The following is a 57,671-nucleotide window of genomic DNA, read 5'->3' as shown; positions in this document are numbered from 1 at the left end:
TGAGGTACGCGGGAATCCACTCCAAACCAGTCCTTCTGAGGCGCCCGCCAGAGCGGAAGGTGCCTTAGAAGGACTGGTAAGACCAAGTGGCAAGGCGACACAAGTTACATACACCTTTGTCCTCAATATCGATGGTAGATGACTACCTCTCACTATCCGACTGTAGGCAATGTGAGGTGTCGGCCGATGGTTGGGCATCAGTCCGTCTTGCGGGCGGGGTACTGATGAATCGGTATCCAGAGCCTCTGAGCCACACGAACTACGTGCCTGGCAAGAAGTAGGACTCATTCATATTCGGGTCAGGAGTCTCCTTGGGGTCGAACAGGGTGATCATGCTCCCGGACCGTGCACGAGCTTCGGCAACTTTCTCTCGGGCAGCGTTGACGCGATCGCATTGTTGGGCCGAAAGATAAAATGACAGCGATGATACGTGGCGGTCACGTTTACTTGCCTCTTCAAAGTCAACTTCTCCCTCAGCTGCGTCTTCAAGACTGACCACCGCCAACTCGACAGCAGAACGGTCGACTCTGCGGGCGAGGCGTGGCAGGAGGTTGATCATTCCATCCTCACTAACAATTACAATGATGCATTCGCCTTCACCAGTGGAGTGATGATAGCGAACGGCGGAGTTATAGCGGGCCCCGCGTGAGGCATCCCCGGTGCCCGTCACCGCTTTGCCATCCAAGATCACCCCTACTGCATGGCAACGCCCGTCTGGTGCCACAAGTATGGCTCCATCTATAGCGGTTAGTGAGGACAAAGCGTCCGCTTCTAGACGACACGGCTCTATGGCTAAAGCTTGCGGCGCTAGTCTTGTTGCTTCTTCCTCAGCTCTACGATGAACCACTAGCATCGTGCCGTGCTGTTGTTCAGCAGCTGCAAGAGTCAGGTCCCACAGTGCTTGAGCATCCCCTGCTTTGCCGAAAACACGCTCCACGGTGTCGCGGAACTTGTCTTGCGAAAGCCGCTCTTGTGGAAGTTTCGCAATGCCGTAGTCGAGACGGAGCAGCGGTAGCTCATCGTGTGAAAGCTCCCAGGAACCGCGTCCGACGACTTTGACTGAATAGAGGGTTTCGTCTTCCCTGCTGTAATCACTTGACGCACGACCCAGCCCATAGGCTTCTACCCCATCGCTGAGAAGGTGAAGGTTCACTCCGGTCATCTCGAGCGCCTTTCTAAAGGACCGAGTGTCCTTAAGGACGACTGGGACTGAAAAGCTAACCTCAGCGGTAACGTGAGGATGTCCCTTCTTCGCGAGAATTATTGTCCCCACACCTGTCCTTCCCTCATATGGTTGGGCGGCAACAGCCTCCATAGCCTGAGTGAAGTCGGCACCAGACCATTGGCCATGAGCCGCGACGAGGCGGTTAACGAAGTCTCGAGTGGCATGTCTGATCACGTCCGGCGCATCACCCGTAAGGCTAAAGGCTCCAGGAGCCTCTTTTTGGTTCAACGCTTTGGTGGCTGCTGATAGTACTTCCTTCATTACGGCCTCTTGCAGGGAGGGCAGCGTCGGAGTGCGGTGAAAGAAGTGCTCTTTGCTGAGCTGTGGATACCCATTCCATCGGTTTCGGAGAACGCTAACGGTGGGATAGACGCGATACTCGCCGACAATCCCGGGGTATCCTACGAAAAAGAGCCGTTCTGGCTCAGGATCAGAGCCCCTCAAGGCCGTACTGATCGCTTTGATGCGGCACGATTCAGTTAGTTTACGGATGAACCCCTCGTGGGAGTCCTTATCTGAAATGAGAATGTCCCGTTCGGGATTAATCTCGTATAGCCGTTCGGCCTCTGACAAAACGCCTTCCAACGTCTCAGGTAAATAGGGCCCGTTTTCCGGCTCGATGCAAATCGGCCAAGGATCTTCTCCGGACTCTCGAAATCCAATTAAAAGCGCCTCCGGCGCCGCCTGCACCCCGACTGCTGAAAGCGCGTCCGTAGCAAGACCATCTAGCGAGATCCTAAAATGCGGCTGAAATCCCCACATAAATTGTTTGATGCTCTGGTTCATGTTCTGACCTTTCGATATGGGTAACTGTGGTGCGTCCGGGCGGAACGTCAGTAGGTGTGACAACTTCAATTCCCCAATGAGTACCACGCCGATAACCTGATCACGGCCAGGGGTTGTCTCGTCGTGTTGTGAGTTCGTCCACCTGAGCAGTCGGAGACGGCCGGCAGTGCTAGGAGTCCGACGACAGATAGGGACTCATCGTCCTCTAGGCTAGTTGAGGGTCATCGCTCTTACTCGATATCTCGTTCAGGGCTGTCCGTAGTCAGCAGCGGCCCGCAGAATCCGCTGCTGTTAGAGGAAAGTGCTCCCCAAATGTCTCAGGCCGATTGAACACGAAGGACTATGTGGCAGATGAAAAGCTTTGATACCCGAACGTACAGTGTCTCGGACTTCGCCGAATGGCAGACGTCAGGCCTCCTCTTGCTGTCTCCCGAATTTCAACGCCGTGCCGTTTGGACGACTAAGGCCAAGTCTTATCTGATCGATACGATTCTGCGCGGAAAGCCAATGCCGAAGGTCCTGATAACGCAGCGGCTCATAGACGGGAAAAACCTCCGTACGGTGGTCGACGGCCAGCAGCGGCTACGTGCCATCCTCGAGTTCATGGGTGATGACTTCGCCGTCATGCGCACCCACAATCACGAATTTGGCGGAATGCGTTTCTCGGACCTATCGCAGGAAGTGCGAGATGACTTCTGGCAGTATGAAATCGGCGTCGATGTTCTCTTCAACACTGAGCTAAGCGAGCTTCTTGACATCTTCGCGCGGCTAAATACGTACTCTGTCCAGCTGAACAGCACGGAGCTTCTCAATGCCACATATCTTGGAGCGTTTAAGACTACGGTGCATCAGCTTGGACATAGCTATGCTGAATATTGGCGTGAGGCAGGTGTGCTTACGGATGCGCAAATAGCTCGAATGGCAGAAGTTGAATTGACGGCAGATCTACTAGGCGCCCTGCTTGTGGGAATCTCCTCCCGTAAGCAGATTCCCACCTTTTACCGAAGCTTTGATGACTCAGAGGATGAAGTAGAAGAAGCAGCTATCCTTTTCCATAAGGTCATGTCCCTGTTCGGTCAGGTGTACGAGGCAAGCGACCTACGAGGAACAAACTTCCGCAGGGTTCACTTGTTCTATTCCGCGTTTCTGGCCATCGCCGCCCTTACCTACGGTAGGCCAGACATACCAGGGACCTTGAAGTTGAACTCCATACATCCATCTAGGGTACGTGTAGTGCTAGACGACATGTCCGCTCAATTTGATGCCTTCACGAAGGAGAAAACACCGGTCCCTCCAGAGTGGGAACGGTTTATTCAAGGGGCGCGGCGAGCTACAACTGACCAGCCTGTTCGTGAGGAGCGTTCCCGCTTCATAGCTGAACGGATTGTGAAGGGCTGAAATGCCGGTCGGGGAACATCTGGATTTGCTTAGCAGCGAGATTGACGCATGCAATGCGCTCCGCCTCCATGCGCTGAGTGGAGTGATGGACGCTGCGAGTCGGTCGCTGGTGTACGAGAGTATTCTCATGCGAGCATTCCGCTCCCATGAGAACTTTTTGGAGAACGTATTTCTTTCCTATCTGCTGGGGGAAAGCACTGAATCTGGTGATGCCGTCCAGACTTTCGTTTCGCCGCGGGATGCAGTGCATGCACGACGTATGCTCTCCACTTCAGCCAACGCCCGATTCTTGGACTGGTCCGAGGTCGACACAGTCCGCGACCGGTGCTCAGTTTTCTTTGAATCCGACAGTCCTATTTACGTCGCATCCATCGGCTTAGCAGCAGAGTTATCTTGGCTGAAGAAGGTTCGAAACCATGCAGCCCACAACAGCATCGAAAGCGGGGTTCAATACTCAAACGTCCTTCGACATGTGTTGCTCACTGTGCCCACCCCAATACCCCCTCCGGGCGACTTCCTTCAACTGACTCCCCGGTCCGGCCCAATGCGCAATCGCGAAGTACTGGCGTTCTTTTTGGCTGCTATTCAAGAATTTGCCAACACTGCCTCGGGATCAGCGCCCTCAGGGACTGGATCAATCGGAACTGGTTCGGAATCATGAGGCCTTCTTTGTCCTCAGCAACACGAACTCAGTTCCCCACCAACGAGAGAGCCGGGGAGGCCTCAGGGGCAAACATCCGACGGCGCGGTTGGTTCACGTTAGCGGTCAACCAGCCGTCGTAGTACAGGACAAAGAGGGCAACGTTCCAGTCCCCCAAACGTGACCCGTTCAGGCGCCCCGCTTTGCGCTTAATATTGAACCCGTTCCCCTCCCATCCGCCCACGGAGTTCCTGAACGCTACGAACCCGTCATTTGTCGACGGCAGGAAGGGCACGATGCCGAAGGGCCGGGATCTGTCGCTCGAGGCCGACTTCCAAGGCCTTGGAGGGTGCAACGAAATCCGCACGGACACCCGCCCGACGTCCTTGCAGACATCCACGATGCCTACTTGGTGGCGTCGCCGCGCGGGTGTTCTCGTTGCTGGATGAGGACGAAGAGCCCTTTTGAGCCAGCCCCTTCTGCGGGTTCTGTACGCATCCCCTGGGGATGGGAAGGCATATCCGGGGTGAGCTTCACAATTCTTCCTGGACGCGATCCCCGTCAGTGAACTGGAAGACATACGTCAGGCTGCTGAAAGGGATGAAAGCCGCTTTCAGGGTGGTAAGAATTTGTCCGTTTTCCGGAAGGCGGTTATGTTCCGAGGCGCGGGGGAAAAATCCAGCGGCCAGCGGCCTCTTAGCATTTGGATTATGCATCACATGGATGGCCTGAGCAAAGTCTTCCTCTGGCGCGCCTTGAGTGCCCACTTCGTAGCTGAAGAGCATCGGCTCTGTGCTGTTCGGATCATGATTAGCGCAACTTCCTCGTCGCCATATCCGAGTCGTGGAATCGCCTAGCCCTTCTTGCTTGCCGATGCGGTTGAATTGAGGAACCGAAGAACCATTGGCAAAAATAATGGCACTAACTTCAGCCCATTCGGGATCATCGAATATTCCGCTAGGGATGCTCTTACCATTCCATAGATGCTCGCCGATCTTGGCTGGTGTAATTGGGAGCTGTCCCTCTTGGTCAACTTGTGGCACGGCAGACTGGCCGTACAGGTATTCAACCGCCAGGCCAAAGCTGTGAAATAGCGAACTCCCGGAGTGGAAGGCTTCCACTGCGATGACGAAAGGTTTTCCTTTCACACTGTCTAGTTCCCAGTACCGCTGTCCTGCGGCGTTGGTCTTTTGCCACTTTTTTCTTAGGGCCTTGCCTAGTTGGTGGACGAACTCATCACGGGCGGCGGCCAGGTCTTCTGGGATCACATCTGTGAAGCCGGGTGCCTTGGCGGAGCGATCGACTTGGCCAGTCGGTTGGCTAGTAACTGCTTCAACCGCCACGATCGACTGCCCATTCGATACGAGGTAGTCAATGGCTCCTTTAGTTGGCAGGAGGTCAAGTTTTGCCTCATCGAAATACGCAAACAAAGAAAGTTCCCAAACGCGGGAGCTAAAACCAATGGACTGAAAATCCTTGATAAAGTTCTTGTCCTCATCCACGTATCGGGCGAAAACTTGATCCATCAGTTCCCGGGCTCCGGATGCGCCCCTATAATCTCGCAAGGACAGAAAGAGCGGATGGGCTTTATCCTCGGGTACTTTCATGTTGAACAAGCTCACAATTCGATCTCCTTTTTATCGATATTCTTCAAAATGCTGTTAGTAGGATCTCATCCGTTTGGCCGTTGAGAACAAACGGATGATGTCAGCAGAAATTGTGCTCTGACCTTCGTCAACTCCAAACAACGTTAGACGTAAACGAACCCACATCCGGACCTGCGGCGCCGAAAAAGTCAACCGTGAGTTCGGTGGGGGTCAAAGCAGAGGGCTGACAAATTTCTATTCTGGCCGGCGCCGAAGGGGAGGGGGCAGGTCCTAGCCAAGGAGGCCTGCCAGGGTTTGCAGCCCAGGAGGGGACGAGGCCTAACCGGCTTGCATCACTCCATAGTCAAAATGTGGGACCTTCACAGCCGGCGATAACCACCGCGAGGACGGCGACTAGGACGGCATGGTCGTACGCGCTTGCGATCAGGAACGCCGAACCAAGTCGGGATTCGGGCCTGTTCTCGTTTGTCAAATTGTCTAAATAGAAGCCGAGAAGCGAAAAACAACTGGCGATTTCGCCCAATCAAAGCATATTCCTGCGCGGTGGGTGAGTGAGGCTTTTGCGGATCTGGCTCAAGCAACCTCTGTAGATCGAAGCGACATTGCCAGAGATGGAGTTGGAGCTGTGTCTCCAGAACTCGATGTCGGCGACTTGCGTAACTACTAGGGCGTCCGTTTTCACGTCCAGCATCACCCGATGACGATGTTGCGCTTTTGAAACCACGTCCCGAAAATTGCGAACGGTAAGCACGAAGCTGTTCGAAGACTCCTTATGAAGCGGTGGACATGATCCGTGTCGTGCCTGACGAAGAGTAGTTAACCTCCGGTAAGTCCTCGCTGGCTATCATCCTGCTGATCGACCTGACTGGGTGGCCGTGTACCGCCTGGCGCGCTCAAGGGAAGGGTTGCCAAAAGACCTTGAAAGTGTTGGGTCGCAGCTCGCCCAGGCGTTTGAATCCAATTCATCCAACAGGGAGCCGCCGTTGCGCTGACTTCGGAACGAGTTTCTTTCGAGAATTGAGTTAGGGGATTGCAGAGCAACTTGACGGTGATGTGTCTCGAGGCTGTATCCGTCACCGCTGCCAATCGCCCCGCTGCATACTCTAACTCCGAGGAGCTTGGCCCGGGATCTCTGTCCAGCAACGACTGAACGAGCCCTGGTATCCGCCAAGGAGAATGGTCCTAACCGCAGTATTCTTGGCCGCGGTCTTCGCAGGTGGGCCTCATGAAAGTCCTTGGAAAGCCCACCCGCCGTCGTAGTACACGGACACACAGCGCAACGTTTCAGCCCCCACACGTAACCTGTTTAGATGCCTCGTTTTGCGCTTGATATTGAGTCCGTGCCCCGCCCTGTCCGTGCACAGGAGCTTCTGGACGCTGTGAACCACCGGGTCGTCATTGCCGACGGCGCGATGGGCACCATGCTGCAGGGCCGGGACCTGTCGCTTGAGGACGACTTCCAGGGGCTCGAAGGCTGCAACGAGATCCTCAATGACACGCGGCCGGACGTCCTCGCCGACATCCACGACGCCTACTTCGCCACCGGCATCGACGCCGTCGAAACCAACACCTTCGGCGCCAACTGGTCCAACCTCTCGGACTACGGCATCGACGACCGGATCGAAGAGCTCGCCCGCAAGGGTGCCCAGATCGCCCGCGAACGTGCAGAGGCGGCAGAAAAAACGGACGGACGCATGCGCTGGGTCCTGGGCTCGATGGGGCCGGGCACCAAGCTCCCCAGCCTCGGCCACACCAGCTACGACTACCTCAAGCAGACGTTCGCCCTCCAGGCCGAGGGCCTTATCGACGGCGGCGCGGACGCCTTCCTCATCGAAACCAGCCAGGACCTCCTGCAAACCAAGGCCGCGGTCAACGGCTGCAAGCAGGCCATCGTCACCCGCGGCGTCCGGCTGCCCATCTTCGTGGAGGTGACCGTCGAAACCACCGGAACCATGCTCATGGGATCCGAAATCGGCGCCGCCCTCACCGCGCTCGAGCCGCTCGGCGTCGACGCCATCGGCCTGAACTGCGCCACCGGTCCGGACGAGATGAGCGAGCACCTCCGCCACCTCTCCAAGCAGTCCTCCGTTGCCATCGCCTGCATGCCCAACGCCGGCCTACCCGTGCTCGGCCCCAACGGCGCGCACTACCCGCTCTCACCCACCGAACTCGCCACCGCGCACGAGCAGTTCGTGCGCGAGTTCGGCCTGGGCCTGGTGGGCGGCTGCTGCGGTACGACGCCGGAACACATGGCCGCCGTCGTCGAACGTCTTGCGCCTTTCCGCACCGCGGCCCCCGTCACCACGGAGACGAAAGCCAGCAACGGCGCCGCCCGCACCCCCACCGAGCGCGAAGCAGGAATCGCTTCCCTCTACCACCACGTGCCGTTCGACCAGGATTCCGCCTACCTCGCCATCGGTGAGCGCACCAACGCCAACGGTTCCAAGGCGTTCCGCCAGGCCATGCTCGAAGAACGCTGGGACGATTGCGTGGACATCGCCCGCGAGCAGGTCCGCGTCGGCGCGCACCTGCTGGACGTCTGCATCGACTACGTGGGGCGCGACGGCGTCGCGGACATCAAGGAGATCGTCTCGCGTTTCGCGTCGGCCTCCACCCTCCCGCTCGTCATCGACTCCACCGAACCGCCCGTGCTGCAGGCAGGGCTTGAACTCATCGGCGGCCGCCCGGTGGTCAACTCCGTCAACTACGAGGACGGCGACGGCCCCAACAGCCGCTTCGCACGCATCATGCCGCTCGTCAAGGAACACGGCACCGCCGTGATCGCCCTGACCATCGACGAACAGGGCCAGGCGCGCACCACCGAGGGCAAGGTGGCCATCGCCTCCCGCCTCGTGGACGCCCTGGTGGGCGAATGGGGGATGCGCGTCGAGGACATCATCGTCGACGCCCTGACCTTCCCCATCGCCACTGGCCAGGAGGAAACCCGCAGGGACGGCATCGAAACCATCGAGGCCATCCGCCAGATCACCGCGAAGTACCCTGGCATCAACACCACGCTCGGCGTCTCCAACGTGTCCTTCGGCCTGAACCCGGCGGCGCGCGTCGTCCTGAACTCGGTGTTCCTGCACGAGGCCGCGCAGGCGGGTCTGACCAGCGGCATCATCGACGCCGCCAAGATCGTGCCGCTCGCCTCCCTGCCGGAAGAGCAGCGCAAGGTGGCACTGGACCTCGTCTGGGACCGCCGCGAATACGACGCCGACGGCAACACCACCTACGATCCGCTGGCCGTCATGCTGGACATGTTCGCCGGCGTCGACACCGCAGCGCTCAAGGACCAGCGCGCCGCCGAACTCGCGGCCCTGCCCACCGGCCAGCGCCTGGAGCGGCGCATCATCGACGGCGAAGGCAAGGGCCTCGAAGAGGACCTGGACCTGGCGCGCAGCGAGGGCCTGACCCCGCTCGGCATCATCAACGACCACCTGCTCGAGGGCATGAAGGTGGTGGGTGAGCGCTTCGGCGCCGGCGAGATGCAGCTGCCGTTCGTGCTGCAGTCCGCCGAGGTGATGAAGAACGCCGTCGCCCTGCTCGAGCCGCATATGGAGAAGTCGGATTCCTCGGGCAAGGGCACCATGGTGATCGCCACCGTGCGCGGCGACGTGCACGACATCGGCAAGAACCTGGTGGACATCATCCTCACCAACAACGGCTACAAGGTCATCAACATCGGCATCAAGCAGGGCATCGCCGAGATCATGGCCGCGGCCGAGGAGCACAACGCGGACGTGATCGGCATGTCCGGGCTGCTGGTGAAATCCACCGTGGTGATGAAGGAGAACCTCGCCGAGCTGCAGTCCCGCGGCCTGGCGAAGAAGTGGCCCATCATCCTCGGCGGCGCTGCCCTGACCCGCGCCTACGTTGAGCAGGACCTGGCCGAGCAGTTTGACGGCGTGGTCAGGTACGCCAAGGACGCCTTCGAGGGCCTCGCCCTCATGGAACCGCTGGTGCGCGTTGCCCGCGGCGAGTCACCGGACGACGTCGGCCTGCCGCCTTTGAAGAAGCGCATCCACAAGGGCGGCGCGAAGTTCACGGTGACCGAGCCGGAGGCGATGCCTGGCCGTTCCGACGTCGCCACCGACAACCCCGTGCCTGCGCCGCCGTTCTGGGGCACGCGCATTGTGCGCGGCGTCGCGCTCCACGACTACGCGGCCTTGCTCGACGAGCGTGCCACGTTCATGGGGCAGTGGGGGCTCAAGCCCGGCCGCGGCGATGACGGCGCCTCCTACGAGGAACTGGTGGAACGCGAGGGCCGGCCCCGCCTGCGCTACTGGCTGGACCGCATCCTCGCCGAGGGAATGCTTGACGCGTCCGTTGCCTACGGCTACTTCCCGGTGGTTTCCGAGGGGGAGCAGGTGGTGGTGCTGCACCACGGGGAGGACCACGACGGCGTCCTCGGCACCGCGGGTCTCCTCGCCCCCGACGGCGGTTCAGGCGGTCCGATCGGCACCGACCGGCTGCGCTTCGACTTCCCGCGCCAGCGCCGCGACCGGCACCTCTGCCTCGCCGACTTCGTGAAGTCGCGTAAATCGGGCCAGATTGACGTGCTGCCCGTGCAGCTGGTCACCGCAGGCTCGAAGATCGAGGAGTTCACCTCCAAGATGTTCGCCGCCAACCAGTACCGCGATTACTACGAGCTCAACGGCCTGGTCATGCAGCTCACCGAGGCACTGGCGGAGTTCTGGCACGCCCGTATCCGCAAGGAGCTGGGGTTCGCGGCCGAGGAGCCGAAGGACACGGCAGGGTATTTCAAGCTCGACTACCGCGGTGCCCGGTTCTCGCTCGGCTACCCCGCGTGCCCGGACATGGAGGACCGCCGCAAGGTGACGGAGCTGCTGAAGCCCGAGCGGATGGGCGTGATCCTCAGCGATGAGCTGATGCTGCACCCCGAACAGTCCACCGACGCGTTCGTGTTCCACCACCCGGAGGCAAAGTACTTCAAGGTGTGAGGTGGTGCCGGTCTTGGGCCTGGCGGAACAGGCGCCGTCCGGGGCGTCTGTTACACCTGTACTGCCTTCGGCGAACCAACATCAGCATCCCGGCTGTGAAGACGACGGGCGCAGACACCATCGGCGCCCGGGACTCCTACATGTCAGCCCTGACCTGGACTTCCTCACCCGAAGAACCGAAGGCTTCGCCCCGGCTGTCTTGGAGCAGCTTGGACACACCGCAGCTGCAGCCCCTACGTCGCGAGCATGCACCGGCCGGCATGCGAGTCCGCCCCGACTCATCCGGCGCATGAGTACATGGCATATAGCCAGGCTCTTTACTCGGCTACCAAGTCGGACGGCGACTGGGCTTCAGGTCCGGCCTCGCCACCCATTGCAGCGACCAGCCGTTCACGAGCGCGCCCCAAATGGACGTCGAGCAGCCCGGCGGCTTCGTCGCCCCGGCCTTCCTCAATCAGTTCCAGCAGCCTCTGGTGCTCCGCCTGGATCAGGGCGGTGTCTAGGAGGTGCAGCGACTGTACACGGGACATGCACAGGCGGACTTCCCCAACGAGCGACCGGTACATTTTGCTGATGCGCGTATTGCCCACAGCATCGATCAGGCTGGTGTGGAACCTCATGTCCGGTTCCACCACGTCCAGCGGCGCACCGCTCTTTACGGCGGCAATGTCCTTGTTCGCCTGCACGGCACCGGCCGGAACGGTCCGGCCGGAGGCAAGCCGGCGGAGCACTTCGCTTTCCAGGTAGGCCCTGGCCAGGTAGATGTCCCGGACCGACTCCGGTCCCAGATCCACCACGCGTGCAGTCTTGTGCGTTCCCCTGTCCAGCAGCCCTTCGGCCACGAGCTTTTCAATGGAGGCTTTGGCGGTGGGGCGGGCCACCTCATAGGAGGAAGCGACGTCCGTCTCGGTGAGCGCCTCCCCCGAACCGAGCTCACCGGAGAAGACGCGGCTCCGCAGATCTGCGGCGATCGCCTCCACGATGGAGACTGCTGCAATGCGACCGGGCACGTGCGTTCCCTCCCAAGGTACTTTTCCGAGTTACTTCATCTTGCCAGACAGAACAACACCGGTACTTGACCAACATGTGTACTTGTTAGACAATTGATGGGCGCCACGGTGTTGTGACGCCTAACACAATCTGGAGATACATGTTTCAGCAGATCCTCGACCCCATCGCCAGGTCCCTCGTGGTTTCAGCCCTTTGCGCGGCTCTTCCCCTCGTCCTGCTTTTCGTCCTCCTTGGCGTCTTCAAGGCCAAAGCACCTTTCGCCGCCCTGGCCAGCCTGGCCCTGTCACTGGTGCTGGCCATCGTCGGCTGGCAGATGCCGGTCAACCAGGCCCTGAGCGCCACGGCGGCCGGCATCTTCTACGGGTTGTTCCCCATCCTGTGGATCCTGGTGAACGCGCTCTGGATCTACCGGCTCACCGTGGCCACGCCATGGTTCGAGGTTCTGGGACGCACCATCCGTTCCATCTCCAACGACCTGCGGATCCTGGCCATCCTCATCGCCTTCTGCTTCGGTGCGCTGCTTGAGTCGCTGGCCGGCTTCGGTGCACCCGTGGCAATTTCCGCAGCCATGCTGATGGCCGCTGGCATGAAACCCCTGAAGTCCGCGATTGTCTCGCTGCTGGCCAACACCGCTCCCGTGGCATTCGGCGCCATGGCCGCACCCATCATTGCCCTCAACGGCGTCACCGGCCTGCCGCTGAATGAGCTGTCCGCCATGGCCGGACGCCAGACGCCGTTCATCGCCCTGATCGTCCCGCTGCTGCTGGTGTTCATGGTGGACGGCCGCCGCGGCGTCAAGCAGACCTGGCCCGTGGCACTGGTGGCAGGCGCCGCCTTCGGCCTGGCCCAGTTCGTCACCTCCAACTACTTCGCCGTGGAACTCACGGACGTCGTCGCCGCCGTCGTTACCGTGGCCGCAGTCCTGCTCATGCTGAAGGTCTGGCAGCCGAAGGAAACCGTGGGCATGGGCGGTGCCGTGGAGGCTGCTGGGGTCCCCGCCGTCGTCAGCGCAGGCGGAACGGGCGGCTCCGCGCCACAGGAAGGTACGACGGCGGCACCCGGCAGCGGCCGCAGCGCCCTGCCTGCAGACCCAGCCATCCCCACGGACAACTCCCGGCCCGAAGCACGGCAGATCTGGATGGCAATCGCCCCCTACCTGATCATCATCGCCGTGTTCTCGGTGGCCCAGATCCCTGCCGTCATGGGCTGGCTGAGCCAGATTGGCAGCGTCACGTTCGCCTGGCCCGGCCTGGACATCACGGATTCGGCCGGCAAGCCGGTGGCGGCCACCAAGTTCAAGCTGGACCACCTGAAGGCCACCGGCACCCTGCTGCTGTTCTCCGGCCTGCTCACTATGCTGCTCTACAAAATCAGTGCATCCCAGGGCCTGCGCATCTACCGCGACACCGCGGTGCAGCTGCGCTGGACCATCGTCACCGTCACCGCCGTGCTGGGCCTCTCCTTCGTGATGAACCTGTCCGGCCAGACCACCACCTTGGGCTTCGCCCTGGCCTCCGCCGGCGGCTTCTTCGCATTGCTCTCGCCGCTGATCGGCTGGATCGGCGTGGCACTCACCGGCTCGGACACCTCCTCCAACTCACTGTTCGGGCAGATGCAGGCCACCGCAGCGGAGCAGACCGGACTTTCACCCGTGCTGATGGCTGCGGCCAACTCCTCCGCCGGCGTGATGGGCAAGATGCTGTCCCTGCAGAACCTGGCCGTAGCCTCGGCTGCGGTGGGTCTTGACGGTGCTGAGGGAACCCTGTTCCGCAAGCTCATCGGCTGGAGCCTGGGCCTCCTGGCCCTCATCACCATGCTGATCTTCCTGCAGTCCACCCCCGTCCTCGGCTGGATGGTCCCCTGATATGGCACCGCTGGACCTCGCAGCCCTCCGCTCCGCCGTCACCAATCCTGCCCAGGTCAAAACCCGGGCCATCGACCTGCACGCAAACGCCCACGACGCCTCCCACTTCCTGCTGATCCCGCAGGCCGTGGTCACCGCCGGAAGCGCAGCCGACGTGGGCGGGCTGCTCCGCGCGAGCGCCGCCCAGGGCGTCCCGCTCACGTTCCGCTCCGGCGGAACCAGCCTCAGTGGACAGGCCGTCACCGACGGCGTGCTGGTGGACGTGCGGCGCAATTTCCGGGACGTTGAAGTGCTCGACGGCGGTGCGCGCGTCCGGGTGCAGCCCGGCGTCACGGTGCGGGCGCTGAATGCCCGGCTGGCACCCTACGGCCGGAAGTTCGGGCCCGATCCGGCCAGCGAGGCCGCGTGCACCATTGGCGGGGTGGTGGCCAACAACTCGTCCGGCATGAACTGCGGCACGGTGGACAACGCCTACCGGACGCTCGAGTCCCTCACCCTCGTGCTCCCGTCCGGGACAGTCATTGACACCGGTGCCCCGGACGCGGACACCAAGCTGCGCGCGCTGGAGCCGGAGCTTTACCAGGGGCTGGCGGAACTCGCGGCCAGGGTGCGCGGGAACAGTGAGTCCGTGCGCAGGATCCGGCAGCAGTTCGCCATGAAGAACACCATGGGCTACGGCCTCAACACGCTGCTGGACTTCAGCAGTCCGGTGGACATCATGGCCCACCTGATCGTCGGCAGTGAGGGAACCCTGGGCTTCGTGGCCGAGGCCGTCTTCCGCACCATCCCGCGGCTGCAGCACGCCGCCACCGGATTGCTCGTCTTCCCGGACCTGCGGGCGGCCAACGCAGCCCTGCCCGCGCTGGTGGACACCGGTGCAGCCACGGTGGAGCTCATGGACGCGCTGTCCCTCAAGGTGGGCCAGACGCTGAAGGGAACTCCCGCCGTCGTACGTGACCTGGTGGTGCGGGACCACGCTGCCCTGTTGGTTGAATACTCGGCCGAAGGGCAGGACCAGCTCGCGGAATTGCAGCAGGGCGGTGAAAGCATCCTCAAGGAGCTGAGCCTCTCCGCCGAAGCCCACTTCACGGGTGACGCCAAAGCACGTGCGGGGCTCTGGCACCTGCGCAAGGGCCTGTACGCCTCGGTGGCGGGCGCCCGGCCGCAGGGGACCACCGCTCTGCTGGAGGACATCGTGGTCCCGGTTCCCGTGCTCGGCCGCACCTGCCAGGACCTCATCGGGCTGTTTGACAAGTACAGCTACAGCAACAGCGTGATCTTCGGCCACGCCAAGGACGGCAACGTCCACTTCATGCTCACGGACGGGTTCGCCACCGCCGAGGAGCTGGACAGGTACAGCTCGTTCACCGAGGACATGGTGGACCTGGTGCTGGGGGAGGGCGGCTCACTAAAAGCCGAGCACGGCACCGGACGGGTGATGGCGCCCTATGTGCGGCGGCAGTACGGGGATGAGCTGTACGGCGTGATGCGCAGGATCAAGGAGCTGTTCGATCCGCGCGGGATCCTCAACCCCGGCGTCATCCTGGACGACGATCCCGAGGCGCACCTCCGGCACATCAAAACGGCGCCGCCGGTGGCCGAAGAGGTGGACCGCTGTGTCTCCTGCGGCTACTGCGAGCCAGTGTGCCCCAGCAAGGACCTCACCCTGACGCCGCGGCAGCGCATCGTCACCCTGCGTGCCATCGAGGCCGCGCGCCTGGCCGGCGACACGGCGCTGGTGGAGCAGCTGGAGAAGGACTACGACTACGAATCGGTGCAGACCTGCGCGGTCGATGGCATGTGCCAGACGGCCTGTCCGGTGGAGATCAACACGGGGCTCCTGGTCAAGCGGATCAGGCGTTCCGAGGCCGGTTCCGTGGCCAACGGCGCCTGGAACGCGGCTGCCAAGCACTGGGAAGGGGTGACCCGCGGCGCCTCGCTGGCGCTCACCGTGGTCAACAAGCTGCCGGCCGCCGCGCTGGTCCCGCCCAACAAGGCCGCCAGGGCGGTCCTGAGCACCGACACCGTCCCGCTGTACTCGGCGGAGCTGCCGGCCGGCGGTTATGTGCGGAAACGTCCGACGCCGGACCGGGCACCGGACGCCGTCTACTTCCCCGCGTGCGTGGGGACCATGTTCGGGCCGGCTGGTGCGGACCAGGCCGGTACCCCCGGGCCGGGAGTCCAGTACAGCTTCGAGCAGCTGTGCGAACGGGCCGGGATCACCCTGCTGGTGCCGCAGGGCATCGATGGCCTGTGCTGCGGCACCCCCTGGTCCTCCAAGGGCATGGTGGCTGGCCAGGCGACCATGCAGGAGAAGACCCTGGCCGCGCTGCGGGAAGCCACCCGGGACGGCGAACTGGCCATCATCTGCGACGCGTCGTCCTGCACGGAAGGGCTTCGCCAGGCCGTGGAATCGGATGTTCCCCTGGTGGGGCAGCGTCCCCTGCGGATTGTGGATGCGGTGGACTTCGCGGCCGAACGCATCCTGCCCATGCTCCCCGACCACAAGAAGCTGGATTCGCTGGCACTGCACCCCACCTGCTCGTCCACACGCATGGGGATCAACGGTTCCCTGGATGCTGTGGCCGGTGCTGTGGCCGAGAAGGTGGATGTCCCCGTGAACTGGGGCTGCTGTGCCTTCGCGGGGGACCGCGGCATGCTCCACCCCGAGCTCACCGAGTCCGCAACCCGGAAGCAGGGGGAGGAAGTTGCAGAACTGGGTGCCGCCGCCCACGCGTCCTGCAATCGCACCTGCGAGCTGGGCATGACCCGGGCAACCGGGGCTGAATATCGGCACGTGCTGGAGCTGCTGGAGGAGGTGACCCGGCCAGGGAAGACGTCGTAACGATCCCTAGCGTTGAAGGCCAGGCCAGGCCAGGCCAGGCCAGGGCCAAGCAGAACCGTCTTTTCCTGAAGGAAGGAGAACTGGGCCCTTCGTTGGCGGGTCGGAGCCCGCGCACTGAGAAAGCCCTGCTAGCCAGTCTGCCCTGGCAGGCATTCCGACTCGGTACAAACCGGGTCGTTCCTAGCGGCATCACCGCAAACAGGTGGCGCTGCATTCAAACACCAAGGAAAAAGCATTGGACCTCCGGCACATAGACGACTGGTCTACGCTCTTCGGTGCGAACGTAGAGATCCGGCTCCATGGAACTCTCGTCTGCAGCGGAACTGTGGATTCTGTGACCGGCGACGGCAGGATCCTCTGGATTAGTCCATCGGGCAACAGCAGACGGTTATATGAGAAGGACGAGTTCTACCAGGTGTGGGCTGCTGAATCCCACACGGGCTTTCACTACCGGGTTTCGCATGATGCAATCCCCGGACGTTTCGCGACCACGCCAGCGGAACGCGGACGACGTTGATGCTCCAGAGCTGGGCTAATACACGTTATCCACGTCTGGATTACTTCTATCAGCCCACCTTCCCCTCGGCGTCACCGAAGGAACCCGCATCCTCTCCAAAGGTGTGAGGTAGTGCCGAGGACGGTGAGGCCTGCACCAGATGGTGTTTGCTTCGTAGTCCCCGGCCCCACCAGCTGATGTTCTACGCCTTGACGTATCCGTTCGGGTTCAGCACGAATTTCGTTGCCGAGCCGGCGTCGAACTCGGCGTAGCCGCGAGGTGCATCCTCAAGCGGGATCGCTGTGGCGTTTACTGCCTTGGCGATTTGGACCTTGTCGTGCAGGATCGCCATCATCAGCTGGCGGTTATACGACATAACAGGACACTGTCCAGTGGTAAACGACAGGGACTTTGCCCATCCGGTGCCCAAGGACAGCGACAGGGAGCCGTGCTTTGCTGCCTCGTCGATTCCACCGGGGTCGCCTGTGACATACAGGCCGGGAATGCCAAGGGCCCCGCCTGCAGCGGTGATGTCCATGAGCGAGTTCAGTACGGTGGCGGGGGCCTCGTGGGAGGCGTCCTTGCCGTGCCCCCGGGCTTCGAACCCTACGGCGTCGACGCCGCAATCCACTTCGGGGACGCCCAGGATTTGCTCGATCTGGTCCTTCGGATCGCCGTTGGAGACGTTCACCGTTTCGCAGCCGAAGGAGCGGGCCTGAGCCAGCCGATCTTCGTTCATGTCACCGACAATCACGACGGCGGCACCGAGCAGCTGCGCGCCCACGGCGGCTGCGAGGCCCACCGGGCCGGCCCCGGCAATGTAAACGGTGGATCCGACGCCCACTCCGGCAGTGACGGCGCCGTGGAAGCCGGTGGGGAAGATATCGGAAAGCATGGTCAGGTCCATGATCTTTTCCAGGGCCTGGTCGCGGTCCGGGAACCTGAGCAGGTTCCAGTCAGCATAGGGGACCAGCACGTATTCGGCTTGGCCGCCCACCCAGCCGCCCATATCCACATAACCATAGGCGCTGCCCGGGCGGTCAGGGTTGACGTTCAGGCAAATGCCCGTCTTGCGCTCCTTGCAGTTCCGGCAACGGCCGCAGGAGATGTTGAAAGGTACAGAGACAATGTCTCCCACCTTAATGAACTCCACGTCCGGACCGACTTCCACCACTTCGCCGGTGATTTCATGGCCAAGGACGAGGTCCTTAGGGGCCGTGGTCCGGCCCCTCACCATGTGCTGGTCAGAGCCGCAGATATTGGTGGTCACCGTGCGCAGGATCGCGCCGTGGGGTACTTTTCGGCCTACATTGGCGGGGTTGACGCCAGGCCCATCCTTGAGTTCGAACGTCGGGTAGTCGGTGTTGATGATTTCGACGACACCGGGTTCTTTGTAGGCAACGGCTTTGTTTCCTGACATGGACACTCCTTTGAGTAGGGGTATTTGGTGCCAGGCCTTCCATCCGGATGGCCTGGCACTGGTCCGGCAAAGTTGCAGGCGCTGCCCCATAGCCCGTGAAGGATGCTTCGATGAGAATACCTCCCCAGGTTTCAGGCCACCGAAGCACCCTTCACAGGCACGGGACAGCTCTTCCTTCGCGAGGGCGAAGGCCGTCAGTGGGAGGCCGTGTCCAGTGGAACAGCACCCCGATGCTGCCTGTCCAGCGTGCAATTGGACCAGCGACTCTGATGGGCGAAGAGCTTGTACTGTTGAGATTAGGGTCACAAGAGATGCAATAAAAGCGCAAGATTCTGAAGATAATCATGCAGAATACATGCATGGTCGCCGAGTGAACTTAGGACCCATGAGGAACTAAACGCCGCAGTCGAAGCGAATGCCCCTTCTCAATACGCAGGTGCCCGAACCACATCATCAGCAAGGTGCTGCTCCTGCCACTATTTTCGGCGGGGTCCTCAGACCTTGAGTTGTAGCCGGTCCGTGGGTTGGGTGGAGCGCGCCTTTGCGGACTGACTGCCCACGCTTGAGACCGGCTTCACCCGCCGGAACGCGGCGAGGATGGCCCGCCCCACCACAACGATTCCGATGATCGTGGTGACAGCACGCAGGGTGTCCCAGCCCGCCGTCGACGTCACCAGCGAATACAGCAGGAAGCTGCTGAGGTTGGTGGCCAGGGGCGCACCGGGTTCGTACGAGATGCCGGTGCCGGCTCCCACCGCGAAGGGCCAGAACCACAGGTTGGTCAGCAGGCCGAACAGGTAGGACGCCACGGCGCCGTAGCCGCACAGCATCCACAGTTCCGCCCGCCCGCGCACCCGGCGGGGGAGCAGGCCGGCGCCCGCGCCCACCCATGCACAGGCGAAGATCTGGAACGGGGTCCAGGGCCCGATCCCACCCCACACCGCGCTGGAGACGGCGATGGTGGCGGCGCCGAGGAGCAGGCCGAAACGGGCACCGAACGCCCGGCCGGCCAGGATCAGCAGGATAAAGACTGCCTCCACACCCCCGACGCCGGTGCTCACCACCCGCACCGCCGAACCTACCGCTGCCAGGACGCCGAGCAGCGCCACCGTGTGTGCCGAGCGGACGGAACCGTCCAGGGACACGACGACGGCGACGGCGGCTATGGGTGCGATGGCCAGGGCAGCGTAGGGGAGGGCTGCGGCGGCATCTTGGGGGAGGGCCGCGGCAAGCAACGGCCAGCAGAATGCGGCGAGTGCCAGAAGATTTGCGGCTGCGAGGACGGCGAGCTCGACGCCTCGCGGCATCCGGATGCGGTGCTGCCTTTCCTTGACATGGGAGTCTGGTTGCTCGTCAGTTGCTGCTGGTTTTGGTCCGGCACCTGCCTTCCGGAGAAGCAGAGGTGCCGGTTCCAGCGCGTTGTCCTCCACAGCAGAGGGCGCGACGCCGTCACGCATCGGGAGGATCCGGGCGCCGAGGCCGTGGGCAAAATTGAGGTCGTGCGTAGCGATCAGGACCGCCGCGCCTGCGTCCGCCGCCGCCCGCAGCGCTGAGGCGACTGCCTCGCGCGCTGCAGGATCGAGGCCGCGGGTGGGCTCGTCGATCAGGAGGACCTGGGGATGGTCCAGGGTCTGCAGCGCGATGGCCAGGATCCTGCGCTCGCCGGCGGAAAGGTCGCGCGGATGCTCGTGCCCGATGGGAATCGTCATGTCGCCCCGCAACCGGGCAAGGTGTGCAGCTGCATAACCCGGCTCAGGGTGTCCGCCATTCTTTCGGCGCGCAAGGCGTCGCTCTGCGGCACGGAGCTCGCCCCCGACGGTATCCCTGGTGAAGAGGTCGTCCGAGGCGTCCGGCACCAAGGCGACGCGGACGCCGTCGGCCATGCCGCCGTCGTACGTTTTTACAACGCCCGAGCCTTCAGTGCCCGTGCCCTCATCCAACGCAAGCGCCACCAGGAGGGACGACTTCCCGGCCCCGTTCCGCCCCACCAGGGCCATCACTTCACCACGATGCAGAGTGAGGGACGCGTCGCGCACGAGCGGCCTGCCCTTGCGGTGCACCGCAAAGTTTGTCGCCGCCAGCACGGGCGCGAGGTCCGTCGGCTGGGCCTGCGCCGGAATGGCCTGGACGGGGGCGGAAGGCGCGGGCGCGGCACCCGGGACCAGGGCGCCGTCGTCAATGGTCCACCATGAATCCGCGATCGGCACGAGCGCTTCCGCCCGGTGTTCCGCCACGATGACGCAGACACCGGCATCGCGGGCGAGGGCGCTGAGCACGGTGATGACGCATCCGCGGGCAGTGGTGTCCAGGTCTGCCAGGGGCTCATCCACCAGGAGCAGGGCCGGATGATCCACCACAGCGGCGGCGATGGCGACGAGCGTTGCTTCACCGGCGGAGAGGGTGCTGAGATTCCGGTCCAGCAGATCCGTGACACCCACACGTTCGGCGACCTCCAGCACGCGGGCCTTGGTGGAAGCGGATGGAATACCGCGCAGCTCAAGGGCGAGGGCGATTTCGTCCCGGACCCGGGTGCTGGCGAAGGCGGTGCGGGGATTCTGCAGGACGACGCCTACGGTGCGGGCGGTGTCGCGCGGGGGAGTGGTGGCACGGTGAGCTCCGGCGACGCTTACGGTGCCTGAAACTTCTCCACCGTCCACGTGCGAGAGCAGGCCGGCGATGCCACGCAGGATGGTGGACTTGCCGGAGCCGGTGGGCCCGGTGATGACGGTTACTGAACCGCTCGACGGCGTGAAGCCGGCAACGCGCACCGTCGCGTCACCGATGCGGAACTGGGCGTCCCGGATGAGGACCGGGGCTTCAGTACCCCGGCAGGGCTGGTGTGCCGCCCTGCTCCCAAAGCCGCGCAATTCCAGGGCCGCGGCAACCCGGCTCGCGTGCTCAAGGGTGCGCTCGAGGATGGGCACCAAGGCGCGGGGTCCAAACTTTTCGCCCCGCAGCCGGAACGCCAGGCGTACGGAGGCAACGGCGTCGGCCAATGCCGGGAGCGCAGCCCAGGCCACTACGAGAGTCCGAGCCACGCCCTGCATGGGGCCGCGGCGGGCCAGGTGCACGAAGCCCCGGGCCACGTCCACGAACGCGTTGAGCAGCCCGAAGCCGAGGAACATGGCGGCAATCGGCAGGGCGGAGAGGACCGCTTCCCACAGGCCTTGCCCCGTGACCGGGCCAAGGAAGACAACATGCGCGTACGGGGCAGGGAGCCGCATGGCCGGCAGGTCGAGCAGGACCGGCCCGCCAAGGCCCGCGCCGTTGAAAAGGACGCGGTAGATGACCCGCGCCGCGACGAAGACGACGGCGAGGGCCGCCGCTGCACGTAACGGCGCGGGTCGGAAGGTCATGCCTTGGGGGCGGCCGGTTCGCCGTCGACCGTGTAGAGCAGTTCCAGGCTCTCGCCGGGGCTCACCTTCAGCGTGGCGAGGCCTTCCTGGGCGTAGGCCCAGTCACCGGTGGCCGGCTTGACCCAGAGGGACCAGTATGCGAAGGCGGCGGGCATGCCCTTGCATTCTTCCCGGTACGTGCCGGCCTTGTGGGTGATGTCGAGGTCAGCGGCGGGGACACCGTTCACGCGGCACACCAGTTCAGTGGGGTATTGCTCGGTGCCCTCGGTCTTGATGTTGGCCTCCTTGAGCACATCCGCAGCAACAGTGGGCTCGTCCACATCTACGCAAACGGAGGTGTCGGCGGCTGCCTGCTTCAGCGCACCCGAATCAACGATGACCTCTACACCGTCGCAGGGCCCGGAGGCACTGGGTGCGGCGCTCGATGAAGTTGCTGCCGAGGACGCCGGAGCGGAGGCGGCTGGCTGGGTGGCAGGCGCCGAACAGGCGGCGAGGGAAAACAGGAGACCTGCGGCGGCGAGGGAGCTCGCGGCGGCGGTGCGAATCTTAGTCAAAGTCACCAGATAAGGGTAGGGCGTTCCCTGCCCGGATCCGGAGGCTGTCACGTTGTATGACGCCGGGCTTCACGTCGGCTGGCGGGTGCGCCGCCTAAACAAGCGGATAAAGCCAAGCGGACGACGGCGGGAGGAGCCGCCGTCGTCCGCTTCCTACTCTTCCTATGCATGGATCAGCGTTATAGCGTGAGGGCGTGATCGTCCCCAACATTTCCCAGGACGCCGTCGCAGTCGCGGGTCACTACGACGAGCTCGATCCTGTCTATCGCCGGGTGTGGGGTGACCATGTCCATCACGGGCTCTGGGCGAGGGGTCGCGAGGCGCCCGCAGAGGCCGTCGAAGCGCTCGTCGACAAGGTCGGCGATCGTCTGCGCCTTATGCCCGGCGAGGCGTGCGTTGACATCGGCTGCGGCTATGGCTCCACCGCAAGGCAGCTCGCGGTGACACGCGGGGTGCGCGTCACCGGCTTCACGATCTCCGCTGAGCAGGCCGATTATGCCGCCGCGCCTCCCGTACCCGGCGTAGACATCCGTCTCCGTGACTGGCTTGTCAACGGGATGCCCGATGCCTCGGTCGATGCCGCATGGGCGATCGAGTCGAGCGAGCACATGGTTGATAAGCCGAGGTTCTTTGACGAGGCGCATCGCGTGCTGTTGCCCGGAGGCCGCTTCGTCGTCTGCGCGTGGCTCGCCGGGACTGATGCGAGGGGGTGGAAGGTCCGCCATTTGCTCGAGCCGATCTGCCGCGAAGGGCGCCTGCCCTCGATGGGCACCCGCGAGGAGTACGAAGCGATGGCAATGGCGGCAGGGTTTACGGTCGAGGGCTACGAAGATGTCAGCCGCCGCGTAGCGCGCACATGGACGGTGTGCGCCCGTCGGCTTGTGAAGGCCTTGCTCGTGGACCGCGAGACCCGCCGCCTCGCCCTCGGCGCCCGCAATCGCATCTTCATCCTGAGCATCCCCCGCCTGATCCTGGCCTACCGCACCGGTGCGATGCGTTATGGGATATTCACGCTGACGAAGGCGCGGGAGAACGGGGCGCCACACGGACCCGGCACGCCAACCCAGCCAGAGCCAGCCTGATCGCCGCCAGAACGTAAAGGTGCGCGCCTTTGGCTGCGAATTATTATGTCGAAACCGGCGAAAGACTCAGCCAAAACGCGACGCCCACGGGTAGCGGCCGTCCGCACCACCCAGCACAAACAGGACTTCCGAAAATGTCAGACCCCCCTGCCATGCTTTGGTTATGGAGACCGGTGTGGTTGTCGATGCGGAAGGCAGGGCGGCGTTAGTGGCTGCCGTCGCCTCGCTGGCAGGGCTGGTTAATGAGCTCACCGGTGTTGTTGCCTGCCCGATGGCCGCGGGTGGAGTTGACCGTTTTCCCTACGCTGATACTGATCCGTTGCAGGAGTTTTCCGAAGCGTGTCTGGATGGCCTCGGGGTGCTGGCACGGGTTGAGTCCGTGACGGCGGCGGTGAAGGTCCGGCTGGTGGCCGCCTACGCGGAAGCCACAGACGCGATGGAGGGGCCGCCGGCCAGCGCATACGAGGCGACCGCCCAGGAGATGAGCCGCGTGGCAGAAGTCGCTTGTACGCTCACCATCGGCGAACGCGCCGCAGCTGCCCTCCTTGGGGAAGCCCATGCGCTGACCACCTCGTTGCCGGCGGCACTCGATGCCCTGGAAGCCGGCACCATTGGTTGGCAGCACGCCCGCAGTGTGGTCGAGGAAACTGCCGGCCTTACGCCCGCGGCAGCCTCCGCTCTCGAGGCACACTTTTTCGGCCCCGACGAACAGGTTCGCGGTGCCGCACCCGGAGAACTGGTGCCCGCCCGGCTCCGGCGGAAGCTCCGGGCCTGGCGCGAACGCCACCACCCCGAGTCAATTGAGGAACGCCACGCGAAGAGCGCGGCGGACCGGCGGATGGAGTACAGCCCGGACCGGGACGGCATGGCTTGGATCTCGCTGTATATTCCTGGGGATACTGCCTGTGCCATCCGGAACAGGACAACCGCGCAGGCCCGCGCCCTCCAAGGCCCGCAGGAACCACGCACCCTCACCCAGTTGTGCGCCGACATCGCCGCAGGGTTGCTGCTGGGCAGTACAAACCACGATGCGGGAGACGTGCCCTCGCCTAAGGCAGAGGTGCTCGTGACCGTTCCGGTCTTCTCCCTTCTCGGCCTGACGGACGAACCCGCCGAAGTCGATGGGCTGGGGCCGGTCCCGGCGTCGATGGCACGGAAGCTGGTTGCTGACGGTGCCAGCTCGTTCTATCGCGTTCTAGTAGACCCGAGGGATGGAGCGCCGCTGGAAATCGGGCGCACCAACTACCGGCTCCCGGAAACACTGAAGCGATGGCTCAAGATGCGGGACGGCAGATGCACCTTCCCGGGCTGCAGCAACCACAGCCTGGATAATGAGGCGGACCATCTCAAGGCCTGGCAGCATGGCGGGGCCACCGGGATCAGCAACCTTGGACAGGCATGCCCGAAACACCACCGGCTCAAACACCGAACGGGGTGGACACCAACAGAGGCAAGCGTGAATCAGCCACCTGGCTGGACGTCTCCAACCGGCCGATACTATCCAGCCGAACACCCGGACCGTGAACCACCACTCATGCCACCCGGCTGGCTACCCCTTACCGTTAGCCCCTTTGAACAGGTCATACAGGCGCGCCTCGCTGCCTGAAGCCCGGCTCAGCCTGTCCTGCCTGGAACCTGGTAGTGCGTCTGGAACCAGGTTGTGCATCTAGAACCTGGCGGTGCGCCTGAAAGCGGTTAGTGCACCTGGACCCTGATGGTGCCCCTAGAACCTGGTAGTGCCGCGCATCTTGCGGGGACGGCCGTCCGGGTCCACCAGGAAGCGGTTTGCAGGAGCGGCCCAAAGTCGTTGAAGGGGCGAGACAGGTGCAGTGCTGTGATGCCTTACATGTCCGTTGGGCCGGGGCGATCGGCCGCCGGTTTTATGCCAATTGTCCAGGGCGTCGGCGGCGGCATTCCATAGGCCGAGGGCGTCCGCCGGATCGTGGAGCCGGGGGTCACTCTCCTCGAGGCCCAGGTGTTCGGCCCAGAGTTGGAGCCGGAGACCATGGGCCAACGGGCGGGAAGCTCCCGGACCAGTGTCTGCCATCGGCGCTTCCCGCTGAGCAGCACTGGTGTCGATGACTGCGCAGGTCAGCTCGCTGTCCGTGGTCCAGGACCGACGGTTGAAGTTGTCCGACCCGCACGTGAACCAAGTGTCATCGATGATGCAGATCTTGGCATGGACATAGATCGGCGTCCCGGCTTTGTTCTCCAGATTGAACACGCCGAATCTGTCCGGGGCGGCGCGGCTTATCGTTTCAATGGCACGCAGTTGCCCCAGCCGCTTGGGCGGCCCTCCCAGCGGACCGTCGGAGTCGGGGTAGCGGGGCACCACGGCGATCACGTTCAACCCGGGGTTCTGTTCGAGGGCCGCTGCGATTCCGGCTGCCACCTCAGCCGACCACAGGTACTGGTCCTCGATGTAAATCAGCGAACGGGCCAGGCCGAAGGCTTTTGTGTACGCCCGGGCAACGCTCCGCTCACCATGGGGTGCGAACGGGAATGGCGGATGCTTCACGCCGTAGGTGCGGAGCAGCTGCACGGCGTGGGGACCAGCCGGTGGCGGTGGCGGCGCAGTTTCCGGCAGGGGTTCGGGGTGCCGGGGCATATCGGCCAGGCGTTGCAGCAGCATCCGGTAAGGTGTGCGATGGTCCAAAGGATGGGGGTCATCCCACCTTTCCGCGAACAATTCCAGCACGTCCGCCACAACCGGACCGCGCAGTTCGAGGGCGTCATCGTGCCACGGAGGTTGTTTCCCGTACCGGGGATCCATGTCCACCGTCTGCGGGTCTCCCAAGTGATCGGCATCGTCCCGGCGGCTGTGGGAAAGGTCGATCCCGCCCACGAACGCGACGTCCCGCGAAGGATCATTGCTATTGCGGATGACGAACAGTTTCTGGTGATGGCAGCCGAAGAGGCGCACCCGCTGGTCCAGCAGCACCTCGCCGCCGGCGTCGTTGATCTGACGGCTGAGGTGCTCATTGGACAGGTTGCTCATGGGGGCAGACACACGCTCGCCGTGGGATCTCCAGATCAGGCCGCGCACTTCCACGCCCGCCCGTGCCAACCGGGCCAGCAACTCGCCGATCGTAGGCCCGTCCGGGGTGAGCCGCTCGTCGCCGTCGCCACGCCAGTCGGTGAACCACACACGGTCTCCGGCCTGCAGAGCGGACAGCTCCTCATGCAGCCGGGCGAAGTAGGTGGCACCGTGAATCAGGGGCCGCACCAGATTGCCCTCAGACCAGGATGGCGATCCATCACCGCCCGCGTGCACGTCGGTGGCAACGTTCCCCCACTCATCGCCATTCAAGAACCAGTAACCAGCACTACTGTCCACTCGTCGTTCCCTCCGGGACCCGAGGCCGCCCTCATGTCCGGCCTACCCAGTAGTAGCCTACGGCTGTGTTGATCAATGTCACCGGCCAGCTGATGGGCATCGTTGGCGGAACCTTCTTTAGAGGCGGAGTTCCATAAAAACGCTGTGGGGGTCCAGGGCATAGTCAGCGAACGGCGGGCACTCGATGAAGCCGTTTCGGGCGTACAGTCGGCGCGCGGAGGAGAAGTAATCCTCGGTGCCGGTCTCAAGGTAGACACGCTCGAGGTTCCGGGCGCGGGCGTCATCGAGAATGTGGCGGAGCATCAAGGTGGCTACGCCCCGTCCCCGTGCGCTTGCCGTAGTGCGCATCGACTTGACTTCGCCATGCATCGCGGAGCCGGATGGCGCATCCAGGAGCTTGAGCGCGCCGCATCCCAGCAGAGCGCCGTCCTCACGCGCAGTCCAAAACGTCATTGACGGCGCGGACAGGGCGGAGTGGTCCATGGCATGGACGCTTTCGGCCGGAGACGTGGCGTACATGTCCGCCAGGTGTTCGCTGAGGAGCTGATGGACGTCGCCGCGTGCGGGGTCGTCCCGGTCAATGGAAATCATCGGCTCAAATCTACCTGCTGTGGTGGAAGCCCTAGTAGACGGAGCCCTCGAGCAGTTCCGAAAGCCTCCCGGCGGCGCGGCGGAGTTCCGGCACTCCGGCTTTTAGCGTCGCTTCGCTGGCTGCCTCAACAGGGCTGGTGAGCGAGATGGACTCGCTGGGCCGCCCCAGCCTGTTGGGCACGGCGACGGCCACCGAGACAACTCCTGTGGCCCGCTCGTCCGCTGAGTACGCGTAGTCAGCGGATGGCTCAGGCAACCGGGAGCGCAGCGATTCGACCGTAAACGCGGCGCTCTCCTGACCGCCTGCGATTGCCGCGGCCACCACCTGCTGAAGCTCGTCGTCGGACGCTGACGCGAGCAGGATCTTGCCCGCAGCGCCCAGCGTGAGGGGGAGCCGCTTACCCAGGGGCAGGTCATACCGGAGGGGAGCCTCGCCGTCGACCCGGGCCACAAGGATCCGCTCGAAACCGAGCCGCGTATAGAGCGACGCCGTCAGTCCCGTCTGTGAGGCCACCTGCTGAAGGACGGGGCGGGCGGAGACGACGAGCGGGTCGTTCTCGAGAAAGCTGCGGGCGGCGGGCAGGACAGCCGGGCCGATCCGGTAGGACTTGTCCGTCTGGCTGACCATGCCGAAATCCTGAAGCACCCGCAGGATTCTCAGGGTGGTAGGCAGGCTCATGCCGCATGTCCTGGCGAGGTCGCTGAGCCGCTGTGGCCGCTCTGCACGCTGGAGTTCAGCGAAAACCTCCATGGCCCGGGAGAGGGAGCGCATGTTGGAGGCCTTGGGGCCTTCCTCAGCCGAGGGTTCCGTGGATGTCGTCATCGCCATTCTTTCATTGTATGTAAGTTCCTTGCGCTTGACAGTCGGTGTGTCTGCTGTCACTATTTCTCTGTACGCAATATAGTTTCATTCTGTGAAATAAAACAACGCGGAATGAAAGCACCAGAGTTAGAAGGAACCGATGACAACGGAGTCACTTATGACGAAACCCGAGAGCGCCGCCCGAGTGGCTCCCTCCGTGCTGGTGGGTATCGGTGCCTTCGCCGCCGTCGGCGTTTACGTCCTGGTCAGTTCGATCGAGCTTGGTCTCTGGACTTCCCTGGGACCCGGCCCCGGCCTTTTCCCGTTTGCTATGGGCGCGGTCCTCGTTGCCATGGCCGTACTTTGGCTGCTCCAGGAACTCCGCCGGCCCAGCGACGCAGCGGAAGGCGTTGACCGCGGCCTGGTGATCGCCGTCGTCCTGAGCCTGACGATCCTCGCAGCAGTTATGGACCTGCTCGGCTTCCAGCTGAGCATGTTCCTCTTCCTCATGTACCACCTGAAGCTGCGCGGCCACCGGTCCTGGATCTCGTCGCTGATAACGGCCCTCGCCAGCAGCGTGGGCGCGTTCTACGCCTTCAACTACGGCCTCAACGTGGCACTGCCCGTCTCAGCCTTCCCCCTGCTGAACACGATCGGACTCTGAACGTGGATATCTTCAACGAACTTATGGGCGGCTTCGCTGCCGCCATGACCTGGCAGAACCTGCTCTTCGCCTTCCTCGGCTGCCTCCTGGGCACGATCATCGGCGTCCTGCCCGGCATCGGGCCGGTAGCCGGCGTCGCGCTGCTCCTGGCCCTCACCCTGAACCGGCCCGCTACCGGCGCGATCATCATGCTGTGTGCCATCTTCTACGGCACCGCCTATGGGGGAACCATCACCAGCGTGCTGCTGAACACTCCCGGTGAAGCCGCCTCGGCCATCACCACCATTGACGGCTACGCGATGACCAAAATCGGCAAGGCCGGAGCAGCGCTGACCATCGCCGCCGTCGGATCCTTTGTCGGCGGAACAGTAGCCACCCTGGGCCTGGTGGCAGCCGCCAAACCGCTTGGTGAACTGGGACTGCTCGTCGGACCGCCGGAATTCTTCGCCCTCATGGTCGTGGGCATATCGCTCCTTGTCGCGCTGGCCGGAAAATCCATGGTGAAGGCAGTCATCTCCGGAGCCCTGGGCCTGCTGATCGCCATGGTGGGAATCGACCCGGTGGCCGGTGCTCCGCGCTTCACGTTCGGCATGGACCGGCTCCTGGACGGCGTCAGCTTCGTGGCCGTCATCGTCGGTGTCTTCGGCCTCTCGGAACTCCTGTCCTACCGCAAGGGCGACCAGCCGGCTGCGGTGCACGCGCCCAACTTCCGTTCGCTGCTTCCCACCGGCAAAGAATGGCGGCGCAGTGCCCCGGCCATGGCCCGCGGCACCGGCATCGGCTTCGGCCTGGGGCTCATCCCCGGCATGACCGGCTCGGTATCCTCCCTGCTGGCCTACGGCGCGGAAAAGAAGTTCTCCCGCCACCGCAATGAACTCGGCAAGGGTGCCATCGAAGGCGTCGCCGGTCCGGAAACAGCCAACAACTCCCACGCCAACGCCGCGCTGATCCCGCTGTTCACCCTCGGTATTCCGGCGTCACCCACTATCGCCGTGCTGATGGGAGCCTTCCTCCAGCAGGGCCTGACTCCGGGGCCAACCCTCTTCACCGAACACTCCGAAATCGCCTGGGCCATCATTGCCAGCCTCTTCATCGGCAACCTGCTCCTGCTGGTCCTTAACGTCCCGCTGGTGGGGCTCTGGACCTCCATCCTCCGCGTCCCGTCCTCGATCCTGACCGCACTCATCCTGCTCTTTATGGTCATCGGTGCCTACACCATCAACTTCAGCGTCTTCGATGTCTTCGTGATGATCGGGTTCGGCCTCCTGGGCCTGGCCCTCCGGCACCTGGACATCCCGCTGGCGCCCATGGTGCTGACGCTGGTGCTCGGCCCCCTGATGGAACGTTCGCTGCGCGAATCCCTCGAAATCTCCCAGGGCGACTTCAGCATCTTTACCAGCCGCCCCTTTTCCGCGGTCCTGATCGGACTCGGCCTCCTGATCGTCTTCAGCCCGCTGCTCAAGCTGCGCAAGCCCAAGGCACTGAACGAAGACCCCGAAACCTAAATCCAAACCCTTCACCGCACTGCCCTCCATACCCCTTCAAAGGAGAAGAACAATGAACACCCGTTCACGCATCGCCGCTGCGTTCGCAGCAGCAACCCTCATCGCCCTCACCGGCTGCGGCGCCAACGCCGGGGCCGGCAACAACGCCGCCGCCGACGACTTCCCTAGGAAGGGCAAGACCATCGACCTGGTGGTCGCCTTCTCCTCGGGCGGCGCCGTCGACACTGCCGCCCGGCTCATCCAGCCCATCCTGGAAAAGGAACTTGGCACGAACGTCGAGGTCGTCAACAAGCCCGGCGCCGGCGGCCAGATCGGCTACACCCAGTTGACCAGCGCCGCACCCGACGGCTACACCATCGGCGCCACCGGCTCCCCGTCCGTCGTCGTCTCGCCCCTGGATCCGTCCCGCGGCGCCAAGTACACCCGCGACAGCTTCCAGCCCCTCGGCCGGCAGGTCATCGACCCCACCGTCATCGCCGTCCAGCCGGACAGTCCGTACCAGACGCTGAAGGACCTCCTGGACGCTGCAAAGGCAAACCCGAAGTCCATGACCGCCAGCACCACCGGCCTGCAGACAGGCGAACACTTCGCGCTGGCACAGGTCCAGGAGACCACCGGCGCAGAGTTTGCCCCTGTCCACTTCTCCGAAGGTGCTTCGCAGGCGACCACAGCCTTCCTGGGCAAGCACGTTGATGTCCTCGTGGCCAACGTCAGCGACGTGACCGACCTGACCAAGCAGGGCAAGGCCCGCGTCCTGGGCGTCATGTCGTCGGAGCGGGCACCCTCGCTGCCCGACGTTCCCACGTTCAAGGAATCAGGCTACGACCTCGAAGCCGGCACCGCCCGCGGCTATTCAGCCCCCGCCGGCCTGCCGGAAGGCGTGGCAAAGAAGCTCGAAGCCGCCATCAAGACGGCCATCGAGGATCCGTCTGTAGCGCAGAAGATGAATGACCTCGGCCTGCAGACCAGCTACCTCCCCGCCGAAGACTACAAGCAGTTCTGGGCCGGACAGGAAGAGGACTTCAAGAAGGCCCTCCCGCTGGTCCAAAAAACCGACTAATACTCCCGCACCCAGCCGACGGAAGAACCCATCATGACAACCCCAGCACTTGACACCATCGACGCCGACTTTCCCCGCCCCGAGAAGGACCTGGTGGAACGGCTCGCCAAGCTTCCCGCCGCCAACATCGGTGACGCCATGGACCGGCTCGGCGTCGCAAACTCCGCCATCCAGGCCATCTGGCCCGGTGCCCTCCTCGCCGGGCCCGCCTTCACCGTCTGGACGAGGCCCGGCGACAACAAGGGCATCCACAAGGCCCTTGAGTCCGCCCGGCCCGGGGACGTCATCGTTGTCGCCGGCGGCGGGGATGAGTCCCGCGCCCTCTTGGGGGAACTCATTGGTGAGCGTGCCATCAACCTCGGCATCGCAGGTTTCGCACTGGACGGAGCAGCGCGCGACGCCGAGGCGCTGGCTGAGATCGGCATGCCCGTCTTCGCCCGGGCTACTACCCCCGCCGGTCCTTACAAGAACGGCCCGTTCCGCCTCGGAACGCCGCTGGCCTTCGGCGGCGTGCCAGTCCTGCCGGGCGATGTCATCATCGGTGACTCGGACGGCGTCGTGGTCATTCCCCGTGAACAGGCAGCCGCGGTAGCCGAAGCTGCGGAAGCAGTTTTTGCCGACGAGACCAACCGCCGGCAAGCCATCGTCGCGGCCCGCCACTAATACGAGAAAGACAGACGACATCATGACAGCGGTAACCATCATCGGTCTCGGCGAAGCCGGCGCCACCTACGCTGCGGCACTTACAGCCGCCGGCCACCAGGTCACCGGGTTCGATCCGGTTGCCCCGTCCACTCCTGCCGGCGTCACCCGTGCAGCAACGGCGGCCGAAGCCTGTGCAGGGGCTGACATCGTCCTGGTCCTGACGGGAGCTGCGGCGGCGCGAAGTGTAGCCAAGGAATGCCTTCCGGTCCTGGAGGCAGGCAGCTGCTACGCGGACTTCACCTCATCCTCGCCCGGCGTCATGCAGGAGCTCGGACGGCTGCCCGGCAAAGCCGACTTTGCCGACGTCGCCATCCTTGGTCCGGTTTCCGCGCTGGGGGAGAAGACGCCCCTCATGGTCAGTGGCCCCGGTGCCCAGGCAGTTGTGAATCTGCTTGGCCCGCTTGGAGTGGACGTTGAAATCGCGGAGGGCGAGCCCGGTGCAGCCATGGCCCACAAACTCCTCCGTAGCGTCCTGATGAAGGGGCTGGCCTCCGTCGTCGTCGAAGCCGTCAACGCCGGTAAGGCAGCCGGACTCGAAGAGTGGATCCGTGCCCAGATCGCCAGCCAGTTGGCCGGGGACGGCCAGGCAGTCATCGACCGTTTCCTGACCGGTACAGTCAAGCATGCCCTCCGCCGCTCGAAGGAAATGCAGGACACTGCGAGTTACCTCTCCGACCTCGGAGTGCCTGCAGAAATGACTACTGCCTCCGCGGCCGCCCTCAGCCGCATGGCGGGGGAAACGGTACCGGCCTTGCGCTGACCCCGGTGTCGGGCACAATCATGGACAGGTATCACTTGAATATCCCCACCACCGTCAGATCGCGGTCAGGAGCAGCAGCATGATCGGCATCTGGGCCCTTGGCGCCTACCTGACCGTCATCCTGCTCTGGACGACTGTCATCAAGCGCAGTGTCGGTGAAGCCATGATCCTCGGTTTCCTGGTTGTGCTCCCCTTCACCGGTTCGGCAGCCGGCCAGATCGGTTGGGCGGCGCTCTATTCCGCGATAACCGACGAAATCGTCTACGCAACCATGGCATTCGTTTTCATGGGATACTTGCTGGACAAAACCGGGGTGCTCGACAAGCTGATCGACCTGCTGAACTCCCTCATCGGGGGAGTCAGAGGGGGACCGGCCTGGGTATCCACCGTGGCATCGGCAGGCCTGGGAGGGGTAGTCCACAACCAGGCCGCCATCGCTGCCACGGTAGGCTCCGTCACCATCCCGTGGATGGAAAAATCCAAGCTGGACAAGCCCGCGGCAGCCACGCTCGTGGCGGGAAACGCCGGCATGGGTATCACGTTCCCGTTCAGCGCGTCCATGTTCGTTCTCGTCGGGTCCGCGACGGTGGGGCCGTTGCTGGACATCAACGCGCTCGTCCTGCCGCTGCTGTTCGGCGGTCTATGGTGCTTCCTGCACCGGCTGATCGTCACCTGGCTGCTGGTCCGCAAAAGCGGGATGACCCCGCTTGATGCCGCCCACCGGCTCTCTGTCGGTTCAGCGTTCAGCCGCGGCTGGGCAACCTTGCTGCTGTTCGTCGTGGTAGCCATTCCGCTGGTCATCACCTCCGGCGCCGTCGCTGAAGCCCTGTCGGCCTGGACCGGGGGTGATGTCACCAAGACTGTGAGCGTCATCGTCTGGATCCCGGTGGTCCTCATCATCACCGGTTTTCTGCTGGGCCGGAAGAAACTTCCCCGTAAGGGACGTGCCTGGTGGGCGTTGCTGCAGGATTCCGCACCACGGTTCGGGATTGTCGGAGTGACGGTAGTGTTCGCTTTCGCCGGGGCGAACGCCCTCGCCGCGACCGGACTGCCGAAGCAAATGACGGAACTGCTGAACGGGCTGAACCTGCCCCTGTGGCTCCTGGCGATCCTGATTGGGCTGATCATCATCGCCGTCGCAGCGCCGCTCTCCGCGACGGCGACGATGGCGGCCGTCGGAACGGTCGGCGTCGCAACCCTGGTCGCGGCGGGGGTGCCGGCAACCACCGCAGCCGTTGCCGTCCTGGTTTTCTCCTCCTGTGAAGCGGCGGTCCCGCCGGGAGGCGCCCCGTTGTACGTTGCCTGTGGCATCGCTGACGTGGACCCCATCAAGACCTTCGCCCGGCTGCTGACCCATTACGCCCTGCCGCTGCTCGGCATCGGCGTGCTGATCATCCTTGGCGTCCTGCCGATCTAAAGGAACACCACATGCATAAGATCCGAAGGGCCGTTGAAGTCCTCTTCGTCCTCACCCTGGCAGCGCTGCTCCTGGGCGGAGTCGTGTTCGTGACCGGTCAGGCAGTTGCGCTGATCGCCGGCCAGGGCGCATGGCTGACGCTGCTGAACGAGACCATCAAGACGCCAATGTGCATCGCCGCCTCCGCCTGTGCCATTGCCGGGTTCCTCCTCAGCTACAAACGCCACCAGAACCAGGAACAGCCGCAGAAAGCCGGGGCGCGATGACCTCCCTTGCCGGCAACTATCCTTCATTCGCCGGGCTGCTGCGGCGGGAGGGCGTTTTGGCGGGGACCTCCTGGGGATTGTTTCCGGAGCCAACGCGCGGAACGCCGTCGTTCATTACGCCGGGAGCAATACTGGAGGCGCGGAACTGCATTCGAACCGGCACTGCATTTGGCCTGGACTACCCGGCAGACGCCTTCGACCCCGGAATGTCCCTCAAGCGCGGCGCTCCCCGGCACACCATCTACTCCTCCCACCCAGCCCACCGGGACGACTACCTTGACGGTTATTACCTGCAGGGTTCGACCCAGATCGACGGACTGCGGCATCGAAGGGCCGACGACGTCGGCTTCTACAACAACACCTCCGATGACCGCATCCGGGAAGGTACGCCTGATCTCGGCATCCAGGAATGGGCGGACAGTCCCATCGTCGGCAGGGGAGTGATGGTGGATCTTGAGGGATACCGCAATGGCCAAGGCCACCCCATCGACCATGCCGTGGGTGAGCCCCTGGGCCTCGACCTGATCGAGGCCGCACTCAAGAAGCAGTCCGTCAGCCTCCGGCCGGGCGACATTCTCATGCTCCACACCGGTTGGTGCGAATGGTTCCTGGCCCTCCCACCGGACGGAAAACAACGGACGCGGGACAGCCGCCGGGCCACGGGTATTGCCCAGTCCGAAGACTTCGTCGCCTGGGCATGGGACCACCAACTGTCCCTCCTTGCCGCTGACAATTTCGCCCTCGAATGCCTACCAGCCGTGCCAGGCAGCCCCTACCGCAACTCGGCACCGAACGACCACGGAATGATGCACCAGCAACTCCTCGCCAAACTCGGCATGCCCCTTGGCGAACTGTGGCGGCTCGGCCCCCTCAGCCGGCACATGCGAAGCACAGGCAAGTGGGACGCCTTCCTCAGCATCAAGCCGCTCAACATCACCGGCGGAACGGGCTCACCCGCGAACGCCATCGCGTTGACGTGATCCGGCGCTCGTGAGCTGATCATCGCGGGTTTGACCCCTGCATCCTTCCGCCACCTGCGGCGGCGATTCCGGGGAATTCCGAAGGTCTGGACACAGGTAGCCGACGGACTTATCGTGCAAATATGGTGGCTGCCTGACTGGCAGGATGCCGTGCTGCCAGTCCGCCGTTGCGGCCGCCCGTCATAAGGAGGTAGCAGATGGAGCACGTGGAAGAGACCGTCGATGTCGCTGTCCCGGTGCGGACCGCGTACAACCAGTGGACCCAGTTCGAGTCCTTTCCGCAGTTCATGTCCGGTGTGGAATCCGTAACCCAGCTGACCGACACCACCAACCATTGGGTGACCAAGGTGGCCGGCGTTCAACGGGAGTTCGATACCGAAATCGTCGACCAGGAGCCTGACGACCGGATTGCCTGGCGCAGCACCGACGGCAAGTCTCATGCGGGCATCATCAGGTTCACGCCGCTGGACGCCAATCACACGAAGGTCAAAGTCCATTTCGAATGGGCACCCGAAACAGTCACTGAAAAGGCAGGCGCGGCACTGAAGATTGACGAGATGCAGGTGAAAGCCGACATGCGGAAGTTCAAGGACTTCATCGAATCACGCGGTACCGAAACCGGCGGCTGGCGTGGCGAAGTCAAGGACAGCGGCCCCACCGGGCAGTTCTGAAAGTGCCAGTGGGACCTGCTGGGGAATCAACGCCCAGCAAACAGAAAGCGGACGACGGCGGGTGCCTTTCGCCGTCGTCCGCTACGGCGCAATGTCGAGTGTGGCAGTGAAACCGTCGGCCTGGTCCCGTACTGCAGCGAGATCCTCGAACGTGCCGATCCGGACAATACCCTTGAAGTGGCCGACGTTTTCGTAGTACAGCACCAGTGCCTGCTCAGGTGCGTAGTAGCCGATAGTCAACGGTTCAGCATCGTTGCCGGCGGGCATGCCCTCGAGGGAGGGCGGTGCCGGCAGGTCGGCAATCTTTTCCTGGCCGCCATGGTCCCTGAACGTGAGCGTCAGGGGCAGCTGATCAATCAGTGCGCGGGCGGTTGTGTTGTTGTGGAGGACTGCGCTTACCGATTGCCCGGTGATGTCTATCGTGATCGGGGTGCTGTCTGCTGCCGGTGAGCTTGTCATGGTGGCGTTATCTTCCGTAGTAACTGGCGACGGCGGGAGTGCTGGATCGGCATTTGGAGTGCCGCCGCTGCTGCTGCAGGCAGTGATTGCGGCAGCGAAAGCCAATGACAGTACCGCTGCCGTGAGGCGGAGGCGTGTGTTGTAGCTGCCCCTCAAGACGCTCACTGCTTTGCCCTCCCCGATCAATGCATATTCCTGCATGGCGTCAGCTGCTCCCTACGCTTTGGTCTGCCCTTTCATCCAACGGCCTGCAGTCGGCTGTAACAAGGGCTCTGCCAAGACGGGGTGCGGCAGAACCCCCTCCGTCCACCCTTTGGGGGCTCTGCCATAACCCGTTTCAACAGGGTCTCTCACTCATCCATCAGGCCGTGGTGTGCTCGAAAGGACGACGAAGTCCACCAGATACGTAACTGACCACCACGAGGATGAATACGATGAGCACGGACTGCAACGCAAGGCACAACAAGGGAATCCAGGCTGACGGTGTATCACGCCGGAACATCATCAAATTGACGGGCGCCGGCGCGGCGGCCATTGGGCTCTCCGGTGCGGCTGGGCTGTCAGGAGCCGGGCCGGCTTTCGCCGCTCCAACCTCCCGCAAGGACCTCGAACCGGGAGAGACCTCGAACGGGGCGGACAACTTCTACACCAGCGACCAGGTCACGGTCCGGAAGATTTCCTTCAAGAACAGGTACGACATGAAGGTGGTGGGCAACCTGTTTGTCCCCAACGACCTGAACCGGGGCACAACGCACCCGGCACTGGTGGTGGGGCACCCCATGGGCGCCGTGAAGGAACAGAGCGCCAACCTCTACGCGACCAAGATGGCCGAGCAGGGATACGTGACCCTCTCCTTCGACCTCTCGTTCTGGGGTGAGAGCGCGGGTAAGCCCGGCAACTCAGTACTGCCCGACGTTTACGCCGAGGACTTCAGCGCCGCCGTCGACTACCTTCGGACACAGCCATTCGTGAATAAGGAACGCGTCGGCGCCATCGGGATCTGCGGCAGCGGCAGCTTCGTGATCAGTGCGGCCAAGATCGATCCGAGGATCAAAGCCATCGCCACGGTAAGCATGTACGACATGGGTGCCGCCAACCGGGACGGACTCAACAAGTCCGTGACTTTGGAGCAGCGCAAGGCCATCATCGCCCAGGCTGCCGCGCAGCGTGACGTCGAGTTCGCCGGCGGAGCTGTCCAGTACACGGGAGGGACACCGGAAGTGCTCACGGCGGAATCGACCGCGGTGGACCGGGAGTTCTATGACTTCTACCGCACGGCCCGCGGCTACCACCCAAACACCACCACGCATCCGGCCCTGGCCACCAACACCAAGTTCATGAACTTCCACCCGTTCAACGACCTGGAGCTGATCGCGCCGCGGCCGCTGCTGTTCATCACCGGCGACCAAGCACACTCACGGGAGTTCAGCGAGGAGGCATACAGGCTCGCCAGCGGGCCGAAGGAACTCTTCTGGGTTCCCGGGGCCGGCCACGTGGACCTCTACGACCGCGTGGGCCTCATCCCCTTTGGCAAGCTGACGGATTTCTTCCGGGCAAAGCTCTAGCCAGGCAGGGGAGCCTGGGCCAAGTGCGGCTGGCGGGCTCCTTTCAGCCGCTTGGCACCAAAGGAAGCGACGACGGCGGGCGCCTCCCGCCGTCGTCCGCTTGCCTTTCAACGCGGAGTCACTTCCGGCCCGTTTTCTCAGTGTGAGAGTGTTAGGCCATCACCGCCCCACGAGCCCCATATGCACATCGTTGTAGCGGTTCCCCTGCACCCCGATCCGGCTGGCGACGGCGTTAAGGTCGGCAACCTCGTCTGCGGAGAGCGGGACGGTTGTTGCCGCTGCGTTCTCCTCAAGGCGCTCGCGACGCCGGGTCCCGGGGATCGGCACGATCCAAGGCTGCTGCGCCAGGAGCCAGGCCAGCGCGATTTGTCCTAGGGTGGCGTTCTTGGCGGCAGCCAGTTCGGCGACGTGCTCCACCAAGGCCTGGTTGGCGGCGCGGTTCTCGGCTGTGAAGCGTGGAATGGTGCCGCGGACGTCGCCTTCCGCGAACTGGGTGGACGGATCGACGGTTCCGGTGAGGAAGCCTTTGCCGAGGGGGCTGAAAGGCACAAATCCGACTCCCAGTTCCGCCAGGGTGGGCAGCACTTCCGGTTCCGGGTCCCGCGTCCAGAGCGAGTACTCGCTCTGGAGAGCTGTCACCGGAAAGACGGCGTGGGCGGCGCCGATGGTCGCGGCCGAGGCCTCGGACAGGCCGAAGTGGCGGACCTTGCCGGCCTGGACGAGCTCGCCGACGGCACCGGCCACCTCTTCGATCGGCACATTGGGGTCCACGCGGTGCTGGTAGAAGAGGTCGAGCGTGTCGACGCGCAGGCGGCGGAGTGACTCGTCCGCAACACGTTTGATCCGCTCCGGTGAACTGTCCAGCCCCACGGATTTGCCGCCCTCGATCCGCCACCCGAACTTGGTTGCGATGACCACCTCGTCGCGGACCGGAGCGAGTGCTTCACCAACGAGTTCCTCGTTGACGAAGGGGCCGTACACCTCGGCCGTATCAAAGAAGTTGATCCCGATCTCCACGGCGTCGCGCAGTACGCCGACCATGGCCTGGCGGTCCCCGGGGTTGGGACCATAGCTCTGCGACATGCCCATGCAGCCAAGCCCCATAGCCGAAACCTGCAGACCCTGCCCAAGTGTCCGTGTATGCATGATGACTCCTTTGCTCATGACGGTCCCTGCCGGTGCCGGTGCGCCGGCCTTCCTCCAGTCAACGCCTTTTCCGGGTGCCCGTGGGAGTTTCTGCTGAAACGGGTACTGGCAGGACCCCCCCTGAGCTGGCCCCGCCGTCGGGGGAGGGAAGAATGTACGACGGCGTTGCCCCCCGCCGTCGTCAGCACCCTTGCCAGCCCCGCCCTTGCCAGCCCCACCGTTGCCAGCCTGTCCCGTGGGACGATGGTTTCCGGCGACCGATGGTGGGCCCGCCCGTGACGATAAATGCCGGGGGGCATCATGGCAGTTAGTTCGAACTGGAGCGCGCCGGGAGGACTGGCCGGCCGTGGTGTGGAAGCCGCGTCGACTTCCGGAGGGCTGGATGACTCCGGGGCCGCCATGACGGTGCTGGTCGCCGACGACGACGAAGGATCGCTGCTTGTGGCGAAGGCCGCCGTCGAAAAGTCCGGTCATCAGTGCATTGTGGCCGCTGATGGCGACGCTGCCTGGCAGCTTTACCAGGAGCGGCGTCCCCAGGTGGTGGTCAGCGACCTGATGATGCCAAGGCTCAACGGGTTTGACCTCTGCCGGGCAATCCGGGCCGCCGAAACAAGCTCCTACACGTACGTGATGCTGCTGACCTCGCATGGTGCCCAGGCGGACGTGCTGGAAGGCATGAGGGCTGGAGCGGACGACTACGTGGGCAAACCGCTGGACCCCTTTGTCCTGCACACCCGCCTGCTGGCCGCCCGGCGGGTCACGGCACTTCATGGTGCCTTGGCCGACGCCCTGGATGAAACCAGGGAAAGCAATGAACGCCTCGCTGAATTCACAGGTCGTGTCAGTCATGACCTCCGGAACCCGCTGACCTCCATCCTGGGCTACGTGGAGCTGGGGGCGACGGACGCCGAATCGGGCCACATGGAGGAAACCGCAGAGTACCTGGACATCGTCGGCGGTAGCGCGCGGAGGATGCTGTCCATGGTGGAGGAGCTGCTGGGGTTCGCTTCCATTGGCGGTTCCCTGTCCAGGACCCGGGTGTCGTTGGCAAGCCTGGTCAGGGAGGTCACAGAGGACCTGAGGCTGGGCCTGCAGGAAGCCGGCGCAGAAGTGCATTGTGAGGATTTTGTTTTTGACGCCGACGAAAGCCAGCTGCGCGTAGCCCTGCAAAACCTCATCCAGAACGCGGTGGCGTACCGCCGTCCGGGGGTTCCCCCGGTGATCACCGTCAGTGGGCGGCGTGTTGGAGCCGGTGCCGTGGTGCGGGTGGAGGACAACGGCAAGGGAATCGAAGCAACGGACCGGCGCAAGGTGGTCGAACCGCTGGTCCGCCTGCACCGGGAAGGCGACCCCGCCGGGAACGGGGCTGGGCCTGGCGACGTGCGCAAGGGTCGCCGCCGCCCACGGGGGACGGCTGGAGATTTCTCCCAGTCCCACTGGGGGGACCACCGTCAGCATCTACCTCGGAGCGTCGTAACGCGGGGATAGGTCTTTAGGATGCCGGGGCTGCCGCGCAGGGGATTGGACCCTTCCAGTTCACCCGCCGGCAAACAACAGGTCCTCCGCCGTTCTCCCGCGGCCAGCAGTCTTTTCACGCACCCTTTCTGTCCGGCGCCCCCAAACGCCCGGGCGGACATCCCCGAGGTACCAGGAGTACTCCGTGTTCGTGAAACGCACCCTTGCCGCCGTCGCCGTCCTTGCCTCCCTGGCCGGAACTGCCGCGGCACCCGCTCAGGCCGAGGCAACCAAGCCCGCTCCCGTCGTCCTCGGCCAGCCGCTGGCCCAGGCGCATGCGCACAATGACTATGAGCACGACCGCCCCCTGTTCGACGCACTGGAGCGCGGCTTCACCAGTGTCGAGGCAGACGTGTGGCTGGTGGACGGCGAGCTGCTGGTGGCGCACGACCTGGAGGACGTCCAGCCCGGCGTCACCCTCGAAAGCCTCTACCTCGACCCGCTGCAGGACCTGGTCCGCAGCCAGCAGGGCCACAGCGTCTACCCGAAGTGGGACGGCAGCCTGCAGCTGCTGATCGACATCAAGAGCGAAGGCGAAGCCACGTACGCCGCCATCGAGCAGGAACTGGCCGAATACCGCGACATCATGAGCCGCTACACCAACGGCACCACCAAGACCGGCCCGGTCACCGCCGTCATCAGTGGCAACCGTCCGCTCGCCACAATGCAGGCGCAGGAGAAGCGGTTCAGCTTCTACGACGGCCGCTCCGCCGACCTCACCTCCGGCAAGCCCGCAGGCCTGATGCCGCTGGTCAGCGACAACTGGACCAAGCTGTTCACCTGGCAGGGCATCGGTCCGATGCCCGAGGCCGAGCGCGCCAAACTACACGCCTACGTTGCCGAGGCCCACGCCAACGGCTACCGCGTCCGCTTCTGGGCCACCCCGGACATGCCCGGCGCCGCACGCGAAGCTGTATGGAACGAGCTCTTCGACGCCGGCGTGGACCACATCAACACCGACGACCTCGACGGCCTGCAGCAGTTCCTCACCGCCCGCGCGTCCTAAGCCGCCTCCTCAGTCGCTCCCACCAGAATCAGGACCCTCCCCATGCCTTCCAAGACCTTGAAAATCACGACGGCGGCCGCCGTCCTGGCGCTCGGCCTCCTTTCGTCCCAGCCCGCCACCGCCGCTGACAGCACCAGCGAGGCCTTCACCTTCGGCGTCATCGGCGACATCCCGTACGGCGACGCCGAAATCGCCAAGTTTCCCGCCCGAATCCAGGACATCAACGCCGACAAGGATTTGAAGTTCGTCACCCACGTGGGCGATATCAAGAACGGTTCCTCGGTCTGCTCGGACGAGTACTTCGCCAACATCCGTACGCAGTTCGACACCTTCGAGCAGCCGCTGGTCTTCACCCCGGGCGACAACGAGTGGGTGGACTGCCACCGGACCAACAACGGTGCGTACAACCCACTGGAGCGGCTGGACAAGCTGCGGGAAGTCTTCTTCAACGAGCCCGGCAAGACCCTTGGCGCCACCATGCCGGTGAAGAGCCAGGAGAACCTTGGGTTGCCCGAAAACGTCCGCTTCAACCAGAACCGCGTGGCCTTCTCCGTGCTAAACATCCAGGGCAGCAACAACGCGCTGCAGCCCTGGAGCGGGTTGGGCAACACCGAAGCCACGTCCGGGCAGCTGGCCGAAGTTAAGCACCGGACGGAGGCCGTGCTGAACCAGATCCGCGACACCTTCGCGGACGCCGAACGCCGCAACGACCGCGCCGTGGTGCTGATGACGCAGGCCGACATGTTCGATCCGTCGCTGCTCAACGCTGCCACCGTCAATCCGGAAATCCTCTCCGGGTTCCGCGGGATAGTGCAGGCCATCGTCGAGGAGACCAACGGTTTCGACCGCCCGGTCTACCTGATCAATGGCGACAGCCACGTCTTTGCCGAGAACCAGCCCCTGGCCGAGGGCTCACCCTGGCTGGACGTCTACGGCCAGCCCGCCGCGGACCGCCTGCAGCGCATCACCGTAGACGGCTCGGCCAACGCCACCAACTACGTTCGGTTCACGGTGGCCGGCAACAGCTCCGACGGCGGAAACATCCTGAGCTGGGAGAAGGTCCCCTTCAGCTCCTAGGCACCAAAGCGAAGCGGACGACGGCGGGCACCTCCCGCCGTCGTCCGCTTCCTTCTGTGATGCGCCCGGGAAATTGCTAACCGCGCGATGCGGCGTGAGGCAGGGCGTCCAGGGCGGGCAGTACTGTTCCGGTGACCGGCTGGAGGGCAGTCACCGTGGCATAGCCAGCCGCCAGCAGCGCGGCGTCGCTGTCCGGATCGGGCGCTTCCGTGGTGTCCGCAATGGCCAGGCGCACGTGCTGCTGCCCACGTTCCGCGAGGGTGGTCTGAACGATGCCGAACCTCGTTAGCGTGGCGGTGCGGTACGCCGGGAGTTCGGGCCCGGCAGTGTTGGGTACGTTGAGGTTCAGGACACTTCCGGCGTCCTGCTCCAGCAGGAACGGCAGCAGGTTGGTCGCCAACCGTGCGGCGGTGTCCCAATGGATCTCTTCCGGATTCAGGCCGGTATCCAAAGACACTGCCATGCCGCGTCCGTCGTTGACACCGGCTGTCAGTGCCGCTCCAACGGTTCCGGAGTGCAGAATGGCCCGGCCCACGTTGGCGCCGCGGTTCACTCCGGACAGGACGACGTCCGGCGGAGGACCGAAGGCGCCGTGCGTGGCAATCATGGTGATGAAGGCCGGCGCTCCGTGCACAGCGAAGGCTTCAACGCCATCCAGGTCCTCCAGTTGGCGCTTTTCAATCGCAATTTTGCCGTCCTCTTCCACTGCGGTGATCGAGGAGCTGCTGCCGCTGGCCTCGGAGGCGGGGGCTGCGACCACCACGTCCAGGCCGGCGCGGACGGCAGCCGCGGCCAAGGCATGCAGGCCGGGGGAGCCGATGCCGTCGTCGTTGGTAATAAGGACACGGGTGGGCTGGTTCATGATGTTTTGACCTTTCGTGCCAGCTCGTCGGGGCTCACTTGCTGCGCCGCATCGGTCTCACTGGTGTCATTCAGAGGAACCATCCTGACCAGTTTCGCCACTTCATGGATCACTGATGCCTCACCGGAGCCCAGTCCGTGGCGGGTCACGTTATGGGCGCCTGCTGCCGTGCCCAGGACAACGGCATCGTGAAGGTGCCCGCCGTCGGCCAGCACCGCTGCCACCCCGGCGGTGAGTGAATCGCCGGCGCCGCTTGTTTCCACGCTCTCGAACTGCGGAACGTGGATTTCGCTGATTTCCCCGTCGCTGAGGAGCAGGGAGGGTTCGTGGGCACGGGTGATAATGACGGCCGATGCGCCCTCCCGGTTGAGGGTGTGCATTGCCTCGACCAGCTGTCCTGTTTCCGACACGCCGGCCCGGCCGCTGTCCACAACTTCAGAGTCGGACATCTTGACCACTGACGGGTTGCCCGCCAGGATCCCATTCAACCTTTCGCCGGCAAGGTCAGCGATGACGGTGCACCCGGCGGTGCGCAGGTCAGCTGTCAGCCTCCGGTACATGTCCGGCGGCACCGAATCCTCCCGGCCGGTGCCGCTGAGGATTACGGTGCCCGCTTTCATCCCGGCCTGCAACGTCAGCCCGTAAAGTTCGTCAAGCTCATGGCGGGTGAGCCGGTGGCCGGGCGACTCCGCCACCACATCGCGCTCGCCGCTGCGGCGGTCATGGACATACGCCCCGCTGTTTCCTTCGCCGGAAACAGGCAGCACCTTGACCCCTTCATCATCAATCAGGTGCTGCAGGATGCGTCCGCTTTCGCCGGAAAAAACAGCACACATGGTCACTTCGGCACCAAGCGCCTTGAGCATGCGGGCCTGCCATACGCCCTGGCCGCCAGCGTGAATGTGGATGTCTGCGGTGCCGTTTACGTCCTCTACTGTGACCGTCAGGACGGGGGACGGAGCGAAAATTACTACGGAACCCATGCCCCACCCGTCTTCCTCGGCTCTGCAACAGGAAACATGGCCATGGTTACCTCTTCCCACCGGAGTGCTCCGGCCGTTGTCGTGCGGACAAGTCGCTTAACATCGTAAGCATACTTAGCACCGGTGTGGCCAGCTGCCGCTGCGTCCGGACCTGCTCGGGCAAGCGGACGACGGCGGGCGCCCCCCGCCGTCGTCCGCTTCCCTTTGCTGTGGGTCTCGTCGCCCGCCTTTACGGGCTGAGGTCCCAGTGGACCTGGATTGCCTCTGCGACGGGGCCGGTGGTGACGTCCACCCGGAACGCGACGGGCGCGGTCCCTGTCTCCTCAATGACGGCGTCGCGGTACACCCGCCCGCATCGGGGGCACAGCGTGTAGAGGTCCTCGTCCTCCGGCCAGGGCGCCAGCCCTTCGGGGACCGGGGATGCCGCATAAACGGGCACGCCCTCTGAGTTCGCCTGTATCAATCCGTCCTGGCTGACAGTGTTGCCGCACACACAGGTGATGGTGGTGACATCATGACCCACCACATCGGCGGTTTCAGCGTCCACGATGACCTCCCGCGTGCTGGAAGGGAACTGGTGGTATCAGCTTATGCCCGCTGATCCGCCTGGCACCCAGGCCTACCCAACTTCCGCAGTTTCCATTGCCTGCCTGCAGCGCGGGGTCCAGAATTGAGGCTGTCGGGAAGGCTGGGGCCTACTGAAACGCCCACCGCCTGATCAAGGATTCGACATGGATAATGGTTCCGTTTTCCCGAACCGGCGTACCGTACTGAAGACCGCCGGGATGGGGGTGGCCGGGGCAGCCGGTTTACCCCTCCTGTCCCCTTCCGCCGGCACGGCTGCACAGCCTGCACCAGGATCACTGCTCCCTGCCCCGCCCAGGCAGGTCGAACCACTGCTGGACCGGGCGAAAGTGGATAACGCCCTGAAAAGGCTTGACGAGTTCATTCAGGACGCCATGGAAAGTACCGGCCTTCCGGGCGTGGCTGTCGCCGTGGTGTACCGGGACGAGGTGGTGTACGCCAAGGGCTTCGGGGTCCGGGAAGTCGGGAAGCCCGAAAGGATCACACCTGACACCGTGTTCCAGGTGGCTTCCGTATCCAAGCCGTTGGCCTCCACCGTGGTGGCAGGGGTAGTGGGACAACAGGTCATCGAATGGACAGACCCCGTTATGGAGCACAACAAGAACTTCGCGTTCCACGATGGCTACGTCACCCGTAATGCAACCTTCGCTGACCTGATGTCCCACCGCAGTGGACTGCGGACGAGTTCGGGTGATCTGCTGGAGGACCTCGGGTTCGATCGTGCCTACATCCTCAGCCACCTCAACCAGCAGCCCCTTGATACCTTCCGGGCGAGTTACAACTACAGCAATTTCGGCTTCACCGAGGCTGGCCAGGCCGCAGCCGACGCGATGAAGACAACCTGGGAGGATCTGGCCGAGGAGATCCTGTTCCGCCAACTGGGCATGTCCGCATCGAGCTACCGGCTCTCGGACTTTGAGGAAACCAAAAACAAGGCCAGGCTCCATGTGCCGCTTGGGAACAAGGAGTGGGCAGCGAAATACCGCCGCGCCCCTGACGCCGAGGCTCCCGCCGGGGGCGCGAGTTCATCCGTGCGGGACCTCGCCCAGTGGCTCCGGCTGCAGCTGGGCAACGGCACCTACGAAGGCAAGCCGGTTATTGATTCCGCTGCCCTCCAAACAACCCACGTTCCCCATGCCTTCTCCGGTCCGGCGTCGGCTCCTGCTGCCCGTTCCCGCTTCTACGGGCTGGGCTGGAACGTTTCCTACGATGACCAGGCCCGCGTCCAGCTGGGACACTCAGGGGCATTCAACCTCGGCGCAGCCACCGCTGTGTCGATGCTCCCCGGCGAACAACTGGCCATTGTGGCCCTGACCAACGGCCGCCCGCAAGGGATTCCTGAAGCAATCAACGCCGACTTTATGGATACGGCCCAGCACGGGCGGCCCACCGTCGACTGGCTGACCTTTATCTCTGGCATCTTCAAGCAACAGGACGAGGCCGGCAAGCCTGAGGTGGACTACACCAAGGTTCCCGCCAACCCCTCGCCCGCCAAGCCAAACAGGGCCTATTCAGGCACCTATGACAACTCCTACTACGGCCCCTTGCTGGTCTTCGAAGAGGGCGGGAAGCTGGCCATGAGAATGGGGCCGGCCGGCAGCCCCACCACTTTCCCGCTCACCCATTTTGACGGCGATACGTTTAGCTTTGAATCGATCGGAGAGAACGGCAACGGCCTGGCCGGTGCGATTTTTGCAGCGGCAATCGGCGGCTCCTCACCAAGCGTCACCCTGGACTTCTACAACAGAACCGGACTTGGGACCTTTACGCGGTGATGTTGGCTGAGATCACCAGGGCTCGGCAAACAGTGTGCACTACCCAGATGGAAAGAAGGGTTTCCAATGTCAGACCGAAAATTATTGAACCCCAAAGAGCTTCATGCGGCGCCCGGATTCACGCACGTTGTCACCGCTCCTGCCGCAGGACTGGTGTTTCTATCGGGCCAGGTCGCGCTTGATGCCAACTTCGCCCTCGTCGGCGGCGACGACCTTGGTGAGCAGACCAAGGCCGCCATGCGCAACATCAAGACAGCCCTGGACAGCATCGGGGCTTCGTGGGAGGACGTCTATCGACGAACCATCTACACCCTGCAGCCCACGCAGTACGAAACGATCACGGCAGCTATCGAGGAAGTTCAGGGGTCGTCAGATCATCCTGCCCAGACGATCGTGGGCGTCACAGGCCTCGCAATGGACGGCTTGCTCATCGAAATCGAGACGACGGTAGTCCTGCCCGGATAGGCTAACCGGGGGTTCCTCGGCCCGCGCGCTGTCGTATTGGAGGCACTGTCATCAGCCCGGCGGGGCAGCCGGGCGCTGAAAGTTAGGGCCCCCGCCTGCAAATCCCCATTGTGGTGGCTGCCCAACCGGTCCACCATGATGCTATGGATGCTGAAACACCTAGATCTGTGGAGCTGAGCCTTCCCCAAGCTTTCCTGCTTTTGGCCACAAATGACGAGAACGGTAAACCTGAAGTGCCGCTGTTCGCACTTAGGACAACGGTGGCAGGGGCGATTTTGGCCGAGTTGGACCTGCTCGGCGCGATCGAGTTGCAGGGGAAGCGCGTCAGGGCCACTGGCACGGCCCCGGTAACGGACTACCAGCACGAGCTGGAACTCATCCGCAGCAAATCCCGGCCCCACACTCCCAAGTGGTGGGTCTCGGTGCTGGAAAGCCGCGCCGAAGTGCTGCGCGTTTACGACGGGCTGGTGTCACTGGGCATCGTGGAGCATGTCGGGGAAAAGCACCTGGGCCGGTTCCGGGCCGTGCGGTTCCCGGAGAAGGACCATGCGCCCGAGGCGGCGCTGCTGAAAAGGGTCCAGGCCGCGCTCAACGGCGCACCGTCCAACCTCGAGGTGCCGGATACCACGGCAACCGGGGCACCCGGTGCGGGGACCACGGATGGCGGGAGGCCTGGCGCCACGGAGCCTGGCCCCAACCCGCCCGGCGCCAAACCCGTTCCCAAGGCACCCGATGCCAGGATCATCGTGCTGATCGCACTGCTTCAGGCGTCCGGACTGCTCCCGAAGCTCTTCCCGGAGGCAGACAGAATCCGGGCAAGTGAGCTGTCGAAAGACTATTGGCCGTCGCGCGCGATCGAGGACGAGCTTCGCATGGTCAGGCTGGCTGAGGAAGAAGCGGCAAATCTTTGACCCCACGGAACTCTGGCCGATGATGATCCCGGGGCTGCCTTCTACCTAATTCTCGCCAGGATAGGACCAAACGTCCTAAAGCCGCTTGGAGTCGCGAATTTCTTAGGGCAGCAGAAAAGGACGATGCAAATTCAGTGCATTTCCGGCTTTAGTTGCGACCGTTGACAGGAAAAGACTAAGAGCGAATCTTCTGTCATGAAGTGCAAAAGGAGATAACCGTACTCGTCACACTCCCTGGCCCCGCGTCGGGGCTGCGGGACGCCCGCTGGAACAGGTTTTTCAAGGACTGGCATAAAAAATAAAAGTAGGTATGGTATCGGGTAACGCAAAGCACAGAAAGGCGTGATTCCGATGTCCGGAAAATCCCCGAAAAGCGGCGCCGCTAAAAAAGCCGGCAAGTCGATCCTCGAAAAAAGAGCCGACAAAAGAGCTAAAAACGAAACCAGTGAAATTAACTTCGTAAAGCCGCGCAAAAACCAGCGCTGATCAAGCCAGCGGGCAGCCGAAACGGGACTCCTAGCCCGGTCGGCTGCCCGCGCCATCCCGCCTGCGCCATTTCGCTTTCGCCATTCACCAGCGGCGCCTAAACCTCGTTTTTCAGCTACAAGGACAACACCATGAACACTTCCGTCAATGCCCTAGTGGTCCCTGCCCGCCTCGTTCATCCGGTCCACATCAAAACCGTGGAGCTGGACCTTGCAGCACTACAGCGGGTGGCTGCAGGGGAAGTAGGGCGTATTGCCAGCACTGACTGGCATGCCTACCTGGACAGCGAGGGAATCAGGTACGCCGAGAACCTCCGGGCCGAAGTCCTCATCCGTGAAGCAGGCATCGATCTCGACGAAACCATCCACGGAACCGCCATGTTCCTGGGCCACACAAACCCCGGCGAAGAGACCGACGCTCCCCGCCACCTCATCCGGCTCGCCGAGCAACTGTTCGATCTTCCGCTGGCGGCGTAGCCGGGATTGCAGGCCGAGGGCGCGATGGTGGGCCCTGGCAAAAGCAACGGGCGGCGGCGGGAAGTCCCGCCGTCGCCCGTTGCTTTCCGCTGCTACGCCTCGATGGTCACGCCGCGCCAGAAGGCGATGCGGTCCTCGATCTGTTTGGCGCGTGCCTTGGGCTCCGGGTAGTACCAGGCCGCGTCCACGTTCAGCTTTCCGTCCACTTCCAGCGAGTGGTAGCTGGCTTTGCCCTTCCAGGGGCAGACCGAATAGAGGTCACTGTCCCTGAGGTAGCCCGCATTTACTGCGTCACGCGGGAAGTAATGGTTGCCCTCCACCACCACGGTGTCCGTGGATTCGGCGATGACTTTTCCGTTCCAGATAGCCCTGACCATGTGGTTCCATTCTGTTGGGTGCCGCCGCATGGGAATGCCGCTCGTAGGTATGCCAACGCGATGGCGTGCGCGCTTGTTCCCGGAGGGCGGGTTCCAGCGCCGGAACGTGAATCACCGGCACAAAGTTCGACGGCGGTGCTACCGCGGGCTTTGGTCGATAACGCAGAAGCGGTTCCCGTCAGGGTCGGCGAGCACCACGAAGTCGGAGTCCTCCGGATACCTGTCCCAGTCGACGCTCCGGGCACCGAGCGAGATCAGCCGCTCCACCTCTGCTGCCTGGTCGTCCGCATACAAATCCAGGTGGATGCGAGGGTGGTCCTGCACGGGCGTCTCGCTCAGCATAAGTGCCAGCTGCGCTCCCGGTCCCGACGCTGGCACGAGGATTATCCAGGTCTCATCCCCGGGCTCCCGGGGGACGTAGCCGAGGGCGGCATGCCAAAAAGCTGTGGCGCGGGCGACGTCATTGACGCCAAGGACGGTGCTGCCGATGGTCAACATCCGCCCAGCCTAGCTACAGCGGCCGTCGTCTGTCCGGTGCGGCGGGGTAACTATCAACAGCACCACTAGACTCGCCTGCATGGGGGAAAACAACACACCTGACGCACACAAAACGCCGAGACTTGCCCGCTTCCGTGGAGCTGTCCTGCCGGTAGCGGCCCTCGCCGTGGTGCTGGTGGGGTGCTTCGTCGCGTGGAGCAACAGCCAAAATGCCAGCTTTGGCTGGTTCGCCTACGCGCCGCTGAGCAACGAGCCCTTCAGCGGAAGCGGCTTGGCGTTCGTTACGCCAGGGACGCAGGCCGGCCTGGCAATCGCCGTCGTCGGTTTGCTCGTCCTGGCATTCTGGGCCGGGTACCGGATCGGCACCAAAGCCAGCCCCAGGACCCCCTGACCCGCGCTTCGGTGAGAGGGCGACGGCGGCACCTCCCGCCGTCGTAAGCCCACCTGAAAATGCAACCCCGTTTTGCATCCAGCCCCGCAACCAGGTATGGTGTGAGCCGTGTCACCCACCAGTGGCACGTGCTTATGATCTGCGGCGGGAGAGTCCTGCCGGTACGTTCTGCAGGCGCCGTAGGAGCAAATCCTCCCCAGGAATCTCTCAGGCCCACGTACCGCCGCGGCAAGGCAACTCTGGAAAGCAGTCCGGGAAACCGGGCTCACCGACGGTGCAAGTGGCGCTCTGCTGAACAGCAAAGCAACGCAAAACTCTCAGGTCCAATACAGAGCGGGGAGGAACCCGAATCAACGTGGTGCTTCGGCACCACCTGAATTATGGAGTTCCTCTCATGACGGTTCAATCGTCCCCAACCACCTTCGCAGATCGCCATATCGGCGCGCGCCGCCAGTCCGACATCGACACGATGCTCAAGGCCGTCGGCTACGACAGCCTCGATGGCCTCGTCGACAGCGCGGTCCCCGATTCCATCCGCCAGGACAAGCCCCTCACCCTTGAGAGCGCACTGAGCGAAGTCCAGGTCCTCGCCGAACTCCGCAAGCTTGCCGGCAAAAACAAGACGGCCGTGCAGATGATCGGCCAGGGCTACTACGACACCGTGACCCCGCCGGTGATCCGCCGCAACATCCTCGAAGCCCCCGCCTGGTACACCGCGTACACCCCGTACCAGCCGGAAATCTCCCAAGGCCGGCTCGAAGCACTGCTGAACTTCCAGACCATGGTCCAGGACCTCACCGCGCTCCCGGTGGCCAACGCCTCCCTACTGGACGAGGCCACCGCCGTCGCCGAAGCCGTGCTGCTGATGCGCCGCGCAAACAAGTCCAAGACGGTCAAGGACGGCAAGACCGTCCTGGACGCCGACCTCCTCCCGCAGACCATCGCCATCGTGCTGGGCCGCGCCGAAGCCCTCGGCTTCGAGGTGGAGATCGCCGACCTCACCAACGGACTGCCCGACGGCGACATCAACGGCGTCGTTCTCCAGCAGCCCGGCGTCTCCGGCCGGGTGTGGGACCAGTCCGCCGTCATCGCCGAGGCCAAGGACCGCGGGGCCCTGGTCACCGTCGCCGCCGACCTCCTGGCCCTCACCCTCATCACCCCGCCGGGCGAGCAGGGCGCGGACATTGCCGTCGGCTCCACCCAGCGCTTTGGCGTGCCGTTGTTCTTTGGGGGACCGCACGCCGCCTACATGGCCGTCCGTCAGGGCATGGAGCGCACCCTCCCCGGCCGGATCGTGGGCGTTTCCAAGGACAACGCCGGTGTCCCCGCCTACCGCCTGGCCCTGCAGACCCGCGAGCAGCACATCCGCCGCGAGAAGGCCACCTCCAACATCTGCACCGCGCAGGCGCTGCTCGCCATCGTCTCGTCCTTCTACGCCGTTTACCACGGCCCCGACGGCCTGAAGGCAATCGCCGAAACCGTCCACACCAACGCCCGCGCCCTGGCCGCCACGCTGAAGACCGCCGGCCGCGAACTGGTGTCCGACACGTTCCTCGACACCCTCACCGTCCGCGTGCCCGGCAAGGCCGCCAAAGTGATCACCGCCGCCGAAGCACACGGCATCAACCTGCGCCTCATCGATGCGGACACAGTTGGCGTGTCAGTCGATGAAACCACGACGCCGGAGGTCCTCTCCGCGGTTGTCGTCGCCTTTGGCGCCGGTCCCGTTGTGGAAGCTGCCGGGTTTGAGCTGCCCGCGTCGGTGCTGCGCACCTCCACCTACCTGCAGCACCCGGTGTTCAACACCCACCGCTCTGAGACCCAGCTGCTGCGCTACATCCGCCGCCTCTCCGACCGGGACCTGGCGCTGGACCGCACCATGATCCCGTTGGGTTCGTGCACCATGAAGCTGAACGCCACGGCCGAGATGGAGGCCATTTCCTGGCCGGAGTTCGCCTCGATCCACCCGTTCGCTCCGGACTCGCAGACAGCCGGTTGGCGCGAACTCATTGCCGGCCTGGAAGCTGATCTCGCAGAGATCACGGGCTACGACCAGGTGTCCATCCAGCCCAACGCCGGTTCCCAGGGCGAGCTGGCCGGCCTGCTGGCGATCCGCGGCTACCACCACTCGCGCGGGGACCAGCAGCGCAACGTCTGCCTCATTCCCGCTTCGGCGCACGGCACCAACGCCGCCTCCGCGGTCCTCGCGGGGATGAAGGTTGTCGTGGTGGCCACCGCCGCTGACGGCACCATCGACCACGCCGACCTCGCAGCTAAGATCGAGGCCCACAAGGACGTCCTCTCGGCCATCATGATCACCTACCCGTCAACGCACGGCGTGTATGACTCAGATGTGCGCGAGGTGTGTGATGCCATCCACGCGGCAGGCGGCCAGGTGTACGTTGACGGCGCGAACCTCAATGCTTTGGTGGGCTTGGCCCAGCCGGGCAAGTTCGGCGGCGACGTTTCGCACCTGAACCTGCACAAGACGTTCTGCATCCCGCACGGCGGCGGCGGACCCGGCGTCGGACCTGTTGCTGCCAAGGCGCACCTGGCACCGTTTATGCCGGGCGACGCCAACAAAGCTGCGCATGAGGACGGGCACGGGGTTGCGATTTCAGCGTCCCGCTTCGGTTCGGCCGGTGTGCTGCCGATCTCGTGGGCGTACGTGAAGCTGATGGGCGGGCACGGCCTCACCGAGGCCACCAAGTCCGCCCTGCTCGCTGCGAATTACGTTGCCGCGCGGCTCGACGAGCACTTCCCGGTTCTTTACACGGGTGAGAGCGGCCTGGTGGCGCACGAGTGCATCCTGGACCTGCGCGACCTGACGGCCAGGACCGGCGTCACGGCCGAGGACGTTGCCAAGCGCCTCATCGACTTCGGCTTCCACGCACCCACGCTGTCGTTCCCGGTGGCCGGCACGCTGATGGTGGAGCCCACGGAGTCCGAGGACCTTGCAGAGATCGACCGCTTCATTGAGGCCATGATCGCCATCCGTGCCGAAATCGACCAGGTGGCCAACGGCGACTTCCCGGTGGAGAAGTCCCCCCTGCGCAACGCACCCCACACGGCAGCCGCCGTCGTCACCTCTGAATGGAACCGTTCCTACCCGCGTGAGCAGGCAGCCTTCCCGGTGGCCTCGCTTCGGCAGGACAAGTACTTCCCGCCCGTGGGCCGCATTGACGGCGCGGCAGGTGACCGCAACCTGGTCTGCTCCTGCCCGCCGCTTTCCGAATTTGAGAACTAAGGATTCTGTGATGACCGAGAACTACACCGCGCTCTACGAGCAGCACAAGATTGCCGGCGCTTCCTTCACGGACTTCGGCGGCTGGCAGATGCCCCTGAAGTACAACTCCGAACTGGCAGAGCACCACGCCGTGCGCAACGCCGCCGGCCTGTTCGACCTCTCCCACATGGGCGAAGTCTGGGTCACCGGTCCGGACGCCGGGGCGTTCCTCGACTACGCCCTGGCCGGCAAGCTGTCCGCGGTGGCCGTGGGCAAAGCGAAGTACTCGCTGATCTGCCAGGAGGACGGCGGCATCATCGACGACCTGATCACGTACCGCCTTCCCGCGGCTGCGGATGGAACAGCCAAATACCTGGTGGTCCCCAACGCCGGCAACGCGAAGGTCGTTGCCGCCGCACTGGCTGAGCGGGCTGCCGCCTTCGACGTGGTTGTGAATGACGTTTCCGCCGCGACCTCCCTCATCGCCGTGCAGGGACCGAACGCCGAGGCCATCCTGCTCCAGCTGGTCCCCGCTGAACAGCACCCGCTGGTGACGGAGCTGAAGTACTACGCGGCTGTGGAGGTAGGGATTACCGTCAACGGCACAGTACAGGAGTTGCTGCTGGCCCGCACCGGGTACACCGGCGAGGACGGCTTCGAAATCTACATTCCCAACGAGGACGCGGCCGGCCTGTGGGACGCGCTGCTGGAAGTTGGGGAGGGCCACGGGCTCATCCCTGCCGGGCTGGCCTGCCGGGACTCGCTCCGCTTGGAGGCCGGCATGCCCCTCTACGGCAACGAGCTTTCCCGCGAGGGCAGCCCGTACGCCGCAGGCCTGGGCCCCGTGGTTTCACTCAAGAAGGAGTCGGACTTCGTGGGCAGGGCCGTGCTGGCCGAGCTCAAGGAACTGGGCGCCGGCTCCACCTCCGGCCGCAAGCTGGTGGGCCTCAAGGGCCTGGGCCGCCGCGCCGGTCGCAGCCACTACCCGGTCCTCAAGGACGGCAACGTCGTGGGCGAAGTGACCTCCGGCCAGCCGAGCCCCACCTTGGGTTACCCGATCGCCCTGGCCTACGTCGACGTCGAACACTCAGCACCCGGCACCGCCCTGGACATCGACCTCCGCGGCAAGCCCGAGCCCTTCGAAGTAGTAGAGCTGCCGTTCTACAAGCGCCAGAAGTAACGCTCTCTCACTTGATGCGCGGTTTGTCCCGACGCTCTCTCACTTGATGCGTGGTTTGTCCCAACGCTCTCTCACTTGATGCGCGGTTTGTCCCAACGCTCTCTCACTTTCTAAACACTAGACACGAACCTAAGGAAATACACATGGCAAAAGTTGTTGCTGAACTGAAGTACTCCGCCGAGCACGAATGGGTTGCTGCTGACGGATCCGGCCCCACCAACATTGGTATCTCGGCCGTGGCCGCCGAAGCCCTCGGCGACATCGTGTACGTGGACCTGCCGGAGGTTGGCTCCACGGTCACCGCGGGCGAGACCTGCGGCGAGGTTGAATCCACCAAGTCCGTCTCCGACCTCTATGCGCCGGTCACGGGCGAGGTTGTGGAGATCAACGACGAGGTGGTCTCCGATCCCGCCCTGATCAACAACGATCCCTACGGCGCCGGCTGGCTGTTCAAGGTGGCCGTCACCGAAGAAGGCCCCCTGCTGTCCGCCGAAGAGTACGCGGCAGCTAACGGCGGCGAGCTGTGAGCGGCGCGGGCATGACCACAACGGCAGCCTTCGACCAGATCGTCTCCCCGTCCCTGGACGCCGACCTGTCCGCGCTGGATCCCGAGATCGCAGCAAAGATCGACGACGAACTCACCCGCCAGCGCGACGGCCTGGAGATGATCGCCTCCGAGAACCACACCGCCGTCGCCGTGATGCAGGCGCAGGGTTCGGTGCTGACCAACAAGTACGCCGAGGGCTACCCGGGCAAACGCTACTACGGCGGCTGCGAGCACGTGGACGTCGTCGAGCAGCTCGCCATTGACCGCATCAAGGCACTGTTTGGCGCGGAGTTTGCCAACGTGCAGCCGCACTCCGGCGCGCAGGCCAACGCTTCGGTGATGCACGCGCTGATCAAGCCCGGCGACACCATCATGGGCCTGAACCTGGCCCACGGCGGCCACCTCACGCACGGCATGAAGATCAACTTCTCCGGCAAGCTCTACAACGTGGTGCCGTACGGCGTCCGCGAGGACACCCACACAGTGGACATGGCCGAGGTTGAGCGCCTGGCGCAGGAGACCAAGCCCGCGCTGATCGTTGCCGGCTGGTCCGCCTACGCCCGGCAGCTGGACTTCGCCGAGTTCCGCCGCATCGCAGACTCCGTGGGCGCCTACCTCATGGTGGACATGGCGCACTTCGCCGGGCTTGTGGCCGCCGGACTGCACCCGTCACCGGTGCCGCACGCGCACGTAACCACGTCCACCACGCACAAGACCCTCGCCGGTCCGCGCGGCGGCATCATCCTGACGAACGACGCCGACATCGCCAAGAAGGTCAACTCGGCTGTGTTTCCCGGCCAGCAGGGCGGCCCGCTGGAGCACGTCATCGCGGGCAAGGCCGTGGCGTTCAAGATCGCGGCCTCGGCCGAGTTCAAGGAGCGCCAGGAGCGCGTCCTCGCCGGCGCCCGGATCCTGGCCGAGCGCCTGGTCCAGCCCGACGTCACCGCCAAGGGCATCAGCGTAATCTCGGGCGGCACCGACGTGCACCTGGTCCTCGTTGACCTGCGCAACTGCGAGCTCAACGGGCAGCAGGCCGAGGACCGCCTCGCGGCTATCGACATCACGGTCAACCGCAACGCCGTCCCGTTCGACCCCCGCCCGCCGATGGTCACCTCCGGCCTCCGGATTGGCACACCCGCCCTTGCTACGCGCGGCTTCGGTGAGGCTGCGTTCCGCGAAGTTGCGGACATCATCGCCGAGGCTTTGACGGCCGACGCCGACCTTTCGGGGCTGCGTCACCGCGTCGAGGCACTCGCCGCCGCGCATCCGCTCTACCCGGGCGTCCAGAACCTCGCCTAACAACCCTATGGCTGGCTTAAGGCCCGTCGGGTCCGAACTCCACTGCATGCTCGGTCGCGAAGACGCCCGCTGAGCGGACGTGACGCTCCCTTAGACGCATGCTGCCGGAGTCCGGACCCGAAGGGGCCCCGTCCGTCCCCTTCGGAGTCAGGCAGTCAGTGATTGGCGGCAAAGGTGACAGGCCGAAGGTGGGCGAGCGGATTCCGGAAGCGTGCGTCAGAGCGACGAAGGAGCAGCACGCGGAGGAATTCGGTCACCCACCACGCAACCCACGCACATTCTTAGTTAGGACAAGTAATGGCTGTTGGAGTCTTTGACCTTTTCTCTGTTGGGATCGGGCCTTCGAGTTCGCATACTGTGGGGCCGATGCGGGCTGCCGCCGTGTTTGCCGAGGAGCTCAAGGCCTCCGGCATGCTGGCTGAGGTGGCGTCGCTGCGGGTTGATCTTTATGGGTCGCTCGCGGCGACGGGCCACGGCCACGGCACCATGACGGCCATCCTGCTGGGGTTGGAGGGGTTTCATCCGGAGTTGATCCTGCCGGACGAGGTGGAGGAACGCCTGGCCGGGATCGCGGAGACTGGAATCCTCCAGCTGGCGGGCGCTGTTCCGCTGACGTATGGGGTGAAGGACATGGTGCTGCGGCCGCTGACCATCCTGCCCCGGCACACCAACGGCATGACGTTCACCGTCTCTGATGCGGAGGACGGGATCCTGCACACCGCCACGTTCTTCTCGGTAGGCGGCGGGTTTATTGTCCGGGAGGGTGAGGAGGACGCGGCGCAGCAGGAGCTGGACGAGTCCAAGAAGGAACTGCCGTTGCCGTTCCGGACGGCCGC

46 protein-coding genes and 2 riboswitches are annotated in these 57,671 nt (G+C 64.0%); of the genes, 30 read left to right on the top strand and 16 right to left on the bottom strand.

Going from position 1 to position 57,671, the window contains the following annotated elements:
• Positions 1 to 259: 259 nt before the first annotated feature.
• Positions 260 to 2,011 carry a DNA integrity scanning protein DisA nucleotide-binding domain protein gene (locus M8J71_RS06410; RefSeq protein WP_256247134.1) on the bottom strand — a complete coding sequence of 584 codons (1,752 nt, stop codon included), beginning with the start codon at positions 2,009 to 2,011 and terminating at the stop codon, positions 260 to 262.
• Positions 2,012 to 2,362: 351 nt separating this feature from the next.
• Between M8J71_RS06410 and M8J71_RS06405 the strand changes: the two genes are divergently transcribed.
• A complete protein-coding gene (locus M8J71_RS06405) occupies positions 2,363 to 3,409 on the top strand; it encodes a DUF262 domain-containing protein (RefSeq protein WP_256247133.1) in 1,047 nt (348 codons plus the stop codon).
• Positions 3,410 to 4,582: 1,173 nt separating this feature from the next.
• On the opposite strand, the gene M8J71_RS06400 is transcribed toward M8J71_RS06405, so the two are convergent.
• Positions 4,583 to 5,671 carry a hypothetical protein gene (locus tag M8J71_RS06400; protein WP_256247132.1) on the bottom strand — a complete coding sequence of 363 codons (1,089 nt, stop codon included), beginning with the start codon at positions 5,669 to 5,671 and terminating at the stop codon, positions 4,583 to 4,585.
• A 1,295-nt stretch (positions 5,672 to 6,966) separates the two neighbouring features.
• Between M8J71_RS06400 and metH the strand changes: the two genes are divergently transcribed.
• Positions 6,967 to 10,620 (top strand): methionine synthase, encoded by a 3,654-nt coding sequence (metH, locus tag M8J71_RS06395; RefSeq protein WP_256247131.1) that lies wholly within the window; start codon positions 6,967 to 6,969, stop codon positions 10,618 to 10,620.
• 317 nt (positions 10,621 to 10,937) lie between these two features.
• Here metH and M8J71_RS06390 read toward each other — a convergent pair whose 3' ends face one another.
• Positions 10,938 to 11,630, bottom strand: coding sequence for a GntR family transcriptional regulator (locus M8J71_RS06390; RefSeq protein ID WP_256247130.1), 693 nt, complete (start codon positions 11,628 to 11,630; stop codon positions 10,938 to 10,940).
• Positions 11,631 to 11,770: 140 nt separating this feature from the next.
• Here M8J71_RS06390 and M8J71_RS06385 point away from each other — a divergent pair, with 140 nt between their 5' ends.
• The gene (locus M8J71_RS06385) at positions 11,771 to 13,495 is read left to right on the top strand and encodes an L-lactate permease (RefSeq protein WP_256247129.1); all 1,725 of its coding nucleotides are present in this window, start codon (positions 11,771 to 11,773) and stop codon (positions 13,493 to 13,495) included.
• Between the two features lies 1 nt (position 13,496).
• Entirely contained in the window at positions 13,497 to 16,340 is a 2,844-nt protein-coding gene (locus M8J71_RS06380) for an FAD-binding and (Fe-S)-binding domain-containing protein (protein WP_256247128.1), read from the top strand.
• A gap of 698 nt (positions 16,341 to 17,038) precedes the next feature.
• Here the strand turns inward: M8J71_RS06380 and fdhA are convergent.
• The 3 genes from fdhA to M8J71_RS06365 all read right to left on the bottom strand — a co-directional run bounded on the left by fdhA (position 17,039) and on the right by M8J71_RS06365 (position 22,172).
• Positions 17,039 to 18,256, bottom strand: a complete 1,218-nt coding sequence (fdhA, locus tag M8J71_RS06375) for a formaldehyde dehydrogenase, glutathione-independent (RefSeq protein WP_256247127.1) — start codon at positions 18,254 to 18,256, stop codon at positions 17,039 to 17,041.
• A gap of 494 nt (positions 18,257 to 18,750) precedes the next feature.
• A complete protein-coding gene (locus M8J71_RS06370) occupies positions 18,751 to 21,612 on the bottom strand; it encodes an ATP-binding cassette domain-containing protein (protein ID WP_256247126.1) in 2,862 nt (953 codons plus the stop codon).
• Entirely contained in the window at positions 21,609 to 22,172 is a 564-nt protein-coding gene (locus M8J71_RS06365; RefSeq protein WP_256247125.1) for a hypothetical protein, read from the bottom strand. The genes M8J71_RS06370 and M8J71_RS06365 overlap by 4 nt, the downstream gene beginning before the upstream one ends.
• A 188-nt stretch (positions 22,173 to 22,360) precedes the next feature.
• Here M8J71_RS06365 and M8J71_RS06360 point away from each other — a divergent pair, with 188 nt between their 5' ends.
• Both M8J71_RS06360 and M8J71_RS06355 read left to right on the top strand, forming a co-directional pair.
• A complete protein-coding gene (locus tag M8J71_RS06360) occupies positions 22,361 to 23,248 on the top strand; it encodes an SAM-dependent methyltransferase (protein WP_256247124.1) in 888 nt (295 codons plus the stop codon).
• Positions 23,249 to 23,411: 163 nt separating this feature from the next.
• Entirely contained in the window at positions 23,412 to 24,854 is a 1,443-nt protein-coding gene (locus M8J71_RS06355) for an HNH endonuclease signature motif containing protein (protein WP_256247123.1), read from the top strand.
• A gap of 117 nt (positions 24,855 to 24,971) precedes the next feature.
• Here M8J71_RS06355 and M8J71_RS06350 read toward each other — a convergent pair whose 3' ends face one another.
• The 3 genes from M8J71_RS06350 to M8J71_RS06340 all read right to left on the bottom strand — a co-directional run bounded on the left by M8J71_RS06350 (position 24,972) and on the right by M8J71_RS06340 (position 27,999).
• The gene (locus tag M8J71_RS06350; protein WP_256247122.1) at positions 24,972 to 26,474 is read right to left on the bottom strand and encodes a phospholipase D family protein; all 1,503 of its coding nucleotides are present in this window, start codon (positions 26,472 to 26,474) and stop codon (positions 24,972 to 24,974) included.
• 228 nt (positions 26,475 to 26,702) lie between these two features.
• Positions 26,703 to 27,176 carry a GNAT family N-acetyltransferase gene (locus tag M8J71_RS06345; RefSeq protein ID WP_256247121.1) on the bottom strand — a complete coding sequence of 158 codons (474 nt, stop codon included), beginning with the start codon at positions 27,174 to 27,176 and terminating at the stop codon, positions 26,703 to 26,705.
• A gap of 31 nt (positions 27,177 to 27,207) precedes the next feature.
• On the bottom strand, positions 27,208 to 27,999 hold the full coding sequence (locus M8J71_RS06340) for an IclR family transcriptional regulator (protein ID WP_256247381.1): 792 nt from the start codon (positions 27,997 to 27,999) through the stop codon (positions 27,208 to 27,210).
• Between the two features lie 139 nt (positions 28,000 to 28,138).
• Between M8J71_RS06340 and M8J71_RS06335 the strand changes: the two genes are divergently transcribed.
• The 9 genes from M8J71_RS06335 to M8J71_RS06295 all read left to right on the top strand — a co-directional run bounded on the left by M8J71_RS06335 (position 28,139) and on the right by M8J71_RS06295 (position 36,006).
• Positions 28,139 to 28,642 carry a tripartite tricarboxylate transporter TctB family protein gene (locus tag M8J71_RS06335; protein WP_256247120.1) on the top strand — a complete coding sequence of 168 codons (504 nt, stop codon included), beginning with the start codon at positions 28,139 to 28,141 and terminating at the stop codon, positions 28,640 to 28,642.
• A gap of 2 nt (positions 28,643 to 28,644) precedes the next feature.
• Positions 28,645 to 30,147, top strand: coding sequence for a tripartite tricarboxylate transporter permease (locus M8J71_RS06330; protein ID WP_256247119.1), 1,503 nt, complete (start codon positions 28,645 to 28,647; stop codon positions 30,145 to 30,147).
• Between the two features lie 52 nt (positions 30,148 to 30,199).
• Positions 30,200 to 31,207: a tripartite tricarboxylate transporter substrate binding protein gene (locus tag M8J71_RS06325; RefSeq protein ID WP_256247118.1), complete on the top strand. Its 1,008-nt coding sequence runs from the start codon at positions 30,200 to 30,202 to the stop codon at positions 31,205 to 31,207.
• Between the two features lie 33 nt (positions 31,208 to 31,240).
• On the top strand, positions 31,241 to 31,870 hold the full coding sequence (locus M8J71_RS06320) for a methyltransferase (protein WP_256247117.1): 630 nt from the start codon (positions 31,241 to 31,243) through the stop codon (positions 31,868 to 31,870).
• Between the two features lie 22 nt (positions 31,871 to 31,892).
• On the top strand, positions 31,893 to 32,672 hold the full coding sequence (locus tag M8J71_RS06315) for an NAD(P)-dependent oxidoreductase (protein WP_256247116.1): 780 nt from the start codon (positions 31,893 to 31,895) through the stop codon (positions 32,670 to 32,672).
• Between the two features lie 79 nt (positions 32,673 to 32,751).
• Entirely contained in the window at positions 32,752 to 34,089 is a 1,338-nt protein-coding gene (locus M8J71_RS06310) for a TRAP transporter large permease subunit (RefSeq protein WP_256247115.1), read from the top strand.
• Positions 34,090 to 34,100: 11 nt separating this feature from the next.
• Positions 34,101 to 34,355: a hypothetical protein gene (locus M8J71_RS06305; RefSeq protein ID WP_256247114.1), complete on the top strand. Its 255-nt coding sequence runs from the start codon at positions 34,101 to 34,103 to the stop codon at positions 34,353 to 34,355.
• A complete protein-coding gene (locus tag M8J71_RS06300; RefSeq protein ID WP_256247113.1) occupies positions 34,352 to 35,335 on the top strand; it encodes a cyclase family protein in 984 nt (327 codons plus the stop codon). The genes M8J71_RS06305 and M8J71_RS06300 overlap by 4 nt, the downstream gene beginning before the upstream one ends.
• 197 nt (positions 35,336 to 35,532) lie before the next feature.
• Positions 35,533 to 36,006: an SRPBCC family protein gene (locus tag M8J71_RS06295; RefSeq protein ID WP_256247112.1), complete on the top strand. Its 474-nt coding sequence runs from the start codon at positions 35,533 to 35,535 to the stop codon at positions 36,004 to 36,006.
• An 81-nt stretch (positions 36,007 to 36,087) separates the two neighbouring features.
• On the opposite strand, the gene M8J71_RS06290 is transcribed toward M8J71_RS06295, so the two are convergent.
• Positions 36,088 to 36,666: a cyclophilin-like fold protein gene (locus M8J71_RS06290; RefSeq protein WP_256247111.1), complete on the bottom strand. Its 579-nt coding sequence runs from the start codon at positions 36,664 to 36,666 to the stop codon at positions 36,088 to 36,090.
• Positions 36,667 to 36,899: 233 nt separating this feature from the next.
• Between M8J71_RS06290 and M8J71_RS06285 the strand changes: the two genes are divergently transcribed.
• The gene (locus M8J71_RS06285) at positions 36,900 to 38,030 is read left to right on the top strand and encodes an alpha/beta hydrolase (protein ID WP_256247110.1); all 1,131 of its coding nucleotides are present in this window, start codon (positions 36,900 to 36,902) and stop codon (positions 38,028 to 38,030) included.
• A gap of 159 nt (positions 38,031 to 38,189) precedes the next feature.
• Here M8J71_RS06285 and M8J71_RS06280 read toward each other — a convergent pair whose 3' ends face one another.
• Positions 38,190 to 39,176, bottom strand: coding sequence for an aldo/keto reductase (locus tag M8J71_RS06280; protein ID WP_256247109.1), 987 nt, complete (start codon positions 39,174 to 39,176; stop codon positions 38,190 to 38,192).
• A gap of 300 nt (positions 39,177 to 39,476) precedes the next feature.
• On the opposite strand from M8J71_RS06280, the gene M8J71_RS06275 reads away from it, so the two are divergent.
• The 3 genes from M8J71_RS06275 to M8J71_RS06265 all read left to right on the top strand — a co-directional run bounded on the left by M8J71_RS06275 (position 39,477) and on the right by M8J71_RS06265 (position 42,774).
• The gene (locus M8J71_RS06275; protein WP_308292948.1) at positions 39,477 to 40,664 is read left to right on the top strand and encodes a HAMP domain-containing sensor histidine kinase; all 1,188 of its coding nucleotides are present in this window, start codon (positions 39,477 to 39,479) and stop codon (positions 40,662 to 40,664) included.
• Positions 40,665 to 40,836: 172 nt separating this feature from the next.
• A complete protein-coding gene (locus M8J71_RS06270) occupies positions 40,837 to 41,697 on the top strand; it encodes a phosphatidylinositol-specific phospholipase C/glycerophosphodiester phosphodiesterase family protein (protein WP_256247108.1) in 861 nt (286 codons plus the stop codon).
• Positions 41,698 to 41,739: 42 nt separating this feature from the next.
• Complete coding sequence (locus tag M8J71_RS06265) at positions 41,740 to 42,774, top strand: metallophosphoesterase (RefSeq protein ID WP_256247107.1); 1,035 nt, start codon at positions 41,740 to 41,742, stop codon at positions 42,772 to 42,774.
• Between the two features lie 76 nt (positions 42,775 to 42,850).
• Here the strand turns inward: M8J71_RS06265 and surE are convergent, their stop codons facing one another.
• From surE to M8J71_RS06250, 3 genes are all read right to left on the bottom strand, one after another.
• The gene (gene surE, locus M8J71_RS06260) at positions 42,851 to 43,636 is read right to left on the bottom strand and encodes a 5'/3'-nucleotidase SurE (protein ID WP_256247106.1); all 786 of its coding nucleotides are present in this window, start codon (positions 43,634 to 43,636) and stop codon (positions 42,851 to 42,853) included.
• Positions 43,633 to 44,619, bottom strand: coding sequence for a 1-phosphofructokinase family hexose kinase (locus M8J71_RS06255; RefSeq protein ID WP_256247105.1), 987 nt, complete (start codon positions 44,617 to 44,619; stop codon positions 43,633 to 43,635). The genes surE and M8J71_RS06255 overlap by 4 nt, the downstream gene beginning before the upstream one ends.
• Positions 44,620 to 44,848: 229 nt before the next feature.
• A complete protein-coding gene (locus tag M8J71_RS06250; RefSeq protein ID WP_256247104.1) occupies positions 44,849 to 45,166 on the bottom strand; it encodes a hypothetical protein in 318 nt (105 codons plus the stop codon).
• A gap of 184 nt (positions 45,167 to 45,350) precedes the next feature.
• Here M8J71_RS06250 and M8J71_RS06245 point away from each other — a divergent pair, with 184 nt between their 5' ends.
• From M8J71_RS06245 to M8J71_RS06225, 5 genes are all read left to right on the top strand, one after another.
• Positions 45,351 to 46,979, top strand: coding sequence for a serine hydrolase (locus tag M8J71_RS06245; protein WP_256247103.1), 1,629 nt, complete (start codon positions 45,351 to 45,353; stop codon positions 46,977 to 46,979).
• Positions 46,980 to 47,045: 66 nt separating this feature from the next.
• Positions 47,046 to 47,444, top strand: coding sequence for a RidA family protein (locus M8J71_RS06240; RefSeq protein WP_256247102.1), 399 nt, complete (start codon positions 47,046 to 47,048; stop codon positions 47,442 to 47,444).
• Positions 47,445 to 47,587: 143 nt separating this feature from the next.
• Entirely contained in the window at positions 47,588 to 48,355 is a 768-nt protein-coding gene (locus M8J71_RS06235) for a GOLPH3/VPS74 family protein (RefSeq protein ID WP_256247101.1), read from the top strand.
• A 351-nt stretch (positions 48,356 to 48,706) separates the two neighbouring features.
• Positions 48,707 to 48,841, top strand: a complete 135-nt coding sequence (locus M8J71_RS06230) for a hypothetical protein (protein WP_256247100.1) — start codon at positions 48,707 to 48,709, stop codon at positions 48,839 to 48,841.
• Between the two features lie 131 nt (positions 48,842 to 48,972).
• On the top strand, positions 48,973 to 49,317 hold the full coding sequence (locus tag M8J71_RS06225; RefSeq protein WP_256247099.1) for a hypothetical protein: 345 nt from the start codon (positions 48,973 to 48,975) through the stop codon (positions 49,315 to 49,317).
• Between the two features lie 92 nt (positions 49,318 to 49,409).
• On the opposite strand, the gene M8J71_RS06220 is transcribed toward M8J71_RS06225, so the two are convergent.
• Both M8J71_RS06220 and M8J71_RS06215 read right to left on the bottom strand, forming a co-directional pair.
• Complete coding sequence (locus tag M8J71_RS06220; RefSeq protein ID WP_256247098.1) at positions 49,410 to 49,694, bottom strand: DUF427 domain-containing protein; 285 nt, start codon at positions 49,692 to 49,694, stop codon at positions 49,410 to 49,412.
• 138 nt (positions 49,695 to 49,832) lie between these two features.
• The gene (locus M8J71_RS06215; protein ID WP_256247096.1) at positions 49,833 to 50,192 is read right to left on the bottom strand and encodes a VOC family protein; all 360 of its coding nucleotides are present in this window, start codon (positions 50,190 to 50,192) and stop codon (positions 49,833 to 49,835) included.
• Positions 50,193 to 50,271: 79 nt separating this feature from the next.
• On the opposite strand from M8J71_RS06215, the gene M8J71_RS06210 reads away from it, so the two are divergent.
• The 6 genes from M8J71_RS06210 to M8J71_RS06185 form a co-directional block, all read left to right on the top strand.
• Positions 50,272 to 50,583, top strand: coding sequence for a hypothetical protein (locus M8J71_RS06210; RefSeq protein ID WP_256247095.1), 312 nt, complete (start codon positions 50,272 to 50,274; stop codon positions 50,581 to 50,583).
• Positions 50,584 to 50,718: 135 nt separating this feature from the next.
• Positions 50,719 to 50,816: riboswitch (glycine riboswitch) on the top strand.
• Between the two features lies 1 nt (position 50,817).
• Positions 50,818 to 50,925, top strand: a riboswitch (glycine riboswitch).
• A 52-nt stretch (positions 50,926 to 50,977) separates the two neighbouring features.
• Entirely contained in the window at positions 50,978 to 53,830 is a 2,853-nt protein-coding gene (gene gcvP, locus M8J71_RS06205) for an aminomethyl-transferring glycine dehydrogenase (RefSeq protein ID WP_256247094.1), read from the top strand.
• A gap of 10 nt (positions 53,831 to 53,840) precedes the next feature.
• A complete protein-coding gene (gene gcvT, locus M8J71_RS06200) occupies positions 53,841 to 54,989 on the top strand; it encodes a glycine cleavage system aminomethyltransferase GcvT (RefSeq protein WP_256247093.1) in 1,149 nt (382 codons plus the stop codon).
• A 143-nt stretch (positions 54,990 to 55,132) separates the two neighbouring features.
• Positions 55,133 to 55,516, top strand: coding sequence for a glycine cleavage system protein GcvH (gene gcvH, locus M8J71_RS06195; RefSeq protein ID WP_163166083.1), 384 nt, complete (start codon positions 55,133 to 55,135; stop codon positions 55,514 to 55,516).
• Between the two features lie 11 nt (positions 55,517 to 55,527).
• Positions 55,528 to 56,835, top strand: coding sequence for a serine hydroxymethyltransferase (gene glyA, locus M8J71_RS06190; RefSeq protein WP_256247092.1), 1,308 nt, complete (start codon positions 55,528 to 55,530; stop codon positions 56,833 to 56,835).
• Positions 56,836 to 57,132: 297 nt separating this feature from the next.
• Positions 57,133 to 57,671 (top strand): serine dehydratase beta chain (locus M8J71_RS06185; protein WP_305478661.1); only part of this gene is annotated, 539 nt, incomplete at its 3' end.

The sequence above is a fragment of the Pseudarthrobacter sp. R1 genome, from assembly GCF_024494415.1.
GTDB lineage: Bacteria > Actinomycetota > Actinomycetes > Actinomycetales > Micrococcaceae > Arthrobacter.
The sequence above is the reverse complement of the archived record's forward strand: the minus strand, read 5'-3'. Positions and strand labels throughout refer to the sequence as shown.

Coding starts and splice junctions, on each gene's coding strand:
- M8J71_RS06280 (WP_256247109.1), bottom strand. CDS start 39,176: ATGCATACACGGACACTTGGGCAGGGTCTGCAGGTTTCGGCTATGGGG.
- glyA (WP_256247092.1), top strand. CDS start 55,528: ATGACCACAACGGCAGCCTTCGACCAGATCGTCTCCCCGTCCCTGGAC.
- M8J71_RS06345 (WP_256247121.1), bottom strand. CDS start 27,176: ATGATTTCCATTGACCGGGACGACCCCGCACGCGGCGACGTCCATCAG.
- M8J71_RS06285 (WP_256247110.1), top strand. CDS start 36,900: ATGAGCACGGACTGCAACGCAAGGCACAACAAGGGAATCCAGGCTGAC.
- metH (WP_256247131.1), top strand. CDS start 6,967: ATGCCTCGTTTTGCGCTTGATATTGAGTCCGTGCCCCGCCCTGTCCGT.
- M8J71_RS06245 (WP_256247103.1), top strand. CDS start 45,351: ATGGATAATGGTTCCGTTTTCCCGAACCGGCGTACCGTACTGAAGACC.
- M8J71_RS06215 (WP_256247096.1), bottom strand. CDS start 50,192: ATGTTGACCATCGGCAGCACCGTCCTTGGCGTCAATGACGTCGCCCGC.
- M8J71_RS06295 (WP_256247112.1), top strand. CDS start 35,533: ATGGAGCACGTGGAAGAGACCGTCGATGTCGCTGTCCCGGTGCGGACC.
- M8J71_RS06380 (WP_256247128.1), top strand. CDS start 13,497: ATGGCACCGCTGGACCTCGCAGCCCTCCGCTCCGCCGTCACCAATCCT.
- gcvP (WP_256247094.1), top strand. CDS start 50,978: ATGACGGTTCAATCGTCCCCAACCACCTTCGCAGATCGCCATATCGGC.
- M8J71_RS06225 (WP_256247099.1), top strand. CDS start 48,973: ATGAACACTTCCGTCAATGCCCTAGTGGTCCCTGCCCGCCTCGTTCAT.
- M8J71_RS06335 (WP_256247120.1), top strand. CDS start 28,139: ATGACAACGGAGTCACTTATGACGAAACCCGAGAGCGCCGCCCGAGTG.
- M8J71_RS06275 (WP_308292948.1), top strand. CDS start 39,477: ATGGCAGTTAGTTCGAACTGGAGCGCGCCGGGAGGACTGGCCGGCCGT.
- M8J71_RS06405 (WP_256247133.1), top strand. CDS start 2,363: ATGAAAAGCTTTGATACCCGAACGTACAGTGTCTCGGACTTCGCCGAA.
- M8J71_RS06210 (WP_256247095.1), top strand. CDS start 50,272: ATGGGGGAAAACAACACACCTGACGCACACAAAACGCCGAGACTTGCC.
- M8J71_RS06300 (WP_256247113.1), top strand. CDS start 34,352: ATGACCTCCCTTGCCGGCAACTATCCTTCATTCGCCGGGCTGCTGCGG.
- gcvT (WP_256247093.1), top strand. CDS start 53,841: ATGACCGAGAACTACACCGCGCTCTACGAGCAGCACAAGATTGCCGGC.
- M8J71_RS06315 (WP_256247116.1), top strand. CDS start 31,893: ATGACAGCGGTAACCATCATCGGTCTCGGCGAAGCCGGCGCCACCTAC.
- M8J71_RS06290 (WP_256247111.1), bottom strand. CDS start 36,666: ATGCAGGAATATGCATTGATCGGGGAGGGCAAAGCAGTGAGCGTCTTG.
- M8J71_RS06370 (WP_256247126.1), bottom strand. CDS start 21,612: ATGACCTTCCGACCCGCGCCGTTACGTGCAGCGGCGGCCCTCGCCGTC.
- M8J71_RS06265 (WP_256247107.1), top strand. CDS start 41,740: ATGCCTTCCAAGACCTTGAAAATCACGACGGCGGCCGCCGTCCTGGCG.
- M8J71_RS06305 (WP_256247114.1), top strand. CDS start 34,101: ATGCATAAGATCCGAAGGGCCGTTGAAGTCCTCTTCGTCCTCACCCTG.
- gcvH (WP_163166083.1), top strand. CDS start 55,133: ATGGCAAAAGTTGTTGCTGAACTGAAGTACTCCGCCGAGCACGAATGG.
- M8J71_RS06235 (WP_256247101.1), top strand. CDS start 47,588: ATGGATGCTGAAACACCTAGATCTGTGGAGCTGAGCCTTCCCCAAGCT.
- M8J71_RS06355 (WP_256247123.1), top strand. CDS start 23,412: ATGGAGACCGGTGTGGTTGTCGATGCGGAAGGCAGGGCGGCGTTAGTG.
- M8J71_RS06255 (WP_256247105.1), bottom strand. CDS start 44,619: ATGGGTTCCGTAGTAATTTTCGCTCCGTCCCCCGTCCTGACGGTCACA.
- M8J71_RS06340 (WP_256247381.1), bottom strand. CDS start 27,999: ATGACGACATCCACGGAACCCTCGGCTGAGGAAGGCCCCAAGGCCTCC.
- M8J71_RS06230 (WP_256247100.1), top strand. CDS start 48,707: ATGTCCGGAAAATCCCCGAAAAGCGGCGCCGCTAAAAAAGCCGGCAAG.
- M8J71_RS06310 (WP_256247115.1), top strand. CDS start 32,752: ATGATCGGCATCTGGGCCCTTGGCGCCTACCTGACCGTCATCCTGCTC.
- M8J71_RS06410 (WP_256247134.1), bottom strand. CDS start 2,011: ATGAACCAGAGCATCAAACAATTTATGTGGGGATTTCAGCCGCATTTT.
- M8J71_RS06320 (WP_256247117.1), top strand. CDS start 31,241: ATGACAACCCCAGCACTTGACACCATCGACGCCGACTTTCCCCGCCCC.
- M8J71_RS06220 (WP_256247098.1), bottom strand. CDS start 49,694: ATGGTCAGGGCTATCTGGAACGGAAAAGTCATCGCCGAATCCACGGAC.
- M8J71_RS06385 (WP_256247129.1), top strand. CDS start 11,771: ATGTTTCAGCAGATCCTCGACCCCATCGCCAGGTCCCTCGTGGTTTCA.
- surE (WP_256247106.1), bottom strand. CDS start 43,636: ATGAACCAGCCCACCCGTGTCCTTATTACCAACGACGACGGCATCGGC.
- fdhA (WP_256247127.1), bottom strand. CDS start 18,256: ATGTCAGGAAACAAAGCCGTTGCCTACAAAGAACCCGGTGTCGTCGAA.
- M8J71_RS06240 (WP_256247102.1), top strand. CDS start 47,046: ATGTCAGACCGAAAATTATTGAACCCCAAAGAGCTTCATGCGGCGCCC.
- M8J71_RS06325 (WP_256247118.1), top strand. CDS start 30,200: ATGAACACCCGTTCACGCATCGCCGCTGCGTTCGCAGCAGCAACCCTC.